Origin of the sequence: Microbacterium lacticum, assembly GCF_006716815.1 — a bacterium.
Taxonomy (GTDB): Bacteria; Actinomycetota; Actinomycetes; order Actinomycetales; family Microbacteriaceae; genus Microbacterium; species Microbacterium lacticum.
The window spans coordinates 112,508-168,921 of the sequence record NZ_VFPS01000004.1 but is presented as its reverse complement, the minus strand read 5'-3'; the positions used below and the strand labels follow the sequence as shown (position 1 = coordinate 168,921).

The 56,414-nt window shown below is 72.2% G+C and carries 53 protein-coding genes and 2 pseudogenes (2 of these 55 running past the window's edge); 18 read left to right on the top strand and 37 right to left on the bottom strand.

Features of this window, described 5'->3' with window-relative positions; genetic code table 11:
- Both FHX68_RS12140 and FHX68_RS12135 read right to left on the bottom strand, forming a co-directional pair.
- Positions 1-316 carry the 5' portion of a peptidase gene (locus FHX68_RS12140; protein ID WP_141379851.1) on the bottom strand. It extends 17 nt beyond the left edge of the window, so only the first 316 of its 333 coding nucleotides appear in the window; the start codon lies at positions 314-316; its stop codon lies beyond the left edge, outside the window.
- The gene (locus FHX68_RS12135; RefSeq protein ID WP_141379850.1) at positions 313-1,683 is read right to left on the bottom strand and encodes an inorganic phosphate transporter; all 1,371 of its coding nucleotides are present in this window, start codon (positions 1,681-1,683) and stop codon (positions 313-315) included. Before FHX68_RS12135 ends, FHX68_RS12140 begins: the two co-directional genes overlap by 4 nt.
- 186 nt (positions 1,684-1,869) lie before the next feature.
- On the opposite strand from FHX68_RS12135, the gene FHX68_RS12130 reads away from it, so the two are divergent.
- Positions 1,870-3,993 carry a S9 family peptidase gene (locus tag FHX68_RS12130; RefSeq protein WP_141379849.1) on the top strand — a complete coding sequence of 708 codons (2,124 nt, stop codon included), beginning with the start codon at positions 1,870-1,872 and terminating at the stop codon, positions 3,991-3,993.
- A gap of 163 nt (positions 3,994-4,156) precedes the next feature.
- On the opposite strand, the gene FHX68_RS12125 is transcribed toward FHX68_RS12130, so the two are convergent.
- From FHX68_RS12125 to FHX68_RS12095, 9 genes and pseudogenes are all read right to left on the bottom strand, one after another.
- Positions 4,157-5,005, bottom strand: coding sequence for an endonuclease domain-containing protein (locus FHX68_RS12125; protein WP_141379848.1), 849 nt, complete (start codon positions 5,003-5,005; stop codon positions 4,157-4,159).
- A gap of 221 nt (positions 5,006-5,226) precedes the next feature.
- Positions 5,227-6,255, bottom strand: a complete 1,029-nt coding sequence (locus FHX68_RS12120) for a 6-phosphofructokinase (RefSeq protein ID WP_141379847.1) — start codon at positions 6,253-6,255, stop codon at positions 5,227-5,229.
- A gap of 162 nt (positions 6,256-6,417) precedes the next feature.
- Positions 6,418-8,577 (bottom strand): DEAD/DEAH box helicase, encoded by a 2,160-nt coding sequence (locus FHX68_RS12115; protein WP_141379846.1) that lies wholly within the window; start codon positions 8,575-8,577, stop codon positions 6,418-6,420.
- A gap of 185 nt (positions 8,578-8,762) precedes the next feature.
- The gene (locus FHX68_RS16410) at positions 8,763-8,900 is read right to left on the bottom strand and encodes a helix-turn-helix domain-containing protein (RefSeq protein ID WP_188756962.1); all 138 of its coding nucleotides are present in this window, start codon (positions 8,898-8,900) and stop codon (positions 8,763-8,765) included.
- 13 nt (positions 8,901-8,913) lie between these two features.
- Positions 8,914-9,345, bottom strand: a pseudogene (locus FHX68_RS16405) (RsbRD N-terminal domain-containing protein); the annotation flags it as partial.
- Positions 9,342-9,818: a phytoene desaturase family protein gene (locus tag FHX68_RS12105; RefSeq protein WP_141379844.1), complete on the bottom strand. Its 477-nt coding sequence runs from the start codon at positions 9,816-9,818 to the stop codon at positions 9,342-9,344. The pseudogene FHX68_RS16405 and the gene FHX68_RS12105, both read right to left, overlap by 4 nt.
- A 239-nt stretch (positions 9,819-10,057) precedes the next feature.
- A pseudogene (locus tag FHX68_RS16370) lies at positions 10,058-10,619 on the bottom strand (class I adenylate-forming enzyme family protein); the annotation flags it as partial.
- Positions 10,568-10,936: an AMP-binding protein gene (locus tag FHX68_RS15585; protein WP_211345087.1), complete on the bottom strand. Its 369-nt coding sequence runs from the start codon at positions 10,934-10,936 to the stop codon at positions 10,568-10,570. The pseudogene FHX68_RS16370 and the gene FHX68_RS15585, both read right to left, overlap by 52 nt.
- Positions 10,937-11,236: 300 nt before the next feature.
- Positions 11,237-13,201: a heavy metal translocating P-type ATPase gene (locus FHX68_RS12095; protein ID WP_425325866.1), complete on the bottom strand. Its 1,965-nt coding sequence runs from the start codon at positions 13,199-13,201 to the stop codon at positions 11,237-11,239.
- A gap of 226 nt (positions 13,202-13,427) precedes the next feature.
- Between FHX68_RS12095 and FHX68_RS12090 the strand changes: the two genes are divergently transcribed.
- Positions 13,428-14,402, top strand: a complete 975-nt coding sequence (locus FHX68_RS12090) for an IS481 family transposase (RefSeq protein WP_141920133.1) — start codon at positions 13,428-13,430, stop codon at positions 14,400-14,402.
- Here FHX68_RS12090 and FHX68_RS12085 read toward each other — a convergent pair.
- Positions 14,374-14,676, bottom strand: coding sequence for a cation transporter (locus tag FHX68_RS12085; protein WP_141920254.1), 303 nt, complete (start codon positions 14,674-14,676; stop codon positions 14,374-14,376). The genes FHX68_RS12090 and FHX68_RS12085 overlap by 29 nt on opposite strands.
- Positions 14,673-14,885, bottom strand: coding sequence for a heavy-metal-associated domain-containing protein (locus FHX68_RS12080; protein WP_141381131.1), 213 nt, complete (start codon positions 14,883-14,885; stop codon positions 14,673-14,675). The genes FHX68_RS12085 and FHX68_RS12080 overlap by 4 nt, the downstream gene beginning before the upstream one ends.
- A 125-nt stretch (positions 14,886-15,010) precedes the next feature.
- On the opposite strand from FHX68_RS12080, the gene deoC reads away from it, so the two are divergent.
- Positions 15,011-15,727, top strand: coding sequence for a deoxyribose-phosphate aldolase (gene deoC, locus FHX68_RS12075; RefSeq protein ID WP_141381130.1), 717 nt, complete (start codon positions 15,011-15,013; stop codon positions 15,725-15,727).
- A 91-nt stretch (positions 15,728-15,818) separates the two neighbouring features.
- Here the strand turns inward: deoC and FHX68_RS12070 are convergent, their stop codons facing one another.
- The 4 genes from FHX68_RS12070 to truB form a co-directional block, all read right to left on the bottom strand.
- A complete protein-coding gene (locus tag FHX68_RS12070) occupies positions 15,819-16,787 on the bottom strand; it encodes a bifunctional riboflavin kinase/FAD synthetase (protein ID WP_141381129.1) in 969 nt (322 codons plus the stop codon).
- Positions 16,784-17,248 carry a hypothetical protein gene (locus FHX68_RS12065; protein WP_141381128.1) on the bottom strand — a complete coding sequence of 155 codons (465 nt, stop codon included), beginning with the start codon at positions 17,246-17,248 and terminating at the stop codon, positions 16,784-16,786. The genes FHX68_RS12070 and FHX68_RS12065 overlap by 4 nt, the downstream gene beginning before the upstream one ends.
- 75 nt (positions 17,249-17,323) lie before the next feature.
- Positions 17,324-17,692: a hypothetical protein gene (locus FHX68_RS12060; RefSeq protein WP_141381127.1), complete on the bottom strand. Its 369-nt coding sequence runs from the start codon at positions 17,690-17,692 to the stop codon at positions 17,324-17,326.
- A complete protein-coding gene (gene truB, locus FHX68_RS12055) occupies positions 17,689-18,681 on the bottom strand; it encodes a tRNA pseudouridine(55) synthase TruB (protein WP_141381126.1) in 993 nt (330 codons plus the stop codon). Before truB ends, FHX68_RS12060 begins: the two co-directional genes overlap by 4 nt.
- Before the next feature lie 44 nt (positions 18,682-18,725).
- Here truB and FHX68_RS12050 point away from each other — a divergent pair, with 44 nt between their 5' ends.
- Complete coding sequence (locus FHX68_RS12050; RefSeq protein WP_141381125.1) at positions 18,726-19,604, top strand: HhH-GPD family protein; 879 nt, start codon at positions 18,726-18,728, stop codon at positions 19,602-19,604.
- 84 nt (positions 19,605-19,688) lie between these two features.
- Here the strand turns inward: FHX68_RS12050 and rbfA are convergent, their stop codons facing one another.
- The 4 genes from rbfA to nusA all read right to left on the bottom strand — a co-directional run bounded on the left by rbfA (position 19,689) and on the right by nusA (position 24,369).
- A complete protein-coding gene (rbfA, locus tag FHX68_RS12045) occupies positions 19,689-20,129 on the bottom strand; it encodes a 30S ribosome-binding factor RbfA (protein WP_141381124.1) in 441 nt (146 codons plus the stop codon).
- Between the two features lie 70 nt (positions 20,130-20,199).
- A complete protein-coding gene (infB, locus tag FHX68_RS12040) occupies positions 20,200-23,025 on the bottom strand; it encodes a translation initiation factor IF-2 (protein ID WP_174799174.1) in 2,826 nt (941 codons plus the stop codon).
- A gap of 92 nt (positions 23,026-23,117) precedes the next feature.
- Positions 23,118-23,369 carry a YlxR family protein gene (locus tag FHX68_RS12035; RefSeq protein WP_141381123.1) on the bottom strand — a complete coding sequence of 84 codons (252 nt, stop codon included), beginning with the start codon at positions 23,367-23,369 and terminating at the stop codon, positions 23,118-23,120.
- A 10-nt stretch (positions 23,370-23,379) separates the two neighbouring features.
- The gene (gene nusA / locus FHX68_RS12030) at positions 23,380-24,369 is read right to left on the bottom strand and encodes a transcription termination factor NusA (protein ID WP_141381122.1); all 990 of its coding nucleotides are present in this window, start codon (positions 24,367-24,369) and stop codon (positions 23,380-23,382) included.
- A gap of 142 nt (positions 24,370-24,511) precedes the next feature.
- Between nusA and FHX68_RS12025 the strand changes: the two genes are divergently transcribed.
- Both FHX68_RS12025 and FHX68_RS12020 read left to right on the top strand, forming a co-directional pair.
- Entirely contained in the window at positions 24,512-25,138 is a 627-nt protein-coding gene (locus tag FHX68_RS12025) for an acetate uptake transporter family protein (protein WP_141381121.1), read from the top strand.
- Positions 25,139-25,140: 2 nt separating this feature from the next.
- The gene (locus FHX68_RS12020) at positions 25,141-25,944 is read left to right on the top strand and encodes a DUF1206 domain-containing protein (RefSeq protein WP_141381120.1); all 804 of its coding nucleotides are present in this window, start codon (positions 25,141-25,143) and stop codon (positions 25,942-25,944) included.
- Between the two features lie 47 nt (positions 25,945-25,991).
- On the opposite strand, the gene FHX68_RS12015 is transcribed toward FHX68_RS12020, so the two are convergent.
- Positions 25,992-27,068 carry an LOG family protein gene (locus FHX68_RS12015; RefSeq protein ID WP_141381119.1) on the bottom strand — a complete coding sequence of 359 codons (1,077 nt, stop codon included), beginning with the start codon at positions 27,066-27,068 and terminating at the stop codon, positions 25,992-25,994.
- A 363-nt stretch (positions 27,069-27,431) separates the two neighbouring features.
- Between FHX68_RS12015 and FHX68_RS15975 the strand changes: the two genes are divergently transcribed.
- Positions 27,432-27,587 carry a pyridoxamine 5'-phosphate oxidase family protein gene (locus FHX68_RS15975; protein ID WP_229661603.1) on the top strand — a complete coding sequence of 52 codons (156 nt, stop codon included), beginning with the start codon at positions 27,432-27,434 and terminating at the stop codon, positions 27,585-27,587.
- A gap of 266 nt (positions 27,588-27,853) precedes the next feature.
- Here the strand turns inward: FHX68_RS15975 and FHX68_RS12005 are convergent, their stop codons facing one another.
- Genes FHX68_RS12005 through FHX68_RS11995 form a run of 3 tightly spaced genes read right to left on the bottom strand, consistent with a single transcriptional unit; the run spans position 27,854 to position 30,865 of the window.
- Positions 27,854-28,036: an NIPSNAP family protein gene (locus tag FHX68_RS12005; RefSeq protein WP_141381118.1), complete on the bottom strand. Its 183-nt coding sequence runs from the start codon at positions 28,034-28,036 to the stop codon at positions 27,854-27,856.
- 4 nt (positions 28,037-28,040) lie between these two features.
- Positions 28,041-29,813, bottom strand: coding sequence for a proline--tRNA ligase (locus FHX68_RS12000; RefSeq protein ID WP_141381117.1), 1,773 nt, complete (start codon positions 29,811-29,813; stop codon positions 28,041-28,043).
- Positions 29,814-29,824: 11 nt separating this feature from the next.
- Positions 29,825-30,865: a hypothetical protein gene (locus tag FHX68_RS11995; RefSeq protein WP_170214270.1), complete on the bottom strand. Its 1,041-nt coding sequence runs from the start codon at positions 30,863-30,865 to the stop codon at positions 29,825-29,827.
- 77 nt (positions 30,866-30,942) lie between these two features.
- Between FHX68_RS11995 and FHX68_RS11990 the strand changes: the two genes are divergently transcribed.
- A complete protein-coding gene (locus FHX68_RS11990) occupies positions 30,943-32,544 on the top strand; it encodes an RNB domain-containing ribonuclease (RefSeq protein ID WP_229661602.1) in 1,602 nt (533 codons plus the stop codon).
- Between the two features lie 152 nt (positions 32,545-32,696).
- On the opposite strand, the gene ispG is transcribed toward FHX68_RS11990, so the two are convergent.
- Positions 32,697-33,848 (bottom strand): flavodoxin-dependent (E)-4-hydroxy-3-methylbut-2-enyl-diphosphate synthase, encoded by a 1,152-nt coding sequence (ispG, locus tag FHX68_RS11985; protein WP_141381115.1) that lies wholly within the window; start codon positions 33,846-33,848, stop codon positions 32,697-32,699.
- A 149-nt stretch (positions 33,849-33,997) separates the two neighbouring features.
- On the opposite strand from ispG, the gene FHX68_RS11980 reads away from it, so the two are divergent.
- Together FHX68_RS11980 and FHX68_RS11975 are read left to right on the top strand one after the other, a co-directional pair.
- Positions 33,998-34,972: an IS481 family transposase gene (locus FHX68_RS11980; protein WP_141920038.1), complete on the top strand. Its 975-nt coding sequence runs from the start codon at positions 33,998-34,000 to the stop codon at positions 34,970-34,972.
- A gap of 179 nt (positions 34,973-35,151) precedes the next feature.
- Positions 35,152-37,161, top strand: coding sequence for an anthranilate synthase family protein (locus FHX68_RS11975; protein ID WP_141380721.1), 2,010 nt, complete (start codon positions 35,152-35,154; stop codon positions 37,159-37,161).
- Here the strand turns inward: FHX68_RS11975 and FHX68_RS11970 are convergent.
- The gene (locus FHX68_RS11970) at positions 37,136-38,479 is read right to left on the bottom strand and encodes a M50 family metallopeptidase (RefSeq protein ID WP_141380722.1); all 1,344 of its coding nucleotides are present in this window, start codon (positions 38,477-38,479) and stop codon (positions 37,136-37,138) included. The two genes, FHX68_RS11975 and FHX68_RS11970, sit on opposite strands and share 26 nt — an antisense overlap.
- Positions 38,480-38,567: 88 nt before the next feature.
- Between FHX68_RS11970 and FHX68_RS11965 the strand changes: the two genes are divergently transcribed.
- From FHX68_RS11965 to pflA, 4 genes are all read left to right on the top strand, one after another.
- Positions 38,568-39,209, top strand: coding sequence for a hypothetical protein (locus FHX68_RS11965; RefSeq protein WP_141380723.1), 642 nt, complete (start codon positions 38,568-38,570; stop codon positions 39,207-39,209).
- Positions 39,210-39,347: 138 nt separating this feature from the next.
- The gene (locus FHX68_RS11960; RefSeq protein WP_141380724.1) at positions 39,348-40,082 is read left to right on the top strand and encodes a DUF1775 domain-containing protein; all 735 of its coding nucleotides are present in this window, start codon (positions 39,348-39,350) and stop codon (positions 40,080-40,082) included.
- A gap of 240 nt (positions 40,083-40,322) precedes the next feature.
- The gene (pflB, locus tag FHX68_RS11955; RefSeq protein ID WP_141380725.1) at positions 40,323-42,596 is read left to right on the top strand and encodes a formate C-acetyltransferase; all 2,274 of its coding nucleotides are present in this window, start codon (positions 40,323-40,325) and stop codon (positions 42,594-42,596) included.
- A gap of 49 nt (positions 42,597-42,645) precedes the next feature.
- Positions 42,646-43,494: a pyruvate formate-lyase-activating protein gene (gene pflA / locus FHX68_RS11950; RefSeq protein WP_229661556.1), complete on the top strand. Its 849-nt coding sequence runs from the start codon at positions 42,646-42,648 to the stop codon at positions 43,492-43,494.
- 188 nt (positions 43,495-43,682) lie between these two features.
- On the opposite strand, the gene dxr is transcribed toward pflA, so the two are convergent.
- Positions 43,683-44,780, bottom strand: a complete 1,098-nt coding sequence (gene dxr / locus FHX68_RS11945) for a 1-deoxy-D-xylulose-5-phosphate reductoisomerase (protein ID WP_141380726.1) — start codon at positions 44,778-44,780, stop codon at positions 43,683-43,685.
- A gap of 84 nt (positions 44,781-44,864) precedes the next feature.
- Entirely contained in the window at positions 44,865-45,830 is a 966-nt protein-coding gene (locus FHX68_RS11940; protein WP_141380727.1) for an FKBP-type peptidyl-prolyl cis-trans isomerase, read from the bottom strand.
- 207 nt (positions 45,831-46,037) lie between these two features.
- Here FHX68_RS11940 and FHX68_RS11935 point away from each other — a divergent pair, with 207 nt between their 5' ends.
- On the top strand, positions 46,038-46,763 hold the full coding sequence (locus FHX68_RS11935) for a lysophospholipid acyltransferase family protein (protein WP_229661559.1): 726 nt from the start codon (positions 46,038-46,040) through the stop codon (positions 46,761-46,763).
- Here the strand turns inward: FHX68_RS11935 and FHX68_RS11930 are convergent.
- Positions 46,732-47,220: an OsmC family protein gene (locus FHX68_RS11930; protein ID WP_141380729.1), complete on the bottom strand. Its 489-nt coding sequence runs from the start codon at positions 47,218-47,220 to the stop codon at positions 46,732-46,734. The two genes, FHX68_RS11935 and FHX68_RS11930, sit on opposite strands and share 32 nt — an antisense overlap.
- Before the next feature lie 59 nt (positions 47,221-47,279).
- On the opposite strand from FHX68_RS11930, the gene FHX68_RS11925 reads away from it, so the two are divergent.
- Complete coding sequence (locus FHX68_RS11925; protein WP_141380730.1) at positions 47,280-48,269, top strand: asparaginase; 990 nt, start codon at positions 47,280-47,282, stop codon at positions 48,267-48,269.
- A 67-nt stretch (positions 48,270-48,336) separates the two neighbouring features.
- Complete coding sequence (gene ald / locus FHX68_RS11920; RefSeq protein WP_141380731.1) at positions 48,337-49,452, top strand: alanine dehydrogenase; 1,116 nt, start codon at positions 48,337-48,339, stop codon at positions 49,450-49,452.
- Positions 49,453-49,560: 108 nt separating this feature from the next.
- Here ald and FHX68_RS11915 read toward each other — a convergent pair whose 3' ends face one another.
- From FHX68_RS11915 to FHX68_RS15265, 4 genes are all read right to left on the bottom strand, one after another.
- Positions 49,561-52,467 carry an FtsK/SpoIIIE domain-containing protein gene (locus FHX68_RS11915; RefSeq protein WP_141380732.1) on the bottom strand — a complete coding sequence of 969 codons (2,907 nt, stop codon included), beginning with the start codon at positions 52,465-52,467 and terminating at the stop codon, positions 49,561-49,563.
- A 66-nt stretch (positions 52,468-52,533) separates the two neighbouring features.
- The gene (locus tag FHX68_RS11910) at positions 52,534-53,340 is read right to left on the bottom strand and encodes a PP2C family protein-serine/threonine phosphatase (RefSeq protein WP_141380733.1); all 807 of its coding nucleotides are present in this window, start codon (positions 53,338-53,340) and stop codon (positions 52,534-52,536) included.
- 2 nt (positions 53,341-53,342) lie between these two features.
- Positions 53,343-53,627 (bottom strand): hypothetical protein, encoded by a 285-nt coding sequence (locus tag FHX68_RS11905; protein ID WP_170219067.1) that lies wholly within the window; start codon positions 53,625-53,627, stop codon positions 53,343-53,345.
- The gene (locus FHX68_RS15265) at positions 53,624-53,797 is read right to left on the bottom strand and encodes a hypothetical protein (RefSeq protein ID WP_170214245.1); all 174 of its coding nucleotides are present in this window, start codon (positions 53,795-53,797) and stop codon (positions 53,624-53,626) included. The genes FHX68_RS11905 and FHX68_RS15265 overlap by 4 nt, the downstream gene beginning before the upstream one ends.
- 158 nt (positions 53,798-53,955) lie before the next feature.
- Between FHX68_RS15265 and FHX68_RS11900 the strand changes: the two genes are divergently transcribed.
- A complete protein-coding gene (locus FHX68_RS11900; RefSeq protein WP_141380735.1) occupies positions 53,956-54,456 on the top strand; it encodes a DUF4282 domain-containing protein in 501 nt (166 codons plus the stop codon).
- Positions 54,457-54,508: 52 nt separating this feature from the next.
- Here the strand turns inward: FHX68_RS11900 and FHX68_RS11895 are convergent, their stop codons facing one another.
- From FHX68_RS11895 to atpD, 3 genes are all read right to left on the bottom strand, one after another.
- Positions 54,509-55,258: a YaaA family protein gene (locus tag FHX68_RS11895; protein WP_141380736.1), complete on the bottom strand. Its 750-nt coding sequence runs from the start codon at positions 55,256-55,258 to the stop codon at positions 54,509-54,511.
- 93 nt (positions 55,259-55,351) lie between these two features.
- Positions 55,352-55,612 carry a F0F1 ATP synthase subunit epsilon gene (locus FHX68_RS11890; RefSeq protein WP_141380737.1) on the bottom strand — a complete coding sequence of 87 codons (261 nt, stop codon included), beginning with the start codon at positions 55,610-55,612 and terminating at the stop codon, positions 55,352-55,354.
- A 1-nt stretch (position 55,613) separates the two neighbouring features.
- Positions 55,614-56,414, bottom strand: the 3' portion of a protein-coding gene (atpD, locus tag FHX68_RS11885) for a F0F1 ATP synthase subunit beta (RefSeq protein WP_141380738.1). Its footprint extends 654 nt past the window's final position; only the last 801 of its 1,455 coding nucleotides appear in the window; its start codon lies off the right edge, out of view — the gene reads right to left on this strand; it ends in the stop codon at positions 55,614-55,616.

Here is a 56,414-nt window from a genome sequence, read left to right as displayed (position 1 = left end):
GCGCGAGGCCCGCCAGCACCGCGAGCGCGCACATCGTGAACGACGCGTACGCGCCCACCAGCGCCGCCTGCTTCTGCGCGTCGGTGAGCGGGCTCTTCTCGGCGGCCTTGGCCGCCGCCTTCGCCGCGCGGCGCGCATCCTTCTCGCTGATCACGGTGATCGCGTCGGTGAACTCCGCCGGCGCGACGACCGGCGCCCGGCCCGCGCGCACGAGCAGCCGCAGGCCCATCGCGTAGAAGCCGACCACCAGGAGCGCGCCGATCAGGGCGGCGACGAACACCTGCACGAATGCGAACCAGTCGACCTCGATGCTCATCGCTGCGATCCCTTCCCCTCGCTGCCATGTTCGGAGCCACTGCGTTCCGCCCCGCGCCGATCGTCGGCGACCCGGCGGGCATCCGCCTTGGCCTGCTGCTTCTCGCGGGCCTTCTGCTGCTTACGCTCCGCCTTCGCGCGGGCCTCGGCCTCGGCCTTCAGCCGCGCCTCCTCGCGCGCGATCGCGCGCTGGCGGCGGGTTGGCGGGGCCTTGCGCGGCACCTTGACCGCGTGGCCCGAGTCGGCGACTTCGCTCATCGCGTTGCCGGCGTCGACCTGGTCGCGGCGCGAGCGCAGGAAGAGGCCCACGATGACGATGACCGCGAGCACGGCGTCGATGAGGATGCCCCACGGGCCGAACCATACGACGAGGAGCGCCGCCAACGCGCCGACCGCGGCGGAGGCGGGCAGGGTCAGCACCCAGCCGACCGCGATGCGCCCGACCGTCCCCCAGCGCACCGTCGATCCGCGGCGGCCGAGACCCGAGCCGATCACCGAGCCCGAGGCGACCTGCGTCGTCGAGAGGGCGAAGCCGAGCGCGCTCGAGGCGAGGATCGTGGCGGCCGTGGAGGTCTCGGCCGAGAAGCCCTGCGCGGGCTTGACGTCGGTGAGCCCCTTACCGAGGGTGCGGATGATGCGCCAGCCGCCCATGTACGTGCCGAGCGCGATCGTGAACGCGCACGCGAAGATCACCCAGGTCTGGGGATCGGCGTGCGAGGCATCCTGCCAGCCGACCATGATGAGGGCGAGGGTGATGACGCCCATCGTCTTCTGCGCGTCGTTGGTGCCGTGCGCGAGGGCGACGAGGGATGAGGTGAAGATCTGGCCCCAGCGGAACCCGTCGCGGCCGTCGGGCTTGTTGTCGTAGCGGCGGGTGATCGCGTAGGCGAGGCGGGTCGCGAGGAAGGCGATCACCCCGGCCGTGAACGGGGCGATGAGCGCGGGCAGCACGACCTTGCTCAGCACCATGCCGAAATCGATCGCCTGCGCGCTCGCGCCGACGAGCGTGGCGCCGATCAGGCCGCCGAACAGCGCGTGCGACGAGCTGGAGGGAAGGCCCAGCAGCCAGGTGAGCATGTTCCAGACGATCGCACCGATGAGCCCGGCGAAGATGATCGGGAGGAAGTCGATCGGTGTGATCTGGTCTTCGCGGATGATCCCGTGCGAGATGGTCTTGGAGACCTCCGTCGACAGGAACGCGCCGACGAGGTTGAGACTCGCGGCGAGCATGACGGCGACCTTGGGCTTGAGCGCACCGGTCGCGATCGGCGTCGCCATGGCGTTCGCCGTGTCGTGGAAGCCGTTGGTGAAGTCGAAGAAGAGCGCCAGCACGATCACCAGCACGACGATGAGGGCAGCGGTTTCCACAGTTCGCTTTCGTCGGGAGAGAGGAAAAAGGGAGCCGACGGAATCGGCGGTGCGAACGAAGAGTTCACCGTGGGTTCATGCTCCGGCAACCGGACCTCAGAAATCTTCGCACATCGCGGCGTGTCTGCGGGACGCGGGAGCCGGAGCAAACGGCCCCCGCACCCCGGCGTCGACTAGCGTGGAAGGGTGAGCAGCGCCCCTCTCGGCGGCAGCGCGGCACCCCGCGCCGTCGTCCACCCGACCACCCGCACGCATCACGGCGACGACGTCGTCGACGACTACGAGTGGCTGCGCGCCAAACAGGACCCCGCCGTGATCGCCCACCTCGAGGCCGAGAACGCCTACACCGAGGCCCGCACGGCGCACCTCGCCCCGCTCCGCCAGCGGATCTTCGAGGAGATCCGCTCGCGCACCCGCGAGACCGACCTGTCGGTGCCCACCCGGCAGGGCGAGTGGTGGTACTACGGCCGCACGGTCGAGGGGCAGCAGTACGGCATCCACTGCCGCGCACCGCTCGCCTCCCCGGAGGACTGGACTCCCCCGGCGCTGACGCCCGGCGTCGACGTGCCCGGCGAGCAGGTGCTGCTCGACGGCAACGAGGCCGCGGCCGGCCACGAGTTCTTCTCGCTCGGCAGCTTCGACGTCTCCACCGACGGCACCCGGCTGCTGTACGGCGTCGACGTCGAGGGCGACGAGCGCTACTCGCTGCGCGTGCGCGACCTCGCCACCGGCGCCGACCTCGACGACGTCGTCGAGAACACCTCCGCGGGCGCCTGCTTCTCGCCCGACGGCCGGTTCGTGGTCTACACGACGATGGACGACGCCTGGCGGCCCGACTCGGTATGGCTGCACGAGGTGGGAACGGATGCCACCGCGGACGTCCGCCTCTTCCACGAACCCGACGAACGGTACTGGGTCGGGGCGGGCTTCACCCGCAGCGAGCACTACCTCGTGATCGACGTGGGCTCCTCCATCACGACCGAGGAATACCTCGTGCCGGCATCCGACCTCCGCACGCCGCCCCGCTCGATCTGGCCGCGCCGCGAAGGGGTCGAGTACGCGGCGACCCACGCCGTCGTCGGCGGCGAGGACGTGCTCTATATCGTGCACAACGACGGCGCGCTCGACTTCGAACTCGTCCGCGTCGCCGCCGACGACCCGACCGGGCCGCGCACCGTCATCTCGGCGCACGAGCCCGGGCGGCGGCTTCTCGACGTGTCGGCGTTCCGCGACTGGGCGGTCGTGTCGTACCGCCGCGAGGGGCTCGCGCGCCTCGGCATCCTCTCCTACGAGACCGGCGCGATCGACGAGCTCGACTTCGACGAAGAGCTCTACGCGGCCGGCGCGGGCGGCAACCCCGAGTGGGCGACGCCGATCGTGCGCCTCGGCTACGGCTCGTTCATCACGCCCGGCACCGTCTACGACTACGTCGTGGCGACCGGCGAGTTCCTGCTGCGCAAGCGGCAGCCCGTGCTCGGCGGCTACTCGCCCTCCGACTACGCGCAGCGCCGCGAGTGGGTGCGCGCCGACGACGGCACGCTCGTGCCGGTCTCGCTCGTGTGGAGGCGCTCGTTCGGCGAGCCCGGCACGGGGCAGGCCCGCCCCGTGCACCTCTACGGCTACGGCTCGTACGAGCACTCGATCGAGCCGGGCTTCTCCGTCGCGCGGCTGTCGATGCTCGACCGCGGGGTCGTCTTCGCGATCGCGCACGTGCGCGGCGGCGGCGAGCTCGGCCGGGCGTGGTACGAGAACGGCAAGCTGCAGCACAAGCGCAACACCTTCACCGACTTCGTTGCGGTCGCGCGCCACCTCGTGGCATCCGATGTGACTTCGCCCGCGCTGCTCGTCGCCGAAGGCGGCTCGGCCGGGGGGCTGCTGATGGGCGCCGTCGCGAACCTCGCGCCGGAGCTGTTCGCCGGCATCCTCGCCGACGTGCCGTTCGTGGATGCCCTGACGACGATCCTCGACCCGTCGCTGCCGCTCACGGTCATCGAATGGGACGAGTGGGGCGACCCGCTGCACGACCCGTCGGTCTACGAGTACATGAAGACGTACACGCCGTACGAGAACGTGCGCGAGGGCGTCGACTACCCGCGGATCCTCGCGACGACCTCGCTCAACGACACCCGGGTGTACTACGTCGAGCCGGCGAAGTGGGTCGCGCGCCTGCGCGCGGTGGGAGCGGACGCGCTGCTCAAGTGCGAGATGGTCGCCGGACACGGCGGCGTCTCGGGCCGCTACAACGCCTGGCACCAGCGCGCGTTCGAGCTGGCGTGGCTGCTCGACGTGCTCGGCCTCGCCGAGGACTGAGTCCGGGGCATCCGCTTCGCCTGGCCCGGTGGCTGCGTGGGGCATGTGGCGGTGGTGTGGAGCATCACCGAGGCAGGAGATCTCACGGAGGCAGGATGCCTCGGGCTGGTTTCGTCCTGCGCCGGTGATTTGTCCTGCGCCGGTGATGCGCGGCGAGGCGGGGTCAGCGCAGCGCCGGCGTCAGGTGGCGCTGCTGCGCGAGGGCCGTGGCGATCGTCGCGACGACCTCGTCGGGGTGGAAGAGGAGCTGCACGAGGTCGAAGCGCAGCACCGTGTAGCCGAGCAGCACGAGGCGCGCGTCGGCACGGAGGTCGCGTCGACGATCGGCACCCTGATGGTGCGCGAAGCCGTCGAGCTGCACGACCAGGCGCTCCCCGATGAGCCCGTCGACCGGATGCCCGTCGATCCACACCTGCTGGCGCACCTCCACACCCAGCCCGCGCATGAGCACGACGAAGCGCGTCTCGAGCCCCGAATCGGACAGGACGGATGCCAGTGCTGCTAGCTGCTGCGCAGATCCCCGCCACCGCACGCCGGTGAGCACTCCCGGCTGCACGGCGCCCTTTCGGAGCGCCGACTCCCACACGCACAGCGCGTCGGCGGGCGCGGCGCACCCCGCGACGTGCGCGAGGACGTTGATGACGGGCTCGATCAGGGTGGTGCGGGCGACCGGCATCGGCGCGACTCCCCAGTGCAGGCGCACGCCGGTCGGGTCGCGCCGGGCGGCCGTCGGCGGCACCGAGAGGTGGAGCTCGTCGTGCGCGGGCGTCCACAGCCCCGCCCGCGCGGCCGCCGTGAGGCAGGTGACGCGCGCGCCGAGCGCCGCCGCCTGTCGGAGCACCGGATCGGCGCCGGCGAGCGCCAACCACGACCGCCGCTCCCAGTGCGCGGCGCCCCCGCGGACCGCCTGGCGGATGCCATGGGTCGTGAAGCCGGCGTCGCGGAGAGCCGTCGTGTGGGCGATCCCGCCCCGGGCGTGCAGCCAGGCGACGAGCTCTGCGTGCGATCTCATGCCCGCCAGCATCGCGCGGAGCTCTCGCCCGTGGGACGCGATCGGCGCGATCGGTGGAGAACCCTGGCATCCACCCGCCTGGGGAGGAGGCGCCGGCCCCCACGCGACGCCACATCACCCCACGCCACATCACCGAGGCAGGACAAATCACGAAGGCAGGACGGATCCGGTGGATTCCGTCCTGCCACGGTGATTTGTCCTGCGTCCGTGACGCGCGAGCGTCACCCGAAGAGCGCGGCGGCCTCTTCGTAGCGGTACAGCGGCACGGTGTTGAGCTCGCCGAGCGCGTCCTCGAACGGCACGCGCACGATGTCGGTGCCCTTGAGCGAGACCATCTGGCCCCAGGCCTCTTCCGCGACGACGTCGGCCGCGTGCAGGCCCAGCCGCGTCGCGAGCACGCGGTCGAAGGCCGACGGCGAGCCGCCGCGCTGGATGTGGCCGAGCACGGTCGCACGCGTCTCGATGCCCGTGATGCGCTCGATCTCGGGCGCGAGGATCTCGCTGATGCCGCCCAGGCGCGGGCGGTTGAAGGCGTCGAGCCCCTTGTCGCTGTAGGCCTCGTCCATGCCGGTGAGGGTGAAGCCCTCCGACACGACGACGAGCGGCGCGCGGCCGCGGTCGTGGGCCTTCTGCACCTGCGCGGTGATCTCGTCGATCGACATCGGCACCTCGGGGATGCAGATCACGTGCGCGCCCGCGGCGATGCCCGAGTGCAGCGCGATCCACCCGACGTGGCGACCCATGACCTCGGCGACCATGCAGCGCTTGTGCGAGTCGCCGGTCGTGCGCAGGCGGTCCATCGCCTCGGTGGCGATGTTGACTGCGGTGTCGAAACCGAACGAGTAATCGGTCGCGCGCAGGTCGTTGTCGATCGTCTTCGGCACGCCCATGACGTTGATGCCGTCGTTGTAGAGCCGGTTCGCCGCCGCGAGGGTGCCCTCGCCGCCGATCGCGATGATGCCGTCGATGTGGTGGGCGTAGAGCGTCGCCTTGATGTTCTCGGCGCCGCCGCGGGGGCCCTCGTAGGGGTTCGTGCGCGAGGTGCCGAGGATCGTGCCGCCGACCTTGGACAGGCCCCTCACCTCGTGCCGCGTCAGCGGGAAGAAGTCGCCGTCGACGACGCCGCGCCAGCCGTCGCGGATGCCGACGAACTCGATGTTGTAGGTCGTGGTGCCCTTGAGGACCACGGCGCGGATGACCGCGTTCAGGCCGGGGCAGTCGCCGCCGCTGGTGAGGATGCCGATCTTCATGTGGGGATCCTTCGGTTGGATGTCGCTGGGGATGTCAGGGGCGTCGCTGCCTCTGTCGACACTATCGCCGGAACGGGCGCGGATGCCACCGAGCCCGCCGTCCTAAATAGACGGCGGGCTCGGTGCGCGCTCCGCGCCGGGGCGCGACGCGGGGTGGATGCCTCAGTCGGCTCCGAGCGCCTGGCGGAGCAGATGCATGAGCGCCGACAGCTGCACCGAATCGCTCGAGGTCGGGTCGACCTGCTCGCCGTCGAGGGCGCGTGCGGCCAGCGACTGCTTCGAGTCGATCAGCTCGGCGATCTTTGTGTCGATCGTGTGCGCCGCGATGATCCGCCACGCCGTGACGGGCTCGTCCTGCCCGATCCGGTGCACACGGTCGATCGCCTGGGTCTGCTCGGCGGCCGTCCACGACAGCTCGGCGAGCACGACGTTCGAGGCCGCCTGCATGTTGACCCCGACGCCGGCGGCAGTCAAGGAGCAGACCGCGATCGCGACGTCCGGATCGTTGTTGAATGCGTCGATGGCCTGCTGGCGGGCGGTGGTCGTCTGGTTGCCGCGGATCGAGACGGTGCGAAGCCCCGCCTGCGCGAAATGCGCCTCCGCGGCATCCATCACGTCGATGTGCTTCGCGAAGAACACGACCTTGCCGACCGAGCGCTGCAGCTGCGCGGCGTAGTCGGCCGCGAGCAGGGCCTTCGCCTGACCGATCTTCCGCACCATGGTGAACACGTTGTCGGCGCCGGCACCGGCGGCCTTGGCCTCTTCGAGCTCGCCGTGCGCGACGAGGCGCACGATGTCGTCATCGGCCTCGCCGCGGATGACCCGGTCACCGCGCGCCTCGATGATGCGGCGGTACTTGGCCGCGAGCCGCTCGCCGAGCTCGCGCTCGGCCTCACGGATCGAGCGGCCGTACTCGTCGTCGAGCTCGACGGGCAGATCGGCGATCAGCTTGTCGGGGAGGTCGGCGGCGACGTCCTTCTTCTTGCGGCGCACGATGCCCATCGAGATGACGGCGTCGCGCGCTTCGGGATAGAAGGCCTTGTCGGCGGGGGTGAAGCCCGTGGCATCCAGCTTCGCCATCAGCTCCGGACCGGGCTTCTCGCCGTTCGTCCAGCCGAGGAAGCGCCAGATCGCGTCGAAGTCCTCGACGTCGTTGATCAGCGGTGTGCCGGTGAGGGCGAGCATGAGCGGGTCGCTCACCTGCTCGCGGATGCGCGCGCCGAGCGCGAGCACGTTCTGCGAGCGCTGCGAGCCGAGGTTCTTGATGAAGTGCGCCTCGTCGACCACCATGCCGCGAAGGCCCAGCGACGAGAGCCACGACAGGTGCCGGTCGAGCACCTCGTAGTTGACGATGAACACGTCGGCGAAGGCGTCGACCTGGTCGCCGTCGCCGTGGATGACCGTCGCACGGCGCTGCGGCGTCCACCGCTCGACCTCGCGCGCCCAGTTCATCTTGACGACGTTCGGCACGACCGCGAGCAGCGGGTAGGCGCCGGCGACGGATGCCGCGAGCACCGACTCGGCCGTCTTGCCGAGTCCCGGCTCGTCGGCGAGGAGGAACGAGCGGTGTCCCGCGCGCACCGACTCGAGGAACCGCGACTGGTGCGGCATGATCTCGAGCCCCTTGGGCGAGAGGCGGTCGAACTCGGGGACGGGCGGCAGCTCCATCGAGGCGTTCGCTCCGCCGGCGCCGGTCTCGAACGCCTTGTACAGCGGGCCCATGAGCTCCCAGCCGTCGAGGCGACGACGGGCGGTGGATGCCGGGGCGCGCAGCGCCACGTCGGGCGCGAGGAACGGGTTCGCCTCGCGGCGCGCGTCGATCTGCGGCGGGGTCACCTGGCGCGACGCGACGGCGGCGGGGACCACGGAGGTTTGCACGGGCGCCACGTCGGTGATGATCAGCTCGTCCTCGGGGAGCTCCGCCCCCGACTCGAGCAGCCAGTCGCGGCGCATGCGCTTGGCGACCGGCGAGGTGGCCTGGTCGACCTCGAGCAGCTGGATGAGCGAGGTGTCGCGGGCGGCCGTCTTGGCGAGGATGGTCGCGACGCCGTCGAGGCGCTTGAGCAGCTCGGCGCGCGCGGCGGCGGGGATCTCCTCGTCGGCCTTCACGCGGGCGCGCTCCTCGCGGACGAGGAAGGCGATCACCTGGAACTTGACGCGGTTGGTGGGCCCGAGCTTTCCGCGCTGGGCCTTGGCCTCGACCTCGCGCACCTTGCGGGCGAGGATCGGGATGAGGGGGGCGTCGTCGTCGCGACGGGCGGACGACCCCCGGTTCGATGCGCCGCGCCGACGGGCGGGCGCGGTGGATGCCGTGGGCGGCATGCTCCTCCTGAGCTGAAAAGCCGGGCGAACCGGCGTGACACCGGCCCCATCAGTTGCGTGACGGGCCGGCCGGTCGAAGTCCGCGGCGGATGCCGCGGGGAAATGCGCGAGACCTGCGGATCCGGCTGCGGGTACTCGCTTCTGCGAGCTGCGGCGACGGGGACGCGGGAATCTCGGCTCACAGTCTAGCCGAAGGCGGCATGCAGGCACAGCGCCAGCGTCAGCTCGACCCGGTCGATGGGCCCGGCACGCCCCGCCTCGAAGCGCGTCACGCGCTGGCGCACCGTGTTGCGGTGGACGCCGAGCTCCTCGGCGGTGCGCACAGTCGATGTACCGATGGACGGTCTCGGCGACGGCCCGCACGAGCGAGATACGCTGCTCCTCCCCCGCCGAGAGCTCCTCGACGGCGTCGATCCCGAGCCGCAGGAACATCGACTGCCCCAGGTAATAGGCGCGGGTGAGGGCGCTGACCGGCACATCCCGCTGCGCGAGACGGATCGCGTATTCGGCGGCCGCGGTCGTCGGCTGCAGGTTGTCGATGTCGATGTCGTTGGCGAGGATGTGGCAGATCGTCGAGACGTTGCCCTCGATGCTCGCCTGCAGCATCTCCACCAGCTGCGGATCCCCGCCGAGTTCGCCGATGCTCGCGACGAGCAGATCGCGCATGTCCCGCACGATCTCCGGCAGACGGGCATCCAGGCTCTCCGCCACGAGCACGAGCTGCCGACGCGTCAGCTCGGCCTCCTCTCCGGCATCCGTCTCGCTCATGCGCTCGCCACCCCGAGGCGGCGGAGGGCCCGCTCGGCCGCGTTCGCCCCGCTCGTTCCGTGGATGCCCGGCCCCGGCGGGGTCGCGGCGGAGCAGAGGTACGTTCCGGGCACGCCGGTATCGTACGGGAACGGCGAGACGCGCGGTCCGGTGAGGAACTGCACGGGCGTCTTGGCACCGGTGAGGATGTCTCCGCCGACGAAGTTCGGGTTCTCGCGCGACATCTGCGTGGCCGACTGCACCCGGAGGGCGAGGATGCGCTCGCGGAACCCGGGCGCGAACCGCTCGATCTGCGCGACGATCGCGGCGCGCCCGACCTCCGGGTCGCGCCACGGCACGTCCTCGGCGACGGCGAGGTCGACCTTGAACGCGGCGGGACCCGGGCGGAAGCGGCGATACGCCTTCGCGGTGCGCGGCGGCATCCAATAGTCCAGGATCTCGGCGGCGTGACGGTCGCCGGCCGTGCCGGGCACCCAGCTCCACGGGCGGAGCCGGATCGTGCCTCCTTCGGGTACAGGTTCTCGCCGCCGCGGATGATCATGTCCTTGATGCGGTCGACGATGCGGAGGTATCCGTCGTCGTCGACGATGCCGACGTCGCCGGTGTGCAGCCATCCGTCGCGCAGCACCTCGGCGGTCGCCTCGGGTCGGTTGAGGTAGCCGCGCATCACGGTCGGGCCGCTGATGACGACCTCGCCGCGCTCCCCCGCGGGAAGGTGCCGGCCGGAAGGGTCGACGATCGAGATCCGCTGACCGGCGATCGCGCGGCCGACCGCCCCCGGCTTGCGCGGTCCGTCGAGCGGATTGCACGCCGACGCGCAGGTCGCCTCGGTCAGCCCGTACCCCTCGGTGATGACGAGTCCGAAGCGGTCTTGGCAGCGCGCGAGCAGTTCGGGGCTCGCCGGGGCCGCGCCGCAGATCGCGAAGCGCAGGCTCGAGGCATCCACCGGCGCCTCCTCGGGGAGGGCGGCGAGGCGGGCGAAGACGGCGGGGACGGCGGAGAAGTAGGTCGGGCGTCGTTCGGCGAGCGCTCGGACGAAGGTGTCGGGCGCGAAGCGTTCGAGCACGCTGACCTGCGCGCCCACGCTGAGCGGTGCGCAGAAGGAGAGGCAGAGCGAGTTGACGTGGAACAGCGGCAGCACGAGGAGCGTGATCGCGCTCGGTCATCGCGAAATGACGCGTCGCCTGGGCGGCCATGGCCGCGAGGTTCGCGTGGTCGAGCATCACCCCCTTGGGCTGCCCCGTCGACCCGCTCGTGTAGACGAGGAGTGCGAGCTGGTCGGGTTGGACGGCGGCGGCGGCGGCGGTGGCGTCCTCCGCGTGCTCGGCGCTGGGTTCACGGGGGTGGCGGCGGCGCCGAGCCGCCACGCGGCCAGCACGGCGACGAGGAGTTCGACGGAGTTCGGCAGCATGACGGCGACGACGTCTCCTCGGCCGACGCCGTGTTCGGCGAATTGCTCGGCGACCGCCGCGGCGGCGCGCTCGATGTCGCGGTAGCTGAGCTCGCGGCGCTCGTCGCGCACGCACGGGGCATCCGTGCCCGCGGCGGGTCCTACCCAGGGCAGATAGGTGAGGTCGGCGGCGACGGTCATGAGACCCCTCCACGCCGAGGGCGGTCAGTGCGGGAGCGGCTCGGGCGCCGCTCCCGCGGGAACACGACGACACTACGGACGGACGACCCTGGGCACGTCGCCACGATTGGCCCACTCCACGGCCCCCGCTGTGCACCGTGCACACTCCCCCGCGCGCGCTGCCGCCGGCCGCCCCTCGCCGACAAACCATCGCACCCCCGAGAAACCACGGCGCGCGTGGTTTCTCGCGGCGAAAGTGGTTTCTCGCGAGGTGGAGGGGGTCTCGAGGGGACGAGGCGGCGGCGCGGGGAGAGCGCGCCGTCAGGCGGCGGAGCGCAGGCGCAGGCTGTTGAGCACCACGAAGACGCTCGAGAAGGCCATCGCGGCGCCCGCGATCATCGGGTTCAGCAGGCCGAGGGCCGCGAGCGGCAGAGCCGCGACGTTGTACGCGAACGCCCAGAACAGATTCCCGCGGATGACCCGCATCGTCCGGCGGCTGAGCGAGAGCGCCGTGACGACTGGGGCGAGCCCGTGCCCGGCGAGCGCGATGTCGCTCGCGTGCATCGCGGCATCCGTTCCCCCGCCCATCGCAAGACCCAGGTCGGCGGTCGCGAGGGCGGCCGCGTCGTTGACGCCGTCGCCGACCATCGCGACGCGGTGACCGGATGCCTGCAGACGGGCGATCTCGGCGACCTTCTGTTCCGGCACCACGCCCGCGATGACCTCGTCGATGCCCGCGACCGCTGCCGCCGCCTGCGCGGCGCCCTCGTTGTCGCCCGTGAGGAGGACGACGTCGAGGCCCATCTGGCGCAGGCGCCCGACCGTTGCCGCGGTGTCGGGGCGCACCGTGTCGCCGACCGCCATCACCGCGCGGATCGCGCCGTCCCACCCCGCGACGACGGCGGTGGCGCCCCGCTCCTCGGCGGCGGCGACCGCCGCAGCCACCGCAGCGGTGCTGACCTCGGCGAGCACGCCGACCTGCTCGGCGGCGAACGCCGGACGTCCGGCGAACACGGCGTGCCCGTCGACGGTGCCGGTGACTCCGCGGCCCGCGAGGCCGGCGAAGTCGGTCACGGCGAGCGGCGCACCACCCTCCCCCGCGAGCGAGCCTGCGGCCGCCCCGCCCGCGAGCGCGGCGATGGCCCGGGCGACGGGGTGCTCCGACGCGTGTTCGAGGGCGCCGACGAGTGCGGCGACCTCCGTGGCATCCGCCCCGCCGATCGGCGTGAGCGACACCACCGTCATCTCCCCCGAAGTGACGGTGCCGGTCTTGTCGAGCACGACGGTGTCGATCCGCTCGGCCGATTCGAGCGCCTCGGGCCCCGTGATGAGCACACCCAGCTGCGCCCCGCGCCCGGTGCCGACCAGGATCGCGATCGGCGTCGCGAGGCCGAGTGCGCAGGGGCAGGCGATGATCAGCACCGCGACGGCGGCGGTGAACCCGGCGGCGACGCTCTCGCCGCTGAATCCGCCGACGAGCATCCAGACGAGGAGGGTCACGGCCGACAGCGCGATCACGATCGGCACGAACACCGCCGAGATGCGGTCGGCGAGCCGCTGCACGCGACTCTTTCCGGCCTGCGCGTCTTCGACGAGCCGCGCGAGGTGCGCGAGCCTCGTGTCGTCGCCGACCGAGGTCGCGGTGACGATCAGGCGTCCGTCGACCGCGAGCGTGCCGCCCGTGACGGCGCTGCCGACGGATGCCTCGACGGGGGCCGACTCCCCGGTGATCATGCTCTCGTCGACCGATGCGCGTCCCTCCGCGACGACGCCGTCGGTGGCGACCTTCTCGCCCGGACGCACCACGAACCGGTCGCCGACCCGCAGACGGGTGATGTCCACCCGCGTGCCGTCTTCGAGCTCGACGTCCTTCGCGGCGAGCTCCATGAGGGCGCGCACGGAGGCGCCCGCGCGGCGCTTGGAGCGCTGCTCGACGAACCGGCCGAGCAGGAGGAACACCGTGACGGCCGCGGCGACCTCGAAGTAGACCAGCGACGACGGATCGTGCACGGGGTCGAACAGTCCGCCGTCGTGGCGCATGCCGATGCGGCCCGCGGTGCCGAACAGGAGCGCCCAGACGCTCCAGAGGTAGGCCGCGCCGGTGCCGAGCGTGATGAGCGTGTCCATCGTCATCGCGCCGTGTCGCGCGTTCGCGAACGTCGCCCGATGGAACGGCCAGCCGCCCCAGAGGATGACCGGTGTCGCCAGCACGAGCGAGACCCACTGCCAGCCGGGGAACTGCCACGCCGGAACCATGCCGAGCGCGACGACCGGCACCGCGAGCACCGCGCTGACGAGCAGGCGGGTGCGGAGCGTCGCCCCCGCAAAGCGAGCGGAGGCGCGGGCAGGCGCGGGCGTTTCGGTCGCGGCGGCCTCGTCGTCGAGCGGCGCGGCGTCGCTCAGTTCGGGGCCGCTAGGTGTACTGACCCAGATCGTTGTTGACGTAGGAGAGACCTCCGGGGTCGAGTTGGAGCTGTCTAAGTTCTTCAGCTCAAACGCACGGAGGTCTCTCTTGTCTCACGCTAATGCCCGGCTGACTCCGGCCGGCCGGTTGATCATGGTTCAGCGCATCCAGTCGGGGCGTGCGGTCGCGCATGTTGCCGCGGAAATGGGGATCTCCCGCACGACCGCGTGGCGGTGGTGGCGCAGGTTCCGGGAGTGCGGCCCGGCGGGCCTGATCGATCGTTCCAGCGTCGCCCGCTCCCACCCTCGCCAGACCAAAGCGTGCGTGGAGGCGAGGGTGCGGATCATGCGGCACCTCACTCGGCGTGGGCCGGTGTTCATCGCTGACAAGCTCGGCTTGCAGGCCTCAACGGTCGGTAGGGTGTTGCGCCGCCACCACGTGCCGTTGCTGCGGGAGCTGGACCCGGTCACGGGGTCCGTGATCCGCGCGACCCGCCGATCCGCGCAGCGTTACGAGCATGATCATCCCGGGTCCCTGATCCACGTTGATGTGAAGAAACTCGGCCGTATCCCCGACGGCGGCGGATGGCGTCTGCATGGCCGCGGGCAACGTCCTGCGCGCAAGCGGGGCCTGGGTTACGACTACGTGCACACCGTCATCGACGACCATTCCCGAGTTGCTTACGCGGAGATCCACGACGACGAGAAAGGCACCACCGCGGCGGGCGTCCTCGACCGCGCGATCGCGTTCTACGCGCGCCTCGGCGTCACAGTCGAACGCGTCATCAGCGACAACGCGTTCGCTTACCGCCACTCGGCCGCGTTCAAGGCCGTGGTCGACGCGCACGGCATCCGACAGCGGTTCATCAAACCGCACTGCCCCTGGACCAACGGGAAAGTCGAACGCCTCAACCGCACCCTCGCCACCGAGTGGGCCTACGCCCGCCCCTGGAGCTCGAACGACGACCGAAAAGCAGGGTTGACGACCTGGCTCGACTACTACAACCTAGACAGGCACCACCTCGGCATCGGAGGCAAAACCCCCATCGACCGAATCAACAACGGTCGAGGTCAGTACAGCTAGGCGCAGCATCCCGCGACGCCGGCGCGCGACGAACGGATGCCTCGTAACCCGCCTCCCGCACGGCCGCGACGAGCGCGTCGGCGTCGAGGTCGGCGGGGTAGTCGATGCGCGCCGACTCGGTGGCGAGGTTGACGGATGCCTCGACGCCGTCGAGTCTCTGCAGGCGCTTCTCGACGCGCGCCACGCAGCTCGCGCAGGTCATCCCTTCGATGTCGAGCACGGCCTCCGCGCGCGATCCCCCCGCGCGCGCGGCGGTGCCGACGGCGGCGCTCATCGAGCGGTGACGACCGTGTACCCGGCCTCGTCGACCGCCGCGGCGATCGCGTCGTCGGAGACGGGGGTGGTCGCGCCCACGGTGAGCGTTCCCGCGGCGACGTCGACGCGCACGTCGGACACGCCCTCGATGCGGCGCACCTCGCGCGAGACGGCGCCCGCGCAGTGCGCACAGGTCATTCCCTCGACGGCGTAGGTCTGCTCGGTCATTCCGCTCTCCTCCGTTGCTGCCGGTCGCCGGCTGCGACCCGCTCCAGCGTTCGAGAACAGGATACCCCCTTGGGGTATTCCCGAGCGACTCCGCCGACCACGGTCCCCTCGCGTACGCTGGAACCATGGCCACGATCACCGAACGCGCCCTCGCCGCGACCATCGACCACGCGATCCTCAAGCCCGAGCTCACCCGGGCCGACGTCGACGCCGAGCTCGACATCGCCGCAGAGTGGAAGGTGTTCAGCGTGTGCGTGCGCCCGAGCGACATCCCGCACGCCGTCGAGCGCCTCGCGGGCACGGGCGTCGCCGTCGGCACCGTCATCGGCTTCCCGCACGGCACGACCTCGACGGCTGCGAAAGTCGCCGAGGTGCGTCAGGCCCTCGCCGACGGCGCGAGCGAATTCGACATGGTGATCAACATCGGCGCGCTCCGCTCGGGATTCGACGACCAGGTCGTCGCCGACATCGCCGCGGTCGTCGACGCGGCATCCGGTCACATCACCAAGGTCATCCTCGAGACCGCGCTCCTCGACGACGAGCAGATCGCCCGCGGCAGCCGCCTCACCGAGCAGGGCGGCGCCGACTTCGTGAAGACCTCGACCGGGTTCGCCGGCGGCGGCGCGACCGTGCCGCACGTCGAGCTGATGCGCGCGAGCGTCGGCCCCGAGGTGCAGGTCAAGGCCTCCGGCGGTGTGCGCAGCTACGCCGACGCCCTCGCCATGCTGGGCGCCGGCGCGACGCGCCTCGGCACGAGCGGCAGCGCCGTGATCCTCGGCGAGGCCCGCCGCGTGGATGCCGGTGACGAAGCCACCGGCGCCGTCGACGACACCTCGTACTGACGCACGGATCCCCGGCCGGTCCGCCCCGCGGGCCCGCCGGGGAGCAGACGCCGAGCCGCGGTCCCGCCGGGGCCCCAGGCTCCGCCCCCGATCAGGCGCGGAGCGCCACCCGCACGCGCGCGACGTCGTCGGTCATCTGCGCGATGAGCCGGTCGATCCCCTCGAACGCGACCATGCCGCGGATGCGGTGCGTGAACAGGATCTGCACGCGGTGGCCGTACAGGTCGAGCGTCGTCTCATCGAGCACGTACGCCTCGACCTGCCGCGTCGGCACGTCGTCGAACGTCGGATTCGTGCCCACCGAGATCGCCGCGGGGTAGCGCGTGACGGGCGCGCGGGTGTCGGATGCCGCGGACGCCGGGCCGAGGTCGACAAGCCACCCGGCGTAGACGCCGTCGGCGGGGATGAACCCCTCGGCATCCGGCGACAGGTTCGCGGTCGGGAAGCCGAGCTCGCGCCCGCGCTTGAGTCCGTGGACGACCTCGCCCGCCACGGCGTGCGGGCGACCGAGCAGGCGCGCGGCGCCCTCGACGTCGCCGTCCGTCAACAGGTCGCGCACCCAGGTCGACGAGACGCGGCGGCCGCCGCCCTGCACGTCGCCCACGACGTCGACGTCGAAGCCGAACTCGGCACCGAGCTCGGCGAGCAGCGCCGGGTCGCCCGCTCCCCCGCGGCCGAAGCGGAAGTCGTCGCCGACCATCACGATCACCACTCCGAGGGCGTCGACGAGCACGTGCTCGACGAAGGCGCGCGGGGCGAGGCCTGCGAGGTCGGCGTCGAAGCGGAGCACGAGCGTCGCGTCGACGCCGGCGTCGGCGAGCAGCTCGAGCTTCTGATCGACGCTCGAGAGCGGATCGGGGCACAGCTCGGGGCACAGGAGGCTCAGCGGGTTGCGGTCGAACGTGACCGCGACCACGCGTGCCCCCGCGTCCGTCGCGGTGACGCGGGCGCGGTCGATCACGGCCCGATGCCCGGAGTGGACGCCGTCGAACTTGCCGATGACGACCACGCTCGGCCCGAACCCGGCGGGCACCTCGCCCGGCGCGCGGAAGACGTTCACCAGCTCGACCTCTCTTCGACCGCTTCCTGCGGCTCGTACACGGGCGCACCGCCCCGGTGCGTCACCAGCCACCAGATGCCGACGAAGGGCAGCACGAGCGGCACCCAGAAATACCCGTACCCGTACCCCGACCAGACGGTCGCGTCGTGCGAGAAGAGTTCGGGGTGCGTGAGACTCAGCGTGCCGACGACCAGCACACCGACGAGCTCGAACGAGATCGCGATCCAGGCGACGGTGTACCAGCCCCGGGCATCCGATCTCACCAGGGCGACGGTCGCGAGGATGTACACGAGGGCGGCGGCGGCCGACAGCGCGTAGGCGAGCGGCGCGTTGTCCCAGTCTTCGAGGATCTGCACCGCGGAGCGTCCCGTCGCCGCGAGCGCCATGATCGCGTAGACCACCACGAGCACCCGGCCGATGCCCGTCATGCGGGCGGGCGAGGAGGTGCCGAGGGTAGACATGACCTGTCCATGATAGGCGCCGATGGATGCCTCGGCGGTGGCCGGCGGCGGCCAAGCGGCGGCCCGGCCGACCGGTCAGAGCGCGGGTGTCGTCCAGATGACGTTCATCCGCCACACCATGACGGCGACGGAGAGCGCGGCGATCCCCATGATGACGGTGCTCCAGCGGCTGCGCTCGACGAGCGCCCAGAACACCGCCAGCGGCGGGATGAGGAGCGCGCCGATCAGGTACGCCCAGAACTCGATGGGGCTGCCGGCGGGTGCGTTGCCGACGAGCGGCGCGACGACGGCGATCACAACCTGTGCGATGAGCAGCAGCAGCACGAGCGCCATCCCGCCGACGGTCACGTCGCCCGGCCGGCGACCGGCGAGGCCGGCGGCGATCGCCGCGATTCCCACGACGGTGGCGACGACGACCTGGACGATCGCGAACCAGCCGATCACGAGGCATCCTCGGCCATGTTCATGGCGCTCTTCAGATCGTCGCCGCGGCGCTCGACGATGCCGATCAGGCGGCCGTCGGGGTCGATCGCGGCGGGCGTGGGCGTCGCCGCGCCGACGAGGCGCACGGCGGCGCCGGGGAGGCGCTTGCCGTGTCGGAGGTCGCGCGCCTCGTCAGCGGTGACGGGCAGGGCGCCGAGGACGGCGGCGGCGACTCCCGCGGCGGAGCGGAGCGGCATGTCGGGGTCGATCTCCACGGCGGCATCCTCGACGCGGAACGCGCCGATGCGCGTGCGCCGGAGGGCCGTCAGGTGCCCGCCGACGCCGAGTGCCGCGCCGAGATCGCGGGCGAGCGCGCGGATGTAGGTGCCGCTCGAGCAGTCGACGACGACGTCGAGGTCGAGCACCGGTGCACCGTCGTCGGTCGTTGCCGGACGCACCGCGAGCACGTCGAACCGACTGACCGTCACGTCGCGGGCTTTGAGGGCGACCTCCTCGCCCGCGCGGGCGAGGAGGTAGGCACGCCTTCCGCCGACCTTGATGGCCGACACCGTGCTCGGCACCTGCGAGATGTCGCCGGTGAGGTCGGCGACGCCCGCCGCGATGTCGGCGGCGGTGACGCGCGCGACGGCCGCCGGCTCGGCGGGTGCGGTCACGGCGCCGTCGGCGTCGTCGGAGTCGGTGGCCACGCCGAGCCGGATCGTGGCCTCGTACGTCTTGTCGAGCCCGACGATGTAGGTGAGCAGACGCGTCGCGGGGCCGACACCGAGGATCAAGAGGCCGGTCGCCATCGGATCGAGCGTGCCGGCGTGGCCGATCTTGCGGGTGTGCAGCGCGCGGCGCGCGCGGGCGACGACGTCGTGACTCGTGACGCCGCCGGGCTTGTCCACCAGCAGAATGCCGTTCGGGGCCGGGTTCGGCGTCGGGGCCGCCGGTTTGTCAGCCGGTTCCGGGTTCGGGTCCGCCGCCGGGGTCGGGTTCGCGTCGGGCATCCTCCCAGCCTAGGCGGCGACGCCGCGGCACGTAGGCTGGCGGGATGCCCGACCTCGCGACCCCGCTGATCGCGTGGTACCGGGGCGCGGCGCGTGATCTGCCGTGGCGGCGGCCGGTTTTCGGGGCGTGGGGCATCCTCGTGAGCGAGTTCATGCTGCAGCAGACGCCCGTCGCCCGGGTCATCCCGCTGCTGGAGGCGTGGCTCGACCGCTGGCCGACGCCCGCGGCCCTCGCGGCCGACCCGCCCGCTGAGGCGGTGCGGCAGTGGGCGAACCTCGGCTACCCGCGCCGCGCGCTATGGCTGCACCGAGCGGCGGCGGAGATCCGCGACCGCCACGATGGCGTCGTGCCCCGCGATGTCGAGGCCCTGCTCGCCCTGACCGGCATCGGCGATTACACGGCGCGCGCCGTCGCGGTGTTCGCCTACGGCGACCGGCACCCCGTCGTCGACACCAACACGCGCCGGGTGCTCGCGCGCGCCCTCGAGGGCAGGTCGCAGCCGGCGCCCCCGTCGAAGCGCGATCTCGCCGCGATGGCGGGGCTGCTCCCCGCAGACGACGTGGATGCCGCCATCGTCAACGCAGCGGCGATGGAGCTCGGCGCGCTCGTCTGCACCGCCCGCACACCGCGATGCGACGCATGCCCCATCGCGCATATCTGCGCGTGGCGGGCGGCCGGCTACCCCGACACGGGCGATGCCCGGCGGAAGCAGGCCCGATACGAGGGCAGCGACCGGCAGGCCCGCGGCGCGATCCTGCGCGCGCTGCGCGAGTCTGCCGCGCACGAGCTGCGACAGGATGCCGTGGCATCCGACTGGCCGGATGCCGCGCAGCGCGACCGCGCCCTGTTCACGCTCATCGCCGACGGCCTCGTCGAGGCTTCGGACGGCTTCCTGCGCCTCCCGCGCGGTGCCTCCGCCTAGGCCGACCCCGCCGAGACGCCGTCGGCCTAGGCGATCACGACGGCGCACACGATCCGCATCGCGACGCCCGGGACGGACGGGCGCTCAGGCCCGGTCGTCGTCTTCGTCGTCTCGCGGCTTCAGGTACGGGTCGGCGTCGCCGGCGTAGCTGGCGCCCGAGGCGAGACCGGCGACAGCGGCATCCCGCTCCTGCGCTTCACGGAGAAGATCGGCGATGTGGCCGGCGTTCTCGGGCAGCGCATCGGGGATGAACTCCAGCGACGGGGTGAGCCGCACGCCGAGCTGCTTTCCGACCTCGCTGCGGAGCATGCCGGTCGCCGCTTTCAGCGCGGCCGCCGTGTCCTCACGGGCCTGGTCGTCGCCGTACACGGTGTAGAACACCGAGGCGTGCTGCAGGTCACCGGTGACGCGGACGTCGGTGATCGTCACGAATCCGAGCCGCGGGTCGCGCAGCCCCTTCTCCAGACGCTCCGCGATGAGCACGCGGATGCGGTCCGCCAGCCGTGCCTGTCGTTCGGATGCCATGGTTCCTCCTTGGAACGGACCGGGGATGCCGCGCTCGAAAGCTCGAGCGCGGCATCCCGGAAAGGTCGGATCAGCCGCGCGGCTTCTCCACCATCTCGGTGGTCTCGATCTCGTCACCGATCTGGATGTCGTTGTACTTGCCGAGACCGATACCGGCCTCGAAGTCGGTGCGCACCTCGGTGACGTCGTCCTTGAAGCGGCGCAGCGACTCGATGGCCAGGCCATCGGCGATGACGACGCCGTCGCGGATGACCCGTGCCTTCGCGTTGCGGGTGATCGTCCCCGACCGCACGATGACACCGGCGATGTTGCCGAACTTCGAGGAGCGGAACACCTCGCGGATCTCGGCGACACCCGACTGGACCTCTTCGTACTCCGGCTTGAGCAGGCCCTTGAGCGACTGCTCGACGTCGTCGATCGCGTTGTAGATGACCGAGTAGAACCGGACATCCACACCCTCGCGGGCGGCGCGCTCGCGCGCCTTCGTGTCGGGACGCACGTTGAAGCCGATCACGATCGCGTTGTCGATCGTGGCCAGGTTGATGTCGGACTCGGTGATCGCACCGACGCCGCGGTGGATGATCCGCAGCTGCACCGAGTCGTCGACCTCGATCTTGAGCAGCGACTCCTCGAGCGCCTCGACGGCACCGGAGACGTCACCCTTGATGATGAGGTTGAGCGACTCGACCTTGCCCTCTTCGAGAGCGCGGGTGAAGTCCTCGAGCGAGATGCGCTTGCGCGCCTTGGCGAGCTGGGCGTTGCGCTCGGCGGCCTCACGCTTCTCGGCGATCTGCCGGGCGAGGCGGTCTTCTTCGGTGACGATGAAGGTGTCGCCCGCGCGCGGGACCGAGTTGAGGCCCTGCACCTGCACGGGACGCGAGGGCCAGGCCTCTTCGACCGCGTCGCCGTTCTCGTCGACCATCGCCCGCACGCGGCCATAGGCCGTGCCGGCGACGATCGCGTCGCCGACGCGCAGCGTGCCCGACTGGATGAGCACGGTCGCGACCGATCCGCGGCCCTTGTCGAGCTTCGCCTCGATCGCGACACCGCGCGCCGCCTTGTTCGGGTTCGCCGTGAGGTCGAGTCCCGCGTCGGCGGTGAGGAGCACCGCATCCAGCAGAGCCTGGATGTTGAGGTTCTCGCGCGCCGACACGTCGACGAACATGACGTCTCCGCCGTACTCCTCGGCCACGAGGCCGTACTCGGTGAGCTGCTGACGCACCTTGGCCGGGTTGGCGTCGGGCTTGTCGACCTTGTTCACCGCGACCACGATCGGCACGTTCGCCGCCTGGGCGTGGTTCAGGGCCTCCACCGTCTGGGGCATGATGCCGTCGTCGGCGGCGACCACGAGGATCGCGATGTCGGTCACCTGCGCACCGCGGGCACGCATGGCGGTGAACGCCTCGTGACCCGGGGTGTCGATGAAGGTGATCGCACGGTCGATGCCGTCGTGCTCGGTCCACACCTGGTACGCACCGATGTGCTGCGTGATGCCACCGGCCTCGCCGGCGACCACGTTGGTCTGACGGATCGCGTCGAGCAGTCGGGTCTTACCGTGGTCGACGTGGCCCATGACGGTGACCACGGGCGGGCGGATCTCGAGGTCGTCTTCGCTCTCGGCCTCGAGTTCGGCCTCCAGGTCGAGACCGAAGCCCTCGAGGAGCTCCTTGTCCTCGTCCTCGGGCGAGACCATCTGGATCTTGTAGCCGAGCTCCTCGCCGAGCACCTCGAAGGTGGCCTCGTCGAGCGACTCGGTCGCCGTCGCCATCTCACCGAGGTTGAAGAGGATCGTCACGAGCGTGCCGGGCTGCACGGTGTAGCCGCGGATCGCCTCGAGCTTGTCGGCGAAGTCGGCGATCGACGCGCCGCGACGGAGACGGATGATCTCGCCGTTGCCCTTCGAGACGTTGACGCCACCGACGACCGGGGCATCCCTCATCTCGAATTCCTGCCGCTTCGCCCGACGCGACTTGCGCTGCTTCGACTTGCCGCCGCCCTTGCCGAAGGCACCCGCGGTGCCGCCGCCGGGGCCACGGCCACGGCCACCGCCACCGCCGGGACGACCGGCGAACCCGCCGGGAGCGCCGCCGGGCGCGCCGGGACGCTGGAAGCCGCCGGCGCCGCCGGGACGGCCGGGGCCGCCGGGACGCTGCTGGAACGGAGCGCCGGGACGTCCACCGCCGCCGGGGCGACCGGCACCACCGGGGCGCGGGGCGCCGGGGCGGGGCGCGCCGGGGCGCGGCGCCTGCGGGCGCGGGATGTTGCCGGGCGTCGGGCGCTGGCCCATGCCCTGCGCCGACGCGAACGGGTTGTTGCCCGGGCGCGGGCCGGCGGGGCGCTGCCCCATGCCCTGCGACGAGGCGAACGGGTTGTTGCCGGGGCGCGGTGCGCCGCCGGGGCGGGGCGCGGCGGGAGTCGCCGAACCGGATGCCCCGGAGCCGGATGCCCCGGAGCCGGACGCGCCTGCGCCGGGCGCACCTGCGCCGGGCGTCGGGGTCGCCGAGCCGGGCGTGGCCGTCGCGGACGCGGCCGTGTCGCTCTGCGCGGACGTGGCCGCAGGGGCCGGCGCCGTCGAGGCGGGAGCCGGGGTCGGCGCCGCAGCGGGCTCGGCCGCGGGGGCCTTCGTCGCGGGGCCGGGGGTCGGCGCCGCGGGCTTCGCGGGGCCGGGGCGCGCGCCGGTCGACGGCCGCGGTGCGGTCGTCTTGGCGGCGGGGGCCTCAGCGGGCTTCGCCGCACCGTCGGCCTCGAGCGCCGCACGCAGCTTCCGCGCCACGGGGGGCGCAATGGTCGAGGAAGGGCTCTTGACGTATTCGCCGAGCTCCTTCAGCTTCGCGAGGGCGACCTTGCTGTCGACGCCGATCTCCGAGGCGATTTCGTGCACTCGTGGGTTTGCCACAATTCTCCTGTCTGGGGTCCACCCCGGACAGGGCGGACCGTTACGTGCGGACGGGTCTCATTTCGAGCCGTTCACTTCGTGTCCATAGCCGTTCAGCCTTTTCGCTGGTGGGTTTCTTGAAAGGTCTGCGTGTCGAGGGAACCCGACGCGCGCAATGCTCGTCCGAAAGCGCGGCGGCGGAGAGCCGCCTGCACACAGGCATCCGTGTCATGCACCCACGCACCCCGCCCGGGAAGGACCGCTTTCTCGTCTGCGACGAGCGAGCCGCCCTGCACGACGACCCGCAGCAGGGCGGATCGGGGGGCACGCGCGCGGCATCCCACGCACGTTCGAACGGGATCCATCTTACCCCCGTCAGGCATCCTCGAGAATCGAGTCGGGCTGGATGTCGATCTTGGCGCCGGTGAGCTTGGCCGCGAGGCGGGCGTTCTGGCCCTCCTTGCCGATCGCGAGCGAGAGCTGGTAGTCGGGGACGAGCGCGCGGACGGCCTTCGTGTTCGCGTCGAGCACGAAGCTCGAGGTCACCTTCGCCGGCGACAGCGCGTTCGCGACGAACTTCGCCAGCTCCGGGTCGTAGTCGACGATGTCGATCTTCTCGCCGCCGAGCTCCTCGGTCACCGCGCGCACGCGGCGGCCGAGCTCGCCGATGCAGGCGCCCTTGGCGTTGATGGCGGGGTCGGTGGCGACGACGGCGATCTTGGTGCGGTGGCCCGCCTCGCGGGCGAGCGAGGTGATCTCGACGAGGCCCGACGCGATCTCGGGCACCTCGAGCGCGAAGAGCTTGCGGACGAGGCCCGGGTGCGTGCGCGACACGGTGATCTGCGGGCCCTTGAGGCCCTTCGACACCGAGGTCACGTAGACGCGCAGGCGCGCGCCGTGCGGGTACTCCTCGCCGGCGACCTGCTCTTCGGGCGGGAGGATGGCCTCGACGGTGCCGAGGTCGACGTGCACCATGCGGGGGTTCGGGCCCTGCTGGATGACGCCGGCGACGATGTCGCCCTCCTTGCCGCGGAACTCGCCGAGGATCGCGTCGTCGGCGATGTCGCGCAGGCGCTGACCGATCACCTGCTTGGCGGCGAAGGCGGCGATGCGGCCGAAGTCCTCGGGAGTCGACTCCTCCTCGCCGATGACCGCGCCCTCCTCGTCGAGGAGCGGCACGAAGACGGCGACGTGACCGGTCTTGCGGTCGAGCACCGCGCGGGTGCCCTCGGGCAGCTCGCCGTCGGGCGAGGTGTGCTTGGCATAGGCGGTGAGGATGGCCTGTTCGATGATCCGTACGAGCTCCTCGAAGGGGATCTCCTTCTCGCGCTCGACCGTCCGCAGCAGTCCCAGATCGATGTCCACGATGTCCTCCCTATTCAGCTGTCGTGCGGGGGTTCGCCCCGCGTCATTCCGCCGAGTTTACCGGATGCCTCGCTGAGCGGCGGCGGCGAGGCGCGCCCCCGCCCCGGTGGTGTCCGCGCCCGCAGGTCGCCATACTGGCCCCATGAGCACCCTCGGCGATCCTCCCTCCCGCTCCGGCGCCCGGCGGCACAGCGGAACCGCCGATCCCGGGCTGATCGGCCTCCTCGGTTTCGTCATCGCGACCCTCACCGCGCAGCTGGCGCACCTCGGCGTGCACGACGAGAGCGCGGTGTTCTGGGTGGGCGCCGCCTTCGGCGGCATCGTGCAGGTGACCGCGGGCATGCTGTCGTACTTCATCGGCGACGACTTCCACTTCGTCGTCTACAACGCGTTCGGGTGGTACTGGATCTGCATGCCCGGCTTCCTCCTCGGCGGCGAGCTCGGATTCTTCGAGGTGTCCGGGCCCGCCAAACCCCTGTTCATGCTGATCTTCTCGCTGCTCGCGTTCGGCTTCGCCGTCGCGGGCGCGACGCACAACACCGTCCTGCCGCTGACGCTCCTGTGCGTGGGGATCGGCCTCGGTCTCGAGGCGACCGGCGCCTTCTCGGGCGCGGACGGCCTCGGCGTCGTCGGCGCATGGTTCCTGATCGGGGCCTCCGCCCTCGCGACCTACATGCTCATCGAGAAGTTCTACTGGCGCACGATGGGCCGGCACGTCATCCCGCTCGGCCCGGCGTGGATCGCCGGCTCCGCCGACTCGGAGTCGTGAGGATGGCCGACACCGCGCGGTCCGCCGCGCGCCAGGTGGAGTCGAGCCCGCTCGTCCGCGCGCTCGCGCGCGGCGGGTACGCGGCCAGCGGCGTCGTGCACGTGCTCATCGGCCTGCTGGTGCTGACGCTCGCCTTCGGCGGCAGCGGCGAGGCCGACCATTCGGGGGCGCTCCGGGCGATCGCGGGCGCGCCGCTCGGCCTCGCGGTGCTGTGGATCATCGCGGTGCTCCTGTGGGCGCTGGCGCTCTACCACCTGATCGAGGCCTTCGTCCTGCGGGACGCCTCGACGGCCAAGACCTGGGGGCGCCGGATCTCGGAGGCGGGGCAGGCGGTCGTCTTCGCCGCGCTCGGCACCGTGTCGGCGTCGGTCGCGCTCGGCGCCCGCACCGAGGGCAACCGCAGCGCCGAAGACGCGAGCCGCGGCGTGCTGGAGCTTCCCGGCGGCGGGATCGTGCTCGCGCTCGTCGGCATCGGAGTCGCCGCCGGCGGTGTCGCGTTCGTCGTGATGGGCGTGATGCGGTCGTTCGAGAAGAAGATGACGATCCCCTCGGGCGCCCTCGGCACGTTCGTCACGACGAACGGCGTCGTCGGCTACATCGCGAAGGGCATCGCCCTGGCGATCGTCGGGGTGCTCCTGGTCGTCGCCGCGGTGACGTCGGATGCCTCGCAGGCGGGCGGCCTCGACGACGCGTTCGACACGCTGCGCGGGCTCTTCCTCGGCCCGCTGCTCGTCGCGCTCGTCGGCGTCGGCTTCATCGCGTACGGCCTGTTCCTCTTCTTCCGCGCCCGGTACGCGCGGCTGTAGCGGGGGCTTGCGCCCGGGGGGGGTCAGGCCCTGGGCTGCGTCCGGGCTCAGCGCCCCGATACGGGCACCGGCGTCGTCTCGGTCTCCGCCGCCGCCGAGGGCAGGTCGTTGAGCGCCCGGATGAGGCGGTGCAGCGCGCCCACCTTGAACTGGTCGAGCCGCAGCACGACGCGCGGCAGCTCGAGCCGGTCGTTGTCGCGCACCTCGGCCCGCAGGGGCGCGGTGCGCTCGATGCGGCCCTCCGCGAGCAGGTCGCCGAACCGGGCGTTCAGGTCGTCGAGCTCATCGTCGGTGGGCGCGGTGCGCAGGCGGATCACGAGCCGGCCGCCGACCCAGCGCAGCGAGTCGTAGTTGCGATAGAACCCCGTGATCTCGGTGACCGCGGCATCCACCGAATCGGTCACGAGCACGCGGTCGAAGTCGTCCGGCGAGATGACGCCGCCCGCGACGAGATGCTCGTGCACGAAGCGCTCGAGGCCCGCCCAGAAGGTGCCCCCGGCGCGGTCGAGCAGCACGATGGGCGTCGGATCGGCCTTGCCGGTCTGCTGCAGGGTGAGCAGCTCGAACATCTCGTCGAGGGTGCCGAAGCCGCCCGGCACGCAGATGAAGGCCTGCGACTCCTTCACGAGCATGAGCTTGCGCGTGAAGAAGTACTTCATCGCGACGTTGCGGGCGTTCTTCGCGATGACGGCGTTCGGCTTCTCCTCGAACGGCAGCCGGATGCTCACACCGAGCGAGTGGTCGGGTCCCGCGCCTTCGGCGGCGGCCTGCATGATGCCGGGCCCCGCGCCGGTGACGATCATCCAGCCCCGCTCGGCGAGCGCGTGCGCCGCGTCGGAGGCGGCGCGGTACAGCGCGTCGTCGGGTCGGGTGCGCGCCGAACCGAAGATCGTCGCCTTGGGGATGCCCCGGAACGGCGCGAACAGCGCGAACGCCGCCCGCATCTCGGTGAGGGCGGACGCGGTGATCTTTAGGTCGAGCCGGTGGGTGTCGTCGAGGCCCATCCCGACGCCGGTCGCGAGGATGCGCGCGACGAGGTCCTGCTTATCGGCGTCGATCCCGGCGTCGGTGATGAGCGCGCGGATGTCGTCGGTGACCTTGGGCGGGATGGTTCTGGCCGTCATGGTATCCACCCTGTCACGTCGATCGTCGCGCCGGTGGCGCGCGGGTGAACGGATGCCTCCGCGCCGGAGCTCCGCCCGGCGCCCGGGCGGGGCGCGTCCGCCGCTGGCGCTACAGAAACCGGCATCCGCCACAGGCTTTTCCTGGCGCGGGCGCAGGTTCCTGGCGCGGGCGCGCGTTCCTGTCGCGGATGCAGGTTCCTGTCGCGCGACGCTGGGCGCCGCCGGCCGCCTCCCACGGCGCGAGAGGATGCGCAAGCCCCTCCCCGGCAGCGCGATCCCGTGCGAATCTGAGCGCATGACTGAGATCACCGGCACCGACGCCCTCGCCCGCGTCAAGAGCTCGTCGAGGACATCGACGTCACCATGCTGACGACGGTCGACGACGAGGGGAACCTCGTCAGCCGTCCCATGTCGACGCGGCAGATGGACGAGGCGGGCGACATCTGGTTCTTCACCTCCGACGACACCGACAAGGTCGACGAGGCGCGCGCGCACCGCGACGTCGGGCTGTCCTACTGAAGGCGACCCCGAAGGTCACCGAGTTCTGGGAGCCCGCCAAGGGCAAGATCGCCATGGCCGCCGGCATGCTGAAGTCTCTCGTCACGAAGGACACCGCCGACGAAGACATCATGAACCACGGCAAGATCGAGTGCTGACCCCGGCGCCACGACGGCGGCGGCTGGAGCTACGGCGCGCTGGCTCGCGCGGCCCTCGCTCGCGCCGACGCGCACGAAACCGGCATCCGCAACAGGTTCATCCAGGCGCGGATGCCGGTTTCTGCAGCGCTACGCGGGCGTCGCTCCCCGCACGCGTCGCGGATGCCTCAGTCTCGCCCCCTCGGACGGCAGGAAGTAGCCGTGGTGCACGCCGCCGTGACGACCCACGAGATCCATCCACGCCCGGGCGAATGCCTCGAACTCGCGCGTCTTGGCCGGATCGATCGTGTAGGTCACGACGCACGTGATCATGCGGTCAGCCCCGCCCGGCCCCGAGCCGGGCGACGACCTCCGCGGCGGGCACGACGACCCGCTCGCCCGAGCGGCGGTCCCACAGCTCGACCTCGCCGTCGGCGGCGCCGCGGCCGACGATGACGATCTGCGGCACGCCGACGAGCTCGGCGTCGCCGAACTTCACGCCGGGCGACACCTTGGGGCGGTCGTCGTACAGCACGTCGAAGCCGGCGTCCTCGAGCGAGGCCGACACCTGCTCGGCGAGCGCGAACGCCGCCTGGTCACGACCGGTCGCCACGACGTGCACGTCGAACGGCGCGACCGATGCGGGCCAGACGAGGCCCCGCTCGTCGTTGTTGAGCTCGGCGAGGATCGCGAGGATGCGCGTGACGCCGATGCCGTACGAGCCCATCGTGACCGTGACGAGCTTGCCGTTCTCGTCGAGGACCTTGAGCCCCAGCGTCTCCGCGAAGAACCGCCCGAGCTGGAAGACATGCCCGATCTCCATGCCGCGCGCGAGCTCCACCGGGCCCGATCCGTCGGGGGCGGGGTCGCCGGCGCGCACGTTGGCGACCTCAACGACGCCGTCGGCGAAGAAGTCGCGGCCGGCGACCACCGAGTGCGCGTGCTTCTGGTCGAGGTTCGCGCCCGTGATCCAGCTCGTGCCCTCGCCCACCCGCGGGTCGACGAGGTAGCGGATGCCGGTGGCCGACTCCTCGCCGAGGATCGCGCCCTCCGGCGACCACGGTCCGATGTAGCCCTTCACGAGAAGCGGGTTGCGCTCGAAGTCCTCGGGGGTCGCCGGCTCGACGGCGGCGGGGGCGAAGGCCACCTCGGCGCGCTTGTCGTCGACGTCGCGGTCGCCGGGGAGGCCCACGACGACGAGCTCGCGCGTGCCGTCGGCGTGCGTCAGCGCCAGCACGACGTTCTTCAGGGTGTCGGCGGCGGTGTACGGCCCGTTCGCCGTGTCGAGCACGGCGTTGCTGTGCGCGACGAGCGTCTCGATGGTCGGCGTGTTCGGCGAGTCGAAGACCACGGGCGCCGCGTCGGCGTCGAAGGGCACGGGCTCGGCCGGCGCGGTGCTGAACGCCTCGACGTTCGCCGCGTACCCGCCCGCCGATCGCACGAAGGTGTCCTCGCCGATCGCCGTCGGGTGCAGGAACTCCTCGCTGCGCGCGCCGCCCATCAGCCCGTTGTCGGCGGCCACGATGACGTACTCGAGGCCGAGGCGCTGGAAGATGCGCTCGTACGCATCGCGCTGGCCCATGTACGAGGCATCCTGGCCCGCATCGGTGTAGTCGAACGAATAGGCATCCTTCATCGTGAACTCGCGTCCACGCAGGAGCCCGGCGCGCGGGCGCGCCTCGTCGCGGTACTTGTCCTGGATCTGGTAGATCGTCAGCGGCAGGTCCTTGTACGACGAGTAGAGGTCCTTCACGAGCAGCGTGAACATCTCCTCGTGCGTCGGCGCGAGGAGGTAGTCGGCGCCCTTGCGGTCCTGCAGGCGGAAGATGCCGTCGCCGTAGGACGTCCAGCGGCCCGACTGTTCGTAGGGGTCGCGGGGCAGCAGCGCCGGGAAGTGCACCTCGAACGCCCCGGCCGCGGCCATCTCCTCGCGGATGATGCCCTCGATCTTCGCCTTGACCTTCAGTCCCAGCGGCAGCCACGTGAAGATGCCGGGCGCGGCACGGCGGATGTAGCCGGCGCGCACGAGCAGCCGATGGCTCGTGACCTCGGCATCCGAGGGGTCTTCGCGGAGCGTGCGGAGGAAGTAGTTCGACAGACGGGTGACCACGAGCGACAAGCTTAGCCGCGCGTGTGTCCCGACCCCGCGGAGAGCACCGAGAGCACCCCGAGCGACGTGTCGACGACGCTCACGCCGGCCAGGCGCCGGCCGGTGAGGTGGAGGAGGTTCACCCCGTCGGAGAGGTACACGTCGCCCGTCGAGGTGACGCGGGCGGGGTGACCGCCGACCGTCGCATCGACCGAGTCGGGCACGCCGGAGGCGACCTGCTTCCACGCCCACGCTCCGTCGGGGACGGCGATGATGCTGTAGCTCGAGCCGAGGTCGCCCTTCTGGGTGGGCGTGCGCTCCCAGTCGCAGCGCGACGAGGTGGTGGATGCCTCCGCGAGCCGCGCCTCGACGGTGCGGGCCGGCGGGCGCACGAGCGAGGTGTGCGCCGCGTCGGACCCGAGGATCGAGGTCAGGCCGATGATCTCGGCCATCGCGGTGCAGTCGAGCGGGTGCTCCCACGTCGCCTTCTGCGAGCGCACCGCGGCGCCGTCGGTCACGACGCCCGAGAAGGCCCCGGCGAGTTCGCCGACGAGCGCGATGGATGCCTCGCTGTCAGCCCCCGGCGAGAACGATCCGACGACGAGCGTGACGTGGCCGTTCGCCGCGACGGGCGCCCAGCACTCCATCGCCCGGGCGCCGGTGTCGCAGCCCGGGGCGGCGGTGACCTTGGCGACCTCGCCGACGACGAGGGCGTCGGGGATGACGTAGGCGTCGGCGGCGAGCCGCGTCGTCAGCAGCGAGCAGGTCAGGCCGCCCGCGGTCTCGATGCCCACGCGCCAGAGGTCGCGCGGCTCGGTGACGCGCTGCACCTGCCCGACGACGTCGGTGACGCCCGGGGCCGCCGCAAGGCCGTCGCAGCCGCCGGCGACGGGGGACGTCGGCTGGCGCGGCGCGGGCGTGGCGCTCGGGGTGGGGCTGGGGGTGGCGGTCGCGGATCCGGATGCCGAGGGGCCGGCCGACCCGTCGGCGCTCGCCTCCGCGGCGCAGCCGGACAGCAGCAGAGCCGCCACGACGAGGAGCACCGCTCCCGACCTCACCCGCATAGTTCGCACCGCAGCATGCTATTTGCCCGACCCTGTGGAGGAGGTGTGGACCCGCCCGCGAAGACCCAGCCGCCTACACTGACCCCGTGTCCTCGCGTCGCCTCCGGTTCGTGCCCGCCCCGTCTCGTGCCCGGACTGGGGCGGCGCGGAGCGGGGCGGCGGTCGGGGCGGCGGGGGCCGCCGCGGCAGCGGGGGCGGCCTCGGCAGGAGCGGCGGCGAGGCCGGAGGGGCCTTCCGCCGAGGCATCCGGGGCCCGCACCGGCGCCGCAGGGATCACGGCCGAGCTCACCGCCTCGCTCACGGCGCTCCGCCGCTCCCTCGACCTGCCGGAGGCATTTCCCCCGGACGTCGAGCAGGAGGCGGAGCGCGCGGCGCGCGACGTGTCGACCGACCCGGCGACGGCGGGTCTCGCCGACCTGCGCGATCTCGACTTCGTGACGATCGACCCCGCCGGCGCGACCGATCTCGATCAGGCGCTGCACCTCGAGGTCACCGGGGAGGGCGCCGGGCGGACGGCCGTGCTGCACTACGCGATCGCGGATGTGCCGGCCTTCGTCGCACCCGGCGGTGCGCTCGACGCCGAGACGCGCCGCCGCGGGCAGACGATGTACGCGCCGGACGGGCGCATCCCCCTGCACCCGTCGGTGCTGAGCGACGACGCCGCCTCGCTCCTTCCCGGCGTCGATCGGCGCGCCTTCGTCTGGCGGTTCGAGCTCGACGCCGGCGCCCGGCCGGTGACGACGACGCTCGTGCGGGCCGCCGTGCGCTCCCGTGAGCAGTGGGCCTACGACGAGGCGCAGCGCGCGATCGACGCGGGCACCGCGCCGGCCACGCTGCTCGCGATGCCGTGGTTCGGCGCCGCGCGGGCCGAACGGGAGCGCGAGCGGGGCGGCGCGAGCCTGAACGTGCCCGAGACGAGCATCGAGCCGGACGGATCGGGCGGTTTCCGGCTGGAGCGCAGCTACGGCGTGCCGCTCGAGGACTGGAACGCGCACGTGTCGCTGCTGACCGGCATGGCCGCCGCTGAGATCATGCTGCGCGGACGGGTCGGGATCGTCCGCACCATGCCACCCGCCGACGCCGACGACATCGCCGACTTCCGCGCGCAGACGGTCGCGCTGGGGCTTCCCTGGCGGGAGGCCGTGGCCTACGGCGACTACCTGCGCAGCCTCGACCGGTCGCCGGCGGCGCGCGCGGTGCGCGAATACGCGGCCGGGCTCTTCCGCGGCGCGGCGTACGTCGCGTTCGACGGCGAGGTGCCCGAGCACACCGATCAGGCGGCCATCGGCGCCCCGTATGCGCACGCGACGGCGCCCCTTCGCCGCCTTGTCGACCGGTGGGTGCTCGTCGTGTGCGAGGCGCTCGCGAACGGGCGCGAGGTGCCGGAGTGGGCGCGTGCGTCGCTGCCCGACCTGCCCGCGCTCATGGCGCGGAGCGGTCAGAAGGCGTCCCAGTTGGATGCCGGGGCCATCGACCGGGTCGAGGCGGCGCTGCTGACTCCGCACGTCGGTGAGGTGTTCTCGGGCGTCGTGGTGAGCGCGCGATCGGGCGTCGCTCGGGTGCAGCTGGACGACCCGCCCGTCGACGCGAAGGTGCCCGGGCTCGACGCGCCGCCCGGCTCGACCGTTCAGGTGCGGGTCGCCGCGGCCTCGATTGCCGACGGCACCGTGGACCTCCGCCCCGCCTGACCTCGCCGCCGGCCGTCGGCTGGTCACCTCGCCCGCCGGCCGCATCACCGAGGCAGGAGAAATCACCGACGCAGGACGAATCCGGGCCCAGGCATCCTGCCTTCGCGATTTCTCCTGCGCCCGTGACGGCGCGGAGCGTCCGGCGCGCCGGGTCAGGCGGTGACGACCTGCGCGGTGCCCACGGGGGCGCTGGGGCCCATCTCGGCGGCGAGGCGGTTGGCCTCTTCGATGAGGGTCGCGACGATGTCGGCCTCGGGCACGGTCTTGATGACCTCGCCCTTGACGAAGATCTGTCCCTTGCCGTTGCCGGATGCCACGCCGAGGTCGGCCTCGCGGGCCTCGCCCGGGCCGTTCACGACGCAGCCCATCACGGCGACGCGCAGCGGCACGGTCATGTCCTTGAGACCCTCGGTGACGTTGTCGGCGAGGGTGTAGACATCCACCTGGGCGCGCCCGCAGGAGGGGCAGGAGACGATCTCGAGCTTGCGCTCGCGGAGGTTCAGCGACTGCAGGATCTGATGACCGACCTTGACCTCTTCGGCCGGGGGCGCGGAGAGCGAGACGCGGATCGTGTCGCCGATGCCCTCGGACAGCAGGATCCCGAACGCCGTCGCGCTCTTGATCGTGCCCTGGAACGCCGGTCCCGCCTCGGTGACCCCGAGATGCAGGGGCCAGTCGCCCCGCTCGGCGAGCATCCGATACGCCTTCACCATGACGACCGGGTCGTTGTGCTTGACCGAGATCTTGAAGTCGTGGAAGTCGTGCTCCTCGAAGAGGGATGCCTCCCAGACGGCGCTCTCCACGAGCGCCTCCGGCGTCGCCTTGCCGTACTTCTCCAGCAGACGCCGATCCAGCGATCCGGCGTTCACGCCGATGCGGAGGGAGACCCCGGCATCCTTCGCCGCCTTCGCGATCGCGCCGACGTTGCCGTCGAACTCGCGGATGTTGCCCGGGTTCACGCGCACGGCGCCGCACCCGGCATCGATCGCCTGATAGATGTACTTGGGCTGGAAGTGGATGTCGGCGATGACCGGGATCTGGCTCTTCTTCGCGATGATGTGCAGCACATCGGCGTCTTCGGGGCGCGGCACCGCGACGCGCACGATCTCGCAGCCCGACGCCGTGAGCTCGGCGATCTGCTGCAGCGTCGCGTTGATGTTGTGCGTCGGGGTGGTCGTCATCGACTGGACGCTCACGGGCGAGTCGCTGCCGACACCGACCGAGCCGACCTTGATCTGGCGGGTCTTGCGGCGGGGGGCGAGGACTTCCGGCACGCGGGGCGTCCCGAGGTTCACTGCTGGCACGCCCTCAGCCTACGCCGCACACGCCGGGGGAAGGCTGGATGCCGCGGACCCTAGCTGTACTGACCCAGATCGTTGTTGACGTAGGAGAGACCTCCGGGGTCGAGTTGGAGCTGTCTAAGTTCTTCAGCTCAAACGCACGGAGGTCTCTCTTGTCTCACGCTAATGCCCGGCTGACTCCGGCCGGCCGGTTGATCATGGTTCAGCGCATCCAGTCGGGGCGTGCGGTCGCGCATGTTGCCGCGGAAATGGGGATCTCCCGCACGACCGCGTGGCGGTGGTGGCGCAGGTTCCGGGAGTGCGGCCCGGCGGGCCTGATCGATCGTTCCAGCGTCGCCCGCTCCCACCCTCGCCAGACCAAAGCGTGCGTGGAGGCGAGGGTGCGGATCATGCGGCACCTCACTCGGCGTGGGCCGGTGTTCATCGCTGACAAGCTCGGCTTGCAGGCCTCAACGGTCGGTAGGGTGTTGCGCCGCCACCACGTGCCGTTGCTGCGGGAGCTGGACCCGGTCACGGGGTCCGTGATCCGCGCGACCCGCCGATCCGCGCAGCGTTACGAGCATGATCATCCCGGGTCCCTGATCCACGTTGATGTGAAGAAACTCGGCCGTATCCCCGACGGCGGCGGATGGCGTCTGCATGGCCGCGGGCAACGTCCTGCGCGCAAGCGGGGCCTGGGTTACGACTACGTGCACACCGTCATCGACGACCATTCCCGAGTTGCTTACGCGGAGATCCACGACGACGAGAAAGGCACCACCGCGGCGGGCGTCCTCGACCGCGCGATCGCGTTCTACGCGCGCCTCGGCGTCACAGTCGAACGCGTCATCAGCGACAACGCGTTCGCTTACCGCCACTCGGCCGCGTTCAAGGCCGTGGTCGACGCGCACGGCATCCGACAGCGGTTCATCAAACCGCACTGCCCCTGGACCAACGGGAAAGTCGAACGCCTCAACCGCACCCTCGCCACCGAGTGGGCCTACGCCCGCCCCTGGAGCTCGAACGACGACCGAAAAGCAGGGTTGACGACCTGGCTCGACTACTACAACCTAGACAGGCACCACCTCGGCATCGGAGGCAAAACCCCCATCGACCGAATCAACAACGGTCGAGGTCAGTACACCTAGCCGCCGCACGGTCTCCGATGCGACGGTGTTCTGCTATCGTGACGGCATGTTCACGAGCACCTCCTGGTGGCCCACCCGCTGAGGCGGTGTGCTCGTAACCTGTACACAGACCGCCCTCGAGGCGGTCTTTTCGTTCCCGGACGAAATGCAGGCCGCCCGACCTCGAGAAAGGCCCGGCGATGACCGCGAGCCCCACCCTGCTGGAGGCGACGGTGCGCTCCGGCGAGCCCTTCGCCCTGATCGCGCGCGACGCCGACACCGTCGAACTCCTCACCGGCGACGTCGTCGACGTCGACCTGCTCGCCGACATCCCGCTGCACGACGCGAGCGCCGCCCCTCGCGAGGTGCTCGCCCTGGTGCCGTTCCGGCAGGTCGTCGAGCGCGGCTTCGACTGCCACGACGACCAGGCGCCGCTGCGCTGCCTCGTCGTCACGGCCCACCACTCGCTGCCGCGCGCGGAGGTGCTCGCGGCGCTCCCCGCCGAGCCGGTCGCCCTCGCTGACGCCGGTTTCGACATTCCGGACGAGGAATACGCCGATATCGTGCGCACCGTCATCGCCGACGAGATCGGCCGCGGCGAGGGCGCGAACTTCGTGATCCGGCGCGACTTCACCGCCCGGGTCGACGTCGACCCGCTGACGGCGGGTCTCACCTGGTTCCGCGCGCTGCTCGAGCACGAGCGCGGCGCGTACTGGACTTTCCTCGTCTCGACGCCCGGGCACCTCGCCGTCGGCGCGAGCCCCGAGGCGCACGTGAGCGCGCAGAGCGGCCCGCCCGCGGCGCCCGGATCCACGACGGTGACGATGAACCCGATCTCGGGCACGTTCCGACACCCCGCCGGTGGCGCGACCGCCGATACGCTGACCGAGTTCCTCTCCTCGACGAAGGAGACCGAGGAGCTCTTCATGGTCGTCGACGAGGAGCTCAAGATGATGAGCGCCGTCTGCAGCGACGGCGGGCGCATCACCGGTCCGCATCTCAAGGAGATGTCGCGCCTCACCCACACCGAGTACATGCTGCGCGGCACGAGCACGATGGATCCGCGCGAGATCCTGCGCGAGACGATGTTCGCCCCGACCGTGACGGGGTCGCCCATGCAGAACGCGTGCACCGTCATCACGCGGCACGAGCGCACGCCGCGCGGGTACTACTCGGGCGTCGCCGCGCTGTTCACCCCCTCGACGTCGGGGCACGACCTCGACGCGCCGATCCTCATCCGCACCGCGTATCTCGTCGACGGGCGCCTGCGCGTGCCCGTCGGCGCGACGCTCGTGCGCCACTCCGACCCGGACGGCGAGGTGGGCGAGACCCACGGCAAGGCCGCCGGGGTGCTCGGCGCGATCGGCGCGATCCCCCGCGACGAGGCCGCCGAGCGCGCGGCGCTCGACGAGGACGCCCCCGCCGCGGAGCGCCGCGCCCTCGCCGACGACCCGCAGATCGCGGAGCTGCTCGCCGCGCGCAACGAACGCCTCGCGCCGTTCTGGCTGAACCCCCAGGGCCCCGAATCCCCGAGCGAGGGCGCACGCCACGAGGGCGCACGCCACGACAGCTCGCCGGGCGAGGGCTCACCTGGTGAGGCCGCCGCCCGCACGGCACTCGTCGTGGATGCCGAGGACCGCTTCACCACGATGCTCGCCCACCAGCTGCGCCACCTCGGCTTCGCGGTGACGATCGCCCCGTGGCACGCGGCCTCCGACGACGCGGTGGACGCGGCCGACGTCGTGGTGGCGGGCCCCGGGCCCGGCGACCCCCGTGACGACGCGAGCCCCCGCATCGCGCGCATGCGCGAGATCGTCGCCGCGCGGAAGGATGCCGGTCGCCCCCTTCTCGCGGTGTGCCTCAGCCACCAGATGCTCGCCGACACGCTCGGCATCGCGCTGGCCCCGCTCGCGGCGCCGCACCAGGGCCTGCAGAAGGAGGTCGACGTGTTCGGCCACCCCGCCTCGATCGGGTTCTACAACACCTTCACGGCACGCGTCCAGCCGGGCACCACCGAGCGGGTCGACCCGGAGACGGGCGAGGTCACCGAGATCGCCGCCGACCCGGCATCAGGCGACGTCTATGCGCTGCGCGGCCCCGGGTACGCGTCGATCCAGGGGCACCTGGAGTCGATCCTGTCGCGCGACGGGCTCGAGACGCTGGACCGCCTCCTGGCGCACGCGCTCAGCCCAGCAGCTGCACGGGGTTGAAGAGGTCGGCAGCGACCAGCACGACGGTCATCGCGATCAGAGCGATGACGACGACGAACGTCACCGGCACGAGCTTCGCGGCGTCGACGGGCGCCGGCGGCGGGCGGCGCCACAGCTTCGCCCAGGCACGGCGCAGGCCGTCCCACAGCGCGACGACGACGTGTCCGCCGTCGAGGGGCAGCAGCGGCAGCAGGTTGAAGACGAACAGCGCGATGTTGAGCGAGCCGAGGATGGTGAGCAGGCTCGAGACGCGGTTGAGGATCGGCGCGTCGGTGGCGGCGACCTCGCCCGCGAGGCGCCCCGCGCCGACGACCGACAGCGGGCTGTTCGGGTCGCGCGACTGACCGGTGATGAGGTCGACGGCGGTGTCGTAGACCCGCGCGGGCAGCTGCCAGATGATGCCGAACACCTGGCCGGTCTGGGCGAGCGCCGCCTGCGGGCCGTCGGCGATCGGCTGGCGCACGTACTCGACGGTCGCCGTCATGCCGACGAAGCCGACCTCGGCGGTCTCGACCGTGCCGTCCGCGCCCGCCACCTGCCGCTCGGCGAGCATCGGAGTGATCTGGAGCGTCTGCTCGGCGCCGCCCCGGCGCACCACGATCGGGATCGTGCGGCCGGGGGATGCCTGCACGATGGCGGATGCCTCGGCGAAGGTCGCGACGGCGGTGCCGTCGACCGACACGATCACGTCGCCCGGGCGGAGGCCCGCCGCCGCGGCCGGCGACGCCGGGGCATCCGGGGTGCACTCGGTCTGCGTCATGCCCGCCGGCAGCACGCACTCGTTCACCGAGGCGATCGTCGTCGTCGCCGTCTGCAGCCCGATGCCGCTGAACACGATCGCGAACAGCACGATCGCGAGCAGGAAGTTCATCACGGGGCCACCGAGCATGATGATGACCCGCTTGTAGACGGGCAGCTCGTAGAACGCGCGCCCGGTGTCGCCGTCCTCGCCGTCGCGGCCGGCGAGGGTCTCGTCGTTGGCTGCGCGCGCGTCCTGCACCATCGTGGCGAACAAGCCGCCGCCGGCCTTGCCCTCGGTTCCGGAGCCGTCCGCCCCGTCGCCGGCACCCGCACGACGCGAGGGCGGGTACATGCCCGCCATCGAGATGTAGCCGCCGAGCGGCAGCGCCTTGAAGCCGTACTCGGTCTCGCCGATCCGGCGCGACCACAGCGTCGGGCCGAAGCCGATCATGTACTGCCCGACCCGCACGCCGAAGTGCTTGGCGGGGAAGAGGTGACCGAGCTCGTGCAGCGCGATCGAGACCGCGAGCCCGACGACAAGCAGCGCGACCCCGATGATGAAGGCGATGACGGTCACAGCAGGCGAGGGTATCGCGCGCCGCTTTGAGTTTGCCGAGCCGCGCGCAGCGCCCGGCTCGGTTAGGCTCCTCGATGTGAGGGGGGACGTGAGCACACCCGGCGCGCCGGCACGAGCGCCGCGCGCCGTGCGCGCGCTGCGCGGTTCGACCGCCGCTGCCTGCGCCGTGCTCATCGCCGGCACGGCGCACACTCTCTCCGGCGGGGGCGCGCCGCCCGCCTGGCTGATGCTCGCCGTCACGATCCTCGCCGCCCCGCTGTGCACCCTCCTCGTCGGACGCCGACCGAGCCGGTGGCGCCTCGCGGCCGCGGTCGCCGCCGCACAGCTCGCCCTGCACGCGACCTTCGCCGCCGTCGGCGGCGCGGGACCGATCGGCACCGCACACGACGCCGCCGCGATGCACGGGGTGCACGCGATGCACGCCGACCTGCTGACGCTGCTGGCGCCTGCGGCCGGCGGCGTCGATCCCGCTGCCGCGGTGATGACTCTCGGCCATGTCCTGGCGGCCGCGATCACGTTCGCCGCACTCGCCTGGGGCGAGCGGATGCTCGCGGCGCTCGCCCGCGGCATCCGGCGCGTTCTGCGGCCGCCGTACGCGCCGCGACCCGCCCGCCCGACGAGCCCGCGGGCCGCGTTCCTCCCGCGTCGCGGCCCGGCCGCCGCGTTCTTCCTGCACTGTGTCACCCGTCGCGGTCCGCCGGCGCGGCGCGCGCTCGCTGCCGCCGTCTGAGGCTCTCCGCCCCGGCGCAGCGTCATCCCGGCCGTCCGCCATCGGGCGCGTCCGTCCTTCGCCGCACGCGCGCCCCGGCTCTCGCCGCGGCCGCACGCAGACACACAGACACAGACACAGACACACGGAGAGTTCCCCATGTCCCGCACGCACACCCGTCCCCCGCACACCACCCGCCGGATCGTCCTGGGCGGCCTCCTCGGCGCGGCGCTCGTCATCGCCGCTCCCCTCGCCGCCTCCGCGCACGTGCACGTCACCCCCGACGAGTCAGCCGCCGGCACCTCGACCCGCCTCGGCTTCTCGTTCAGCCACGGCTGCGAAGACTCCCCCACGACCGCGGTCGTGCTGACGATCCCCGAGGGCGTCGACGGCGTCACCCCGGTCGCCGACGGCGCCTGGACGATCAGCCGCGAACTCGGCGACGACGGCATCCCCACCCAGGTCACCTACACGGCCGTGACGCCGATCGAGAGCGGCATCTCGGCGACGGTCTCGCTCGACGTGATCTTCGCCTCGTCGGCGTCGGGGACCTCGGTCGCCTTCCCGGTGCTGCAGAAGTGCGTCGTCGGCGAGACCGACTGGTCGGAGGTCGCCACGGAGGGGCAGACCGAGGACGACCTCGCCTCCCCCGCTCCCGTCGTCGCCGTCGGCGCGGTCGCGACGGATGCGGGCCACGGTCACGGTTCGGCCGACGCCTCGGATGAGGATGCCTCGGGCGACGCCGATCACGCCGACCCGGATGCCTCGGGCGAGGCCCGCGCCGACGGCGCCGCGCAGGCCGATCCGGTCGCCCGGTGGCTGGCCGGCGGTGCCCTCGTCGCCGGTCTCGCCGCCCTCGGCGTGGCCCTCACGGGGCGTCGCAAGCGCAGCTGATCGGAGGTCGTGCGCGCGGCTGATCACCGCGCGCGATCGCACCGCGGGGCTTTGTGGACTGACCACCAAGCCCCGCGGTTTCGAGGCGGGGTTCGTTGTGGCATCCGTGCATCTTCGACCTGTGGTCTGACCACTAGTTCTATCCTGAGATCACGGACCGCGCGGATGGGCGCGCACCGATCGGGAAGACATCTCGACCTCGTATGACCGACCCCACGAGGGCCGAAGGAAGCGATCATCATGACCACCGTCACCCCCCACCCCGCCGCACAGGAATCCGACGCGCAGCCCGCCGCCTGGGCAGGCTTCACCGCCGGCCCCTGGCAGGACCAGATCGACGTGCGCGACTTCATCCAGCGCAACTACACCCCGTACACCGGCGACGCCTCGTTCCTTGCCGGCCCCACCGCCCGCACCACGCGCGTCTGGGACACCCTTTCGGCGATGTTCCCCGAAGAGCGCGAGAAGGGCATCTACGACGCCGACCCGCACACCCCGGCGGGCATCACGGCGCACGGCCCCGGCTACATCATCGAGGGCGACGAGGTCATCGTCGGCCTCCAGACCGACGCCCCGCTCAAGCGCGCCATCATGCCCAACGGCGGCTGGCGCATGGTCGAGGGCGCCCTCGACACCTACGGCTACGAGGTCGACCAGACCCTGAAGACCGTCTTCAGCGAGTGGCGCAAGACCCACAACCAGGGCGTCTTCGACGTCTACCCGCCGAACGTCCGCGCGGCCCGCTCGTCGCACATCATCACCGGACTTCCGGATGCCTACGGTCGCGGTCGCATCATCGGCGACTACCGCCGGGTGGCCCTCTACGGCGTCGACCAGCTCATCGCCGCGAAGAAGATCGACAAGCTGGGCCTGGACACCACGCCCTTCACCGAGCAGATCGCGCGCGAGCGCGAGGAGCACGCGGAGCAGATCCGCGCGCTCCAGGAGCTCAAGCAGATGGCGGCCTCCTACGGCATCGACATCTCCGGCCCCGCGACGACCGCCAAAGAGGCCGTGCAGTGGCTGTACTTCGCCTACCTCGGCGCGGTGAAGGAGCAGAACGGCGCCGCCATGTCGCTCGGACGCACCTCCACCTTCCTCGACGTGTTCATCCAGCGCGACCTCGAGGCGGGCACGCTCACCGAGACCGAGGCGCAGGAGATCATCGACGACTTCGTGATCAAGCTCCGGATCGTCCGGTTCCTCCGCACCCCCGAGTACGACGCGCTCTTCTCCGGCGACCCGACCTGGGTCACCGAGACGATCGGCGGCATGGGCGAGGACGGACGCCCGCTCGTGACGAAGAACTCGTTCCGCTACCTGCAGACGCTCTACAACCTGGGCCCGGCGCCCGAGCCGAACATGACCGTGTTCTGGAGCCCCGAGCTGCCGCAGGGCTTCAAGGACTACTGCGCGCAGGTGTCGATCGACTCCTCGGCCGTGCAGTACGAGTCCGACGAGATCATCCGCCCCGCGTGGGGCGATGACGCCGCGATCGCCTGCTGCGTGAGCCCCATGCGCGTCGGCAAGCAGATGCAGTTCTTCGGCGCCCGCGTGAACCTCGCCAAGACGCTGCTCTACGCGATCAACGGCGGCCGCGACGAGGTCTCCGGCAAGCAGGTCTCCCCCGCCGCCGCCCCGGTCGGCGAGGGCGCGCTCGACTTCGACGACGTCATGGCCCGCTTCGACCTCACGATGGACTGGCTCGCCGAGACGTACGTCGAGGCCCTCAACTGCATCCACTGGTCGCACGACAAGTACGCGTACGAGCGGCTCGAGATGGCCCTGCACGACAAGGACGTGCTGCGCACGATGGCCTGCGGCATCGCCGGCCTGTCGGTCGCGACCGACTCGCTGTCGGCGATCAAGTACGCCACCGTCACGCCCGTCTTCGACGACCGCGGCATCGTGGTCGACTACGACATCGCGGGCGAGTTCCCGACCTACGGCAACGACGACGACCGCGCCGACGGCATCGCCGTCGATCTGGTCGAGCGCTTCATGACGAAGATCCGCCGCCACCCGATGTACCGGAACGCGCTGCCGACCCAGTCGGTGCTGACGATCACCTCGAACGTCGTGTACGGCAAGGCCACGGGCAACACTCCCGACGGCCGCCGCGCCGGCGAGCCGTTCGCCCCGGGCGCCAACCCGATGAACGGCCGCGACACGCACGGCATGCTCGCCTCGGCGCTGTCGGTGGCGAAGCTGCCGTACTCTGAGTCGCAGGACGGCATCTCGCTGACCAACACCGTGGTTCCCGCAGGCCTCGGCCGCACGAAGGAGGAGCAGGTCACGAACCTGGCCGGCCTCCTCGACGCGTACGTCGGTTCCGAGGGCTACCACATGAACGTCAACGTGCTGAACCGCGAGACGCTCGAGGATGCCATGGAGCACCCGGAGAACTACCCGCAGCTGACGATCCGCGTGTCGGGCTACGCCGTGAACTTCGTGCGCCTGACCCGTGAGCAGCAGCTCGACGTGCTCTCGCGCACCTTCCACGGCTCGATGTAACCCACCGAGTCCCCCCATCCACCGCAGACCCCCGAGAGGAGCCGAGACCGTGGTCGCCACACTGATCCACAGCACCATCGAGGCTCCCCTCGGGGGTCTCGAGGTGGCGGATGTCTCCCGCCACGAGCGGCTCACCGCGATGCGCGAGGGCCGGCTCGGCTCCGTGCACTCGTGGGAGCTGGTCACCGCCGTCGACGGCCCGGGCACGCGCCTGACGACCTTCCTCAGCGGATGCCCGCTGCAGTGCCTGTACTGCCACAACCCCGACACCCTCGCGATGAAGGACGGGCACCCCGTCACGAGCGACGAGCTGCTCGCCCGCATCGCGCGCTACCGGGGCGTCTTCCGCGCCACCGGCGGCGGCATCACGCTCTCCGGCGGCGAGGTGCTCATGCAGCCGGCGTTCGCGGCGCGGATCCTCCGCGGCGCGAAGGACCTCGGCATCCACACCGCGATCGACACCTCCGGGTTCCTCGGCGCCGCGGCCACCGACGCGATGCTCGAAGACGTCGACCTCGTGCTCCTCGACGTCAAGAGCGGCGACCCCGACACCTATCGGCGGGTCACCGGCCGCGACCTCGAGCCGACGCTCGCGTTCGGACGTCGGCTCGCCGAGATGCCGCACGGGCCCGAGGTCTGGATCCGGTTCGTGCTCGTGCCGGGCCTCACCGACGACATCGACAACGTCGAGCGGGTCGCCGAGTACGCCGCGTCGCTCAACGAGATCATGCCCGGCACCGTGACCCGCGTCGAGGTGCTGCCCTTCCACCAGATGGGCCGCGACAAGTGGGCGGCGCTCGGGCGCGACTACCAGCTCGGCGACACGCAGCCGCCGACCCCCGCACTCACCGAGCGCGTGCGCGACCAGTTCCGCGCGCACGGACTCACCACCTACTGACCTTCCCCACCGACCTCGACCTGCCGCCGCGGCCCCCCGAATCCCGCGTCGGCACCATCCCGCTCACCGGCGAGAGGGACCAGCATCAGTCCGCCTTCCCCATCCCGGCGGGCTGATCGCTTTTCCGCCGCGGGGTCCGCGGGCGGGCGGCAAGCGCGCGGGCGCGCGGCAGGTCCGCGGGCGGGGGCTCAGCCCGCGATGAGCCGGTCCGCCTCGGCGCGCGCCCAGGTCTCCGCCTCGGCGAGGCTCTCCCGGGTGAGCTCCCCGGGAGCGGTGTGCGCGTCGACGACGGCGCGGACCGTGTCGAGGATGCCGGGGAAGGCGAGGGCGCCCTCGTGGAAGGCATCCACCGCCTGCTCGTTCGCCGCGTTGAACACCGCGGGGTAGGTACCTCCCGCGCGTCCGACGTGCTTGGCGAGCTCGACGGCGGGGAACGCCTCGGCGTCGAGCGGCTGGAACGTCCAGGTCTGCGCCGTCGTCCAGTCGAGCGGCGCGCCGACGCCCGCGACCCGGTGCGGCCAGTCGATCCCCAGCGAGATCGGCAGGCGCATGTCGGGCGGGGATGCCTGGGCGATCGTCGAGCCGTCGACGAACTCGACCATCGAGTGCACGATCGACTGGGGATGCACGGCCACGTCGATGTCGTCGTAATCGATGCCGAACAGCAGATGCGCCTCGATGACCTCCAGCCCCTTGTTGACCAGCGTCGCCGAGTTCGTCGTGACGACGCGGCCCATGTTCCAGGTGGGGTGCGCGAGCGCCTCGGCGGGGGTGACATCCGCCAGCGACGCGCGCGTCCGTCCGCGGAAGGGCCCCCCGGAGGCGGTGAGCACGAGGCGGCGCACCTCGGCGTGCTCCCCCGCGCGGAGCGCCTGGGCGATCGCGGAGTGCTCGGAGTCGACCGGCACGATCTGGCCCGGCGCGGCGAGCGCCGTGACGAGGTCGCCGCCGACGATGAGCGACTCCTTGTTCGCGAGCGCGAGGGTGCGGCCGGTCTCGAGCGCCGCGAGGGTCGGGCCGAGGCCGATCGACCCGGTGATGCCGTTGAGCACCACGTCGGCGTCGACGTCGCGGACGAGCCGCTCCGCGGCATCCGCCCCGTCGGTCGACGCGAGCGCGGTCGCCTGCGCGGGAACGCCGAACTCCGCGGCCTGCGCCCCGAGGAGCTCGGCGTTCGCGCCCGCGGACAGCCCCACGATCTCGAAACGGTCGCGGCGGGTGCGGATGACATCCAGCGCCTGGATGCCGATCGAGCCGGTGGAGCCGAGGATCAGAACGCGACGCATGCTGTCAGCCTAACCGCGAGCGCCGGCGGCCCCTGATTTGACAGGGGACGCCGGCGCCGTCGATCGATCAGTGCGCGCGGTGGATCACTGCTGGGCGGCCGGGGCCGTCGCGAGGATGTCGACGACGAACACGAGGGTCTCGCCCTTGAGGTCGGTGGTGTTGATCTCACCCTCGCCGTAGCCGTCGGCGGGCGTCATGGTGACGAGCACCTGCGAGCCGGCGGTCTGGCCCTCGAGCGCCTTCTGGAAGCCCGCGACGACGCCGGTCGTGGTGAGCACCGTCGGCACGCCGCCCTTGTCCCACGTCGAGTCGAAGGTCTCGCCGTTCGACCAGCGCACGCCGGTGTACTGCAGCAGCACCTGGTTGCCGGGCTGCACGACCGCGCCGTCGCCCTTCTTCAGGGTCTCGACCTGGGTCTCACTGGGCGCGGCCTGGCCCTCAGGAATCGTGATCGAGGGCGCGCCGCCGTCGCCGAGGGTGACGGTGGGCATGCCGGCGACGGGCGCCTGGTCCTCGCCCCACGCGGCGGTGGGGGTGACGCCGAGCACGTCGATGACGTAGACGACCGACGGGGTGGTCTCGTCGCCGGTCGCGGTGGCGAGGGTCAGCCGCGAGCCGATCGTGGCGCAGCCGAAGATCTGGCCGCCGTTCTCGGCGGAGATCTGCTCGGGCAGGATCTCGCCGGGTGTGTAGCCTGCCTGCGAGAGCACGGCGCCGGTGGATCCGTCGAGGATCGTGGCGGCGTACTGCACGAAGTCGCCCGCGGCGATCGGGGCGCCGCTGCCCTCGGTCTGCACCGTACGCTGCAGCGTGAGGTCGGTCGTGTCGACGGGCTTGGTGAAGTCGACCGTCGGCACGGCGCCGAAGTCGCCCGTGACGGTGATGCCGTCGGAGACCGCGCCGCTCGGGGCGGCCGAGGAGCACAGGTCGGCCGCGCCCGACGCGGAGGCCGACGGCGTGGCGCCGTCTCCCCCCGAGCCGGAGCAGCCGGCGAGCAGGATCGCCGAGAGGGCGACGGCGGACAGGGCGGCGAACGGGCGCAGGCGCACGGATGACCTCACAGGAATGGGTGGCGGGAAGGGCCGGGAAGCAGGATGCCGCAGCGCGGCCGTCTCATCCTCTCGCACTTTCATCTGTCCCCGCTGAGAACCGGCATGCGCGGCGCGGAATGGATCGGGGACTACGATCTACGGGTGACGCAAGACCAGGACGGCGCGACGGACGCGCCCGAACCCGCCGCGTCCGAAGCGCACGAGGTGCCCCGCGTCGGCTTCACCTACTACTTCGGGCGGGCCGTGCTGGTGCCGCTCGCCCGTCTGTTCTACCGCCCCCGCATCGAAGGTCGGCGGAACATCCCCCGCAGGGGCAAGGTGATCTTCGCCAGCAACCACCTGTCGTTCATCGACTCGCTGATCATCCCGATGTTCGCGCCGCGGCCGGTCTACTTCCTCGCGAAGTCGTCGTACTTCGACGGCACGGGCCTGCGCGGCTGGGCGAGCCGGCACTTCTTCACCGCGATCGGGGCGACCCCGGTGCAGCGGGGCGCCGGCCAGGCCGCCCTCGACGCGCTCGACCAGCAGCGCCGCATCCTCGCCTCCGGCCGGGCGATCGCGCTGTACCCCGAGGGCACCCGCTCGCTCGACGGCCGCCTCTACAAGGGACGCACGGGCGTCGCCTTCCTCGCGCTCGAGGAGGGCGCGCAGGTCGTGCCGGTGGGGCTCATCGGCACGAACGAGGCGATGCCGGTCGGCGCGAAGATGCCCAAGCGCCAGCCGCGCGTCACCGTGCGCTACGGCGAGCCGATCGACCTGTCGCACCTCGGCCCCGCCTCGAGCGGCAAGGCGCGGCGCCTCGCGACCGACGAGATCATGGCGGCGATCCACGCCCTCTCCGGCCAGGAGCTCGCGAACGCCTACAACGAGGCGCCCGCCGCGAACCCGGTCGAGCGCCTCAAGCAGGTGCTCCCCCACGAGCGGCGCTGACCTCGGCCTCGTGCCGCACGGGGAAGTTCACCGAGTTCGCCATGAAGCACCAGTCGTGCGCCTGCGCGTGCGCGGCGCGCGCCGCGTCGATCATGGATGCCTCGGCCACGACCACCCGGGGGCGGAGCACGACCTCGGTGAACGCGCCGCCGCCGCGGCCGTCCTCGGTCATCACGCCGGTCGCCTCGTCGCGGTACGACTCGACGACGACCCCGGCGGTCACGCACGCGTGCAGGTACGACAGCAGGTGGCATTCCGACAGCGCCGCGAGCAGCAGGTCCTCGGGGTTCCACTTGGCCGGGTCGCCGCGGAACGGCCTGTCGGCGGATGCCTCCAGTGCGGGCTTCCCGTCGATGTCGACGGTCACGGTGCGGTCGTAGTCGCGGTAGCCGCTCGTGCCGGTGCCGCGGTTGCCGGTCCAGACGCTGCGCAGGGCGTACCGGTGCTCTCGGTTCATCCCGTCAGTCTGGCATCCGTCCGCCGGGGCGCGGTCGGAGGCGGCGGTAGGCTGGGCCGGTGCCAGAGACCCTGACCGTCGCGTCCTCCGTCGAACTCGCCGTGATCGAGCGCAGCGGCTTGGTCGAATCGCGGCACGCCGGCGCGGCGGTCGTGCTCGACCCCGAGGGCGCGGTCGCGCTGACCCTCGGCGACGTCGAGACGCCGATCCTGCCGCGCTCGAGCCTCAAGCCGCTGCAGGCCCTCGGCTCGCTCACCGCCGGCGCCGAGCTCGCCGGCGAGCGGCTCGCACTCGCCACGGCCAGCCACTCGGGCACCGACCGGCACGTGGCGGTCGTCCGGGGCATCCTCGATCAGGCCGGGCTCGACGAGTCGCACCTCGGATGCCCGGCGGCCTGGCCGACCGACACCGCCACGCGCGACGAGATGGTGCGCGAGCTCGGCTCGCCCCAGCGCATCCGGATGAACTGCTCGGGCAAGCACGCCGCGATGCTGTTCGCGTGCGTCGCGAGCGGGTGGGACACGGCGACCTACCTCGACCCGGCGCACCCGCTGCAGGTGCACACCCGCGAGGTCATCGAGCGCCTCACCGGCGGGCGCGTCGCAGCGACGGCCGTCGACGGCTGCGGCGCCCCGGTGTATGCGATGGGGCTGTCGTCGCTCGCCCGTGCCGCGCACCGCATCGGCACCTCGTCGGAGCGCTCGCCGTTCGCCCTGCACCGCACCGCCGGCGCGCTCGTGCGCGCCGTGCGCGAGAACCCGTGGGCGATCGACGGCCCCGGCCGCGCCGACACGATCGTCATCGAGCGACTCGGCGTTTTCGCCAAGGGCGGCGCCGAGGGCGTCATGATCATGGTCGCCCCGAACGGTGCGACGGTCGCGCTGAAGGTGCTCGACGGCAGCGGACGGGCGACCACCGCGATCGCCCTCGCCCTGCTCGAGCGCGTGGGCGCCCTGGCTGCCGCCGACGTCGGCCAGACGATGGCCCTGCTTCCGCTCTCGATCACGGGGGGCGGAGTCGACGTCGGCCGCATCCGGCCGACGGTCTAACCGTCCGGATGCCCCGGCTCCACAAGACCCTGCGGCGACGGAAACGACAGGCTCGAAGGAGGGTCTCATGCGCATCAGCGTTCCGACCGAGATCAAGGACAACGAGTACCGGGTGGCGCTCACGCCCGCGGGCGTGCACGACCTCGTGGCATCCGGTCATCAGGTGTTCGTGCAGCGGGGAGCCGGCGCGGGCTCGTCGATGGCCGACGCCGAGTACGAGGCCGCCGGCGCGACGTTGCTGGGCGACGCCGCCGACGTGTGGGCGCGGGCGGAGCTGCTGCTGAAGGTCAAGGAGCCGATCGCGGCGGAGTACGGGTACTTCCGCGACGACCTCGTGATCTTCACCTACCTGCACCTGGCCGCCGACCGCGCGCTCACCGACCGGCTCACCGCCGACGGAGTGACAGCGATCGCCTACGAGACGGTGCAGCTGCCCGAGGGTGGGCTGCCCCTCCTCGCCCCGATGAGCGAGGTGGCGGGACGCCTCGCACCCACGGTCGGCGCCGCGACCCTGCTGCGCTCGGCGGGCGGGCTCGGACTGCTGATGTCGGGTGTGCCCGGCACCCGCCCCGCGACCGTCACGATCATCGGGGGCGGCGTGGCGGGTGCGAACTCCGCCGTCATCGCGGCCGGGCTCGGCGCGGATGTCACCATCTTCGACACGAACATCGCGCGGCTGCGCTTCCTCGACGACCACTTCCAGGGCCGGGTGAAGACGGCGGCCTCGAACCCGCTCGACCTCGACCGGGCGGTCGTCGGCTCCGACCTCGTCGTGGGGTCGGTGCTGATCCCCGGGGCGAAGGCGCCGAAGCTCGTCACGAACGAGATGGTCTCGCGCATGCGGCCGGGGTCGGTGCTCGTCGACATCGCGGTCGATCAGGGCGGCTGCTTCGAGGACACCCGCCCGACGACCCACACCGACCCGACGTTCACGGTGCACGGGAGCGTCTTCTACTGCGTGGCGAACATGCCGGGCGCGGTGCCGAACACCTCGACGTCGGCGCTCACCAACGCGACGCTGCCGTACGTGCGCAGGATCGCGGGGCTCGGCTGGCGGGACGCGCTGCGCGCCGATCCTGCGCTCGCGCTCGGACTCAACACCGCACGCGGGCGGGTCGTGAACCCGGGCGTCGCCGCGGCGCACGGGCTCGAGCCGCTGCCGCTCGCCGACGCGCTGGCGTGAACCGGGTGGCGTGCGGCCGACGCCGGTGAGGCGCGCGGCACGGGTGGCGCGCGAGGCACGGGGGACGCGGGTGGTCCGCGGGGCGACCGGCTCCGGAACACCGTCGCATCACCCCGGCAGCGTGACCCGTCGGGCCGGTGCGCCCGGCGCGATCTCCCACGCCCGGCGCGCCCCGGGGGCCGCGTAGGGCGGCAGCTCGCGCCGCCCGGTGACGGCGCGATACTCGGGCGCGCACGCCGCGTCGATGACGAGGGTGCAGTGCTCCCGCGCCTCGGAGAGCAGTCGCCATTGCGCGATCCACCCGTCGGGCGTTCCCACGACGACGTCGCCGGCACCGATCGTGGACGCCCCCGCCTCCCCCACCCCGACGACACGGCGCCCGGCCCGTTCCGCGGCGGCGCGGAGCGCTCCGAGGTCGGCGCCGGGCGGCGCGACGAGCGCGAGCGGGTGGATGCCGCTCAGCGAGAGGAGCGGGGCGCGGTCGAGCCGGCCCGCGGCGCCGGACATCGCCGCGCCGCCCGGCACCGCCGAGAACTGCACGAGGGTGCGTCCCCAGCGGCCGCGTCCCGGGGTGGCGCTGGCGGCGCCGGCGGCGAAGTCGGCCGACTCGCCGCCGGCGGCGACGTGGTCGGCGCGGTTCGCGAGCGGCAGCAGCGCGCGGTGCGGCAGCAGTTCGAGCAGCCGCCACGCCGGCCCCGACGCGCGAGCGGTCGCGATCACCAGGGTGATGCCCCGCGCCCGCGCCTCGCGACAGCCGCGCTCGAGGGCGGCGAGCCACGCGCCGGCGTGATCGTCGCCGAGGCGCCCGGCGATCGCGTCGACGTCGTCGACGAGCACGACCGCACCTCGGGTCGCCGAGCTCAGCCCGGCCACCGCATCCCAGGCGCCCTCCGCGTCGGCCGGCACCCACACCGGCGCGGTCGCCTGCGCCGCGATGGCGCGCAGCAGCGTCGTGCGACCGCTCCCCGGTCCGCCGACGACCGCGACGCCGGCCGCGTCCTCCGGCAGCACCACGACACGCTGCCGCTGATGCTCCGGCTCGTCGGCGAGGCCCAGCACGACCTCGCCGGCGCGCGGCGCGCTGCCCGCGATCCGGTGCGCGTCGGCGGGCTCGACCCGATCGGGCAGCGGAGGCATCCACGGCCGCCGGGCGGGGGTCAGCGTAGCCCCGTCCCGGACGACCCGCGCCACCGCCTGCTCGCCCGCCCGCGCGATGCGCACGGTGCGGGGCCCCGCGTCCGCCGCCGCGCGGACGAGGGCCGTGCCCCGTGCCGACGGCGTGCCGGGGAGGCGCACCGCGTCGTCCTGCCCGAGCACGGCGCGGGAGTCGGCGGCATCGGTCACGCGGAACGCGATGCGCAGCGGCGCGTTGGCGAGCACGCCGTCACGGAAGGCGCCCGCCGCCCGCTGCGAGGCGAGCACCAGGTGCATGCCGAGGGCTCGCCCGCGCGCCGCGATGTCGGCGAACAGGTCGTGCAGCCCCGGGTGCACCGCGACGAGCGCGGCGTACTCGTCGACGACGATCACGAGGCGGGAGAGCGCCCCCGCCGCCTCGGCGATGTCGCGGGCGCCGGACTCCTCGAGCACGCGCTCGCGGTGCCGGATCTCGGCCCGGAGGCTCTCGACCGCCCGCAGCGCGCGGTCCTCGTCCAGATCGGTGAGGACGCCCGTCACGTGCGGCAGGGCGACGAGCGCGTCGAAGGTGCGTCCGCCCTTGAAGTCGACGAGCAGGAACGACACCTCGCGGGGCGAGCGGGAGCGGCACATCGCCAGGATCCACGTCGTCAGCAGCTCGCTCTTGCCCGACCCGGTGACCCCGATGACCACGGCGTGCGGCCCGTCGGCGACGAGGTCGAGCGTCACCGGCTCGCCGCCCGAGACCCCCACGACGGCCGCGAGCGAACCCGACCCGCCGCCGCCATCGACCCCCACACCACCGGCACCCGATCCCGCCGCGGGCAGATCCTCCCACGCGACCGCGGCGTCGCCGCGCTGACCGAGCGTCGCGGCGCGCTCGGCGAGCGCCGCCGCGACGCGACCGGCCTGCGCCTGCGAGATCGCCTCGACGCGCACGCGGCGAGACGTGCCGTCGTGATCGAGCCGGGCGAGCATCACCCCCGCGCCGCCGCCGATCGCCGACTCATCGCCCGCGTCGGCAGCGCCAGCGTGCGGATCCCCCGCGCCGGCACCGCCCGCGGACACCTCGAGGGTCAGCACGGCGGCGCACCGGGGCGGAGGCGGCGCTCCCTCGGCGACCTGCACGATCGGGATGTCGGCGTCGGCGGGCACCGGCCGCTCCCCCGAGCCGGCGAACACCACCGCCCCGCGGGTCGCCGCAGCGTGCGGCAGCGCGGCACCGCCCGCGCCGTCACCGGCGAGCGCGGGCGCGTCGCCGACGAGACGCACCTGTCCGGGCGCCTGCGCCAGACACAGCTGCACGACGAGCGCCCGCACGACGGCCGCGGCGAGCACCGGCGGCCCGCTGACGGCGATGCCCGCCTCGAGCGGCACGTGCACGGGCATGTCGCCGGCGGTGCGAGCCCTGCGACGCACGGCACGGGCATCCGCTTCCTGTGCGTCGCCGTCCACGCGCAGCGCGCTCCGCGCCGCGCCGCGGCCGACGACGATCACGTCGGCCCGGCCGGGCACGACACGCCAGATCTCGTCGGGGTCGTCGGCGTACCCGGCGACATCGGGCGTGCGGCGCCACGCCCGGCGCCGCTCCTCGGCGTGCCGCTCCTCGACCTCGCGGCCGAGGTCGACGAGCGCACCGGCCGCCTCGCGGCGTGCGCGTCGCTTCGCACGGCGGGCGCTGCGCAGCCCGTCGGCGAACGAGGCGATCGCCATGAGCGGTCCGAGCGCGGCGAACCACAGCGCCGTGGGCGAGCCGGTCAGCTGCCAGAGCACCACCGCGCCGACGACGGGCACGATCGCCGCGGCGACGGGCAGGCCGGGTCGGGGCGGCGCCGGCGGGGCGGCGGGCAGGCGGAGCGGTTCATCGAGGTCGTCGTGCATGCCCCCAGTCAAGCCACGCGCGCGCCGCCGCGGCGGCGCGGATGCCCGATCGGTGGAGAGAGTGCGTCAGTCGCCGATTGGGGAGGAGGCGGCGTCGTCCGCCGCGCCGGTGCGGTGCGCGTTCAGCACGATGATCGTGATGTTGTCGCGCCCGCCGTTCTCCAGCGCCGCCTCGAGCATGTCGGCGGCGGCCTCGGTCGGGTCGTCGTGCTGCAGCAGGAAGTGCAGGATGCCGTAGTCGGTGAGCTCCTTGGTGAGCCCGTCGCTGCAGATGACGAACCGGTCGCCGTCGACCACCTCGAGCCGCACGTAGTCGGGCGAGACGCCGTCGGAGGGCCCGACGGCGCGCGTGATCACGTTGCCGTAGGGGTGGTTCTCGGCCTCTTCGGGAGTCAGCCGGCCCGCCGAGATGAGCTCCTGCACGACGGAGTGGTCGGTGGTGACCTGAGCGAGCCCGCCGTCACGGAAGAGGTACACGCGCGAATCGCCGATGTTCAGCGTCACCCACGTGGGCTCGTCGCCGCTCAGGTCGAGGTAGACGCCGGTCACCGTGGTGCCAGTGCCCTCGTCGGTGGTCTCGGGGTGCGAGGCGATGTCGGTGACGGCCCGCGCGAGCGCGCGCTCGATCGTCTTCGGGGTGACGTCGCCCTTCTCGGCGACGGTGCGCAGCCGGTCGACGGCGCTCGCGCTGGCGATCTCGCCGCCGATGTGACCGCCCATCCCGTCGGCGACGACGAACAGCGGATACTCGGCGAGCACGGCGTCCTGATTGACCTCGCGCCGACGACCGCGGTGGGTCACCGCGGACCACTGCAGTTCGATCGCACCGTCCGGCAGCGGGACGGTGTGCGTCTGGGTCGCGGCTTCGGGCACGCTCACACTCTAGTGGACGAGGGGCCCGGGCCCTCCGCGCCCTCCGCGCCCTCCCCGGCGTCATCGGTCTCCGGCGGCACGGGCGGCAGCGGGGGCACCGCGCCCGGCGAGACGACGGGCACCGGTTCGGTCGGCACCCGCTCGGGTACGACGAGCGCGGGCTCCTCGTCGGCGTCGTCGACGGCGGGCGCGTCGAACTGCGCGTTGTACAGCCGCCAGTAGGCCCCGCGCGCGGCCAGCAGCTCGTCGTGCGAGCCCTGCTCGACGATCGACCCGGCCTCCATCACGAGGAGACGGGGACCCAGGCCCGCCACTGTCCGTCGACGCCCGCCTTCTGGAAGATCCTGCCGAGGAACAGCGAGCTCAGCACGTAGTAGGCCACCGCGAACAGGAAGCCGACGAAGCCCGCGAACAGTGCGGCGGCGACGACGGCTCCGTCGTCGGAGTATCCGCCCATGGGATCCTTCGTTCCTCGACGCACGCCGCCGCAGGCGCAGGTGGCGTTTTCAGGTGTCATGGTAGAGGTGCAGATGCCTCGGCCACCAGTATCCGCACTCGCGCGGTGGCCGAACCGGTCGATAGCCTGACCGGAGCACCCCATCCGGAAGGACCGCCATGACCGACCAGCCCAACCAGACCCCTCCGCCGCTGCCCGACCGCCCCGCCTCGGCGGCGGCTCAGGAGGCCGCAGCGGCGCAGCCGGAGACGACCCCCGGCATCGCGGGCGTCGACGACACGGGCGTGCCGCGCCTCATGGGCGAGCTCGACGACATCGGTCGCGGGTTCATGTCGGCCCTCTTCGACATCACCTTCACGCGCTTCATCACGCGCCGCCTGGCGAGCGTGTTCTTCCTCGTCGGGCTCGTCGCGATCGGCATCGCGTTCGTGTTCGTGTTCGTCGGCGGGCTCATCTCGGGCATCGGGTCGCTCGGCTGGAACCTCGGCGGCGGCATCGCGCTCATCCTCTCGACGATCATCGTCGTGCCGGTGCTGGCGTTCTTCGCCGTGGTCGTGCTGCGCTTCGTGATCGAGTCGGGGGTCGCCCTCATCGCGATCGCTGAGAACACCGAGCGCACCGCGCAGAACACCCAGCACGCCCCCGCACCGCGCCGCTGACCGGCGGGGGCGCCGTCGCCGTCGTTGCGGAAGCGACGGTTGGGTCGCCGGCTCAGACGACGAGCTCCAGCTCGCCCGGGGCTCCGGGGCGCAGCACGAGACCGGCCTCCCCCGCCCAGGCGCACAGCGCCGCGGCGTTCACGACGCGCGGGCGCGCGGTGGCGAGCAGGCGCACGAGGTCGCCCTTGGCGTGCTTGTTGAAGTGGTTCAGCGCACGGGTCGCACCGTCTCCGGCGTCGGTGACGACGCGCAGGTACGCGCTCGGGATGCCTCCCGGCACGGGCCCGAGGGCCGCGTACGCCTCCGAGCGCAGGTCGAGCACGAACCGGGGCTTCGACTCTTCGAGGGCGGCAGTCGTGGCATCCGCCCACACGCGCCGGAGCGCGGGGAGCCCCGGCAGCGACACCCCCGCCGCGAGGCGGTAGGCGGGGATCTCATCGAGTGCGCCGACCGGGCCGAACGGCGCCGACTGGATGAGCACGTGCGCGCCCAGCCAGCGGCGCGCCGGGGCGTCGAGCGATGAGGCATCCAGGGCGTCGAACAGCACCCCGGTGTAGCGGTCGATCGCGGGAAGCGTCGGGGCGGTGCGCAGCGCCGCGTTGTCGGCGATCTCGCCGCGCTGGCGGGCGGAGAGCTTCAGCACCCGCGCCGCGACCCCCTCATCGGCGCTCAGCGCGACGAGCGCGTCGACGACGGCCTCGCGCTGCGGCGCGAGCTGCGGCAGCGCGAGCGCGGAGAGCTCGACCGGACGCGCTCGCCCGCCGGGGCGCTTCGTCTCGCTCGGCGGCAAGAGGATCAGCATGGTGCTCCAGACAGCGAGAAACCACTCCCCGCGTGAGAAACCACGTCAGCACGGGTTTCTCAGGCGAGAAGTGGTTTCTCGAGCGGTGAGGGGTCAGGACTCCAGGGTGGCGTGACCGGCGACGATGGTGAGCTCATCGCCCTCCATCGACAGGAAGCCATCCTGCGCCAAGACGATGACCTTCGTGCCGGAGGTCTCGGTGATGCGCACCTGGCCTTCGGCGAGGATCGCCAGCACCGGCTCGTGGCCGGTCATGAAGCCGATCTCGCCCTCGACGGTCTTCGCGACGACGAGGGATGCCTCGCCGTGCCAGACCTCCTCCTCGGCGGAGACGAGGGTGACGGTGAGAGCCATCTCAGCCGTTCTCCTTCTGGATCTGCGCCCACTTCTCTTCGACGTCGGAGATGCCGCCGACGTTGAAGAAGGCCTGCTCGGCCACGTGGTCGAAGTCGCCCCGGACGATCGCGTCGAACGACTCGATGGTCTCCTTGATCGGCACCGTCGAACCCTCGACACCGGTGAACTTCTTCGCCATGTAGGTGTTCTGCGAGAGGAACTGCTGGATGCGGCGCGCACGCGACACGACGATCTTGTCCTCTTCGGAGAGCTCGTCGACACCGAGGATTGCGATGATCTCCTGCAGTTCCTTGTTCTTCTGCAGGATCTGCTTCACGGCGGTCGCCACGCGGTAGTGGTCGGCACCGATGTAGCGCGGGTCGAGGATGCGGCTCGTCGAGGTGAGCGGGTCGATGGCCGGGTAGAGGCCCTTCGACGCGATCTCGCGGGAGAGCTCGGTCGTGGCATCCAGGTGGGCGAAGGTCGTCGCCGGAGCCGGGTCGGTGTAGTCGTCGGCGGGCACGTAGATCGCCTGGAGCGAGGTGATCGAGTGGCCGCGCGTCGAGGTGATGCGCTCCTGGAGCACACCCATCTCGTCGGCGAGGTTCGGCTGGTAACCCACGGCGGAGGGCATGCGGCCGAGGAGGGTCGACACCTCGGAACCGGCCTGCGTGAAGCGGAAGATGTTGTCGATGAAGAGCAGCACGTCCTGCTTCTGCACGTCGCGGAAGTACTCCGCCATCGTGAGGGCCGACAGGGCCACGCGCAGGCGCGTCCCCGGCGGCTCGTCCATCTGGCCGAAGACGAGCGCGGTCTTGTC

Coding starts and splice junctions, on each gene's coding strand:
- FHX68_RS12125 (WP_141379848.1), bottom strand. CDS start 5,005: ATGAGATCGCACGCAGAGCTCGTCGCCTGGCTGCACGCCCGGGGCGGG.
- FHX68_RS12120 (WP_141379847.1), bottom strand. CDS start 6,255: ATGAAGATCGGCATCCTCACCAGCGGCGGCGACTGCCCCGGCCTGAAC.
- FHX68_RS12115 (WP_141379846.1), bottom strand. CDS start 8,577: ATGCCGCCCACGGCATCCACCGCGCCCGCCCGTCGGCGCGGCGCATCG.
- FHX68_RS15585 (WP_211345087.1), bottom strand. CDS start 10,936: ATGACCGTCGCCGCCGACCTCACCTATCTGCCCTGGGTAGGACCCGCC.
- FHX68_RS12085 (WP_141920254.1), bottom strand. CDS start 14,676: ATGAGCGCCGCCGTCGGCACCGCCGCGCGCGCGGGGGGATCGCGCGCG.
- FHX68_RS12080 (WP_141381131.1), bottom strand. CDS start 14,885: ATGACCGAGCAGACCTACGCCGTCGAGGGAATGACCTGTGCGCACTGC.
- deoC (WP_141381130.1), top strand. CDS start 15,011: ATGGCCACGATCACCGAACGCGCCCTCGCCGCGACCATCGACCACGCG.
- FHX68_RS12065 (WP_141381128.1), bottom strand. CDS start 17,248: ATGTCTACCCTCGGCACCTCCTCGCCCGCCCGCATGACGGGCATCGGC.
- truB (WP_141381126.1), bottom strand. CDS start 18,681: ATGCCCGACGCGAACCCGACCCCGGCGGCGGACCCGAACCCGGAACCG.
- FHX68_RS12050 (WP_141381125.1), top strand. CDS start 18,726: ATGCCCGACCTCGCGACCCCGCTGATCGCGTGGTACCGGGGCGCGGCG.
- rbfA (WP_141381124.1), bottom strand. CDS start 20,129: ATGGCATCCGAACGACAGGCACGGCTGGCGGACCGCATCCGCGTGCTC.
- FHX68_RS12035 (WP_141381123.1), bottom strand. CDS start 23,369: ATGGATCCCGTTCGAACGTGCGTGGGATGCCGCGCGCGTGCCCCCCGA.
- FHX68_RS12025 (WP_141381121.1), top strand. CDS start 24,512: ATGAGCACCCTCGGCGATCCTCCCTCCCGCTCCGGCGCCCGGCGGCAC.
- FHX68_RS12020 (WP_141381120.1), top strand. CDS start 25,141: ATGGCCGACACCGCGCGGTCCGCCGCGCGCCAGGTGGAGTCGAGCCCG.
- FHX68_RS12015 (WP_141381119.1), bottom strand. CDS start 27,068: ATGACGGCCAGAACCATCCCGCCCAAGGTCACCGACGACATCCGCGCG.
- FHX68_RS15975 (WP_229661603.1), top strand. CDS start 27,432: ATGCTGACGACGGTCGACGACGAGGGGAACCTCGTCAGCCGTCCCATG.
- FHX68_RS12005 (WP_141381118.1), bottom strand. CDS start 28,036: ATGATCACGTGCGTCGTGACCTACACGATCGATCCGGCCAAGACGCGC.
- FHX68_RS11975 (WP_141380721.1), top strand. CDS start 35,152: ATGACCGCGAGCCCCACCCTGCTGGAGGCGACGGTGCGCTCCGGCGAG.
- FHX68_RS11960 (WP_141380724.1), top strand. CDS start 39,348: ATGTCCCGCACGCACACCCGTCCCCCGCACACCACCCGCCGGATCGTC.
- pflB (WP_141380725.1), top strand. CDS start 40,323: ATGACCACCGTCACCCCCCACCCCGCCGCACAGGAATCCGACGCGCAG.
- dxr (WP_141380726.1), bottom strand. CDS start 44,780: ATGCGTCGCGTTCTGATCCTCGGCTCCACCGGCTCGATCGGCATCCAG.
- FHX68_RS11930 (WP_141380729.1), bottom strand. CDS start 47,220: ATGAACCGAGAGCACCGGTACGCCCTGCGCAGCGTCTGGACCGGCAAC.
- ald (WP_141380731.1), top strand. CDS start 48,337: ATGCGCATCAGCGTTCCGACCGAGATCAAGGACAACGAGTACCGGGTG.
- FHX68_RS11915 (WP_141380732.1), bottom strand. CDS start 52,467: ATGCACGACGACCTCGATGAACCGCTCCGCCTGCCCGCCGCCCCGCCG.
- FHX68_RS15265 (WP_170214245.1), bottom strand. CDS start 53,797: ATGGGCGGATACTCCGACGACGGAGCCGTCGTCGCCGCCGCACTGTTC.
- FHX68_RS11900 (WP_141380735.1), top strand. CDS start 53,956: ATGACCGACCAGCCCAACCAGACCCCTCCGCCGCTGCCCGACCGCCCC.
- FHX68_RS11895 (WP_141380736.1), bottom strand. CDS start 55,258: ATGCTGATCCTCTTGCCGCCGAGCGAGACGAAGCGCCCCGGCGGGCGA.
- FHX68_RS11890 (WP_141380737.1), bottom strand. CDS start 55,612: ATGGCTCTCACCGTCACCCTCGTCTCCGCCGAGGAGGAGGTCTGGCAC.